Origin of the sequence: Paenirhizobium selenitireducens ATCC BAA-1503 (genome assembly GCF_000518785.1) — a bacterium.
Taxonomy (GTDB): Bacteria; Pseudomonadota; Alphaproteobacteria; order Rhizobiales; family Rhizobiaceae; genus Allorhizobium; species Allorhizobium selenitireducens.
In genome coordinates, this window is sequence record NZ_JAEG01000001.1 from 510216 (window position 1) to 565261 (window position 55046).

60 protein-coding genes and 1 tRNA gene (2 of these 61 cut by a window edge) are annotated in these 55046 nt (G+C 64.5%); 27 read left to right on the top strand and 34 right to left on the bottom strand.

Annotation, left to right across the window (positions count from 1 at the left end; translation table 11 throughout):
- On the top strand, nt 1-1023 hold the 3' portion of the coding sequence (locus tag L867_RS0102480) for a fumarate hydratase (RefSeq protein ID WP_028735416.1). The gene continues 585 nt to the left of window position 1, outside the view; the window shows 1023 of its 1608 coding nt (coding positions 586-1608); its start codon lies beyond the left edge, outside the window; it ends in the stop codon at nt 1021-1023.
- A gap of 223 nt (nt 1024-1246) precedes the next feature.
- On the top strand, nt 1247-2314 hold the full coding sequence (locus L867_RS0102485) for a GGDEF domain-containing protein (protein ID WP_028735417.1): 1068 nt from the start codon (nt 1247-1249) through the stop codon (nt 2312-2314).
- Between the two features lie 15 nt (nt 2315-2329).
- On the opposite strand, the gene L867_RS0102490 is transcribed toward L867_RS0102485, so the two are convergent.
- The 3 genes from L867_RS0102490 to L867_RS0102500 form a co-directional block, all read right to left on the bottom strand.
- Nucleotides 2330-3100 carry a M15 family metallopeptidase gene (locus L867_RS0102490; RefSeq protein ID WP_232363860.1) on the bottom strand — a complete coding sequence of 257 codons (771 nt, stop codon included), beginning with the start codon at nt 3098-3100 and terminating at the stop codon, nt 2330-2332.
- A 141-nt stretch (nt 3101-3241) separates the two neighbouring features.
- The gene (locus tag L867_RS0102495; RefSeq protein WP_028735419.1) at nt 3242-3850 is read right to left on the bottom strand and encodes a pyridoxamine 5'-phosphate oxidase family protein; all 609 of its coding nucleotides are present in this window, start codon (nt 3848-3850) and stop codon (nt 3242-3244) included.
- A gap of 72 nt (nt 3851-3922) precedes the next feature.
- Complete coding sequence (locus L867_RS0102500) at nt 3923-4861, bottom strand: alpha/beta fold hydrolase (protein WP_028735420.1); 939 nt, start codon at nt 4859-4861, stop codon at nt 3923-3925.
- Between the two features lie 47 nt (nt 4862-4908).
- On the opposite strand from L867_RS0102500, the gene L867_RS0102505 reads away from it, so the two are divergent.
- Nucleotides 4909-5376 (top strand): MarR family winged helix-turn-helix transcriptional regulator, encoded by a 468-nt coding sequence (locus tag L867_RS0102505; RefSeq protein ID WP_028735421.1) that lies wholly within the window; start codon nt 4909-4911, stop codon nt 5374-5376.
- A 35-nt stretch (nt 5377-5411) separates the two neighbouring features.
- Here L867_RS0102505 and L867_RS0102510 read toward each other — a convergent pair whose 3' ends face one another.
- The gene (locus L867_RS0102510) at nt 5412-5774 is read right to left on the bottom strand and encodes a gamma-butyrobetaine hydroxylase-like domain-containing protein (protein ID WP_028735422.1); all 363 of its coding nucleotides are present in this window, start codon (nt 5772-5774) and stop codon (nt 5412-5414) included.
- 206 nt (nt 5775-5980) lie between these two features.
- On the opposite strand from L867_RS0102510, the gene moaA reads away from it, so the two are divergent.
- The 5 genes from moaA (at nt 5981) to mobB (ending at nt 10442) form a co-directional block, all read left to right on the top strand.
- A complete protein-coding gene (gene moaA / locus L867_RS0102515) occupies nt 5981-6970 on the top strand; it encodes a GTP 3',8-cyclase MoaA (RefSeq protein WP_232363882.1) in 990 nt (329 codons plus the stop codon).
- Between the two features lie 149 nt (nt 6971-7119).
- Nucleotides 7120-8031: a DMT family transporter gene (locus tag L867_RS0102520; protein WP_028735424.1), complete on the top strand. Its 912-nt coding sequence runs from the start codon at nt 7120-7122 to the stop codon at nt 8029-8031.
- Between the two features lie 43 nt (nt 8032-8074).
- Nucleotides 8075-9295 (top strand): multidrug effflux MFS transporter, encoded by a 1221-nt coding sequence (locus L867_RS24380; RefSeq protein WP_037172344.1) that lies wholly within the window; start codon nt 8075-8077, stop codon nt 9293-9295.
- The gene (gene mobA, locus L867_RS0102530; protein ID WP_028735425.1) at nt 9295-9921 is read left to right on the top strand and encodes a molybdenum cofactor guanylyltransferase MobA; all 627 of its coding nucleotides are present in this window, start codon (nt 9295-9297) and stop codon (nt 9919-9921) included. The genes L867_RS24380 and mobA overlap by 1 nt, the downstream gene beginning before the upstream one ends.
- A complete protein-coding gene (gene mobB / locus L867_RS0102535) occupies nt 9918-10442 on the top strand; it encodes a molybdopterin-guanine dinucleotide biosynthesis protein B (RefSeq protein ID WP_028735426.1) in 525 nt (174 codons plus the stop codon). The genes mobA and mobB overlap by 4 nt, the downstream gene beginning before the upstream one ends.
- A gap of 83 nt (nt 10443-10525) precedes the next feature.
- Here the strand turns inward: mobB and L867_RS27885 are convergent, their stop codons facing one another.
- Nucleotides 10526-12163 (bottom strand): OmpA family protein, encoded by a 1638-nt coding sequence (locus L867_RS27885; protein ID WP_232363861.1) that lies wholly within the window; start codon nt 12161-12163, stop codon nt 10526-10528.
- A 27-nt stretch (nt 12164-12190) separates the two neighbouring features.
- Here L867_RS27885 and L867_RS27890 point away from each other — a divergent pair, with 27 nt between their 5' ends.
- The 5 genes from L867_RS27890 to L867_RS0102560 all read left to right on the top strand — a co-directional run bounded on the left by L867_RS27890 (nt 12191) and on the right by L867_RS0102560 (nt 16418).
- Nucleotides 12191-13120: a hypothetical protein gene (locus tag L867_RS27890; RefSeq protein ID WP_232363862.1), complete on the top strand. Its 930-nt coding sequence runs from the start codon at nt 12191-12193 to the stop codon at nt 13118-13120.
- A gap of 291 nt (nt 13121-13411) precedes the next feature.
- Entirely contained in the window at nt 13412-14188 is a 777-nt protein-coding gene (locus L867_RS0102545) for a transporter substrate-binding domain-containing protein (RefSeq protein WP_028735427.1), read from the top strand.
- 109 nt (nt 14189-14297) lie between these two features.
- Nucleotides 14298-15101 carry an ABC transporter permease gene (locus L867_RS0102550; RefSeq protein WP_028735428.1) on the top strand — a complete coding sequence of 268 codons (804 nt, stop codon included), beginning with the start codon at nt 14298-14300 and terminating at the stop codon, nt 15099-15101.
- Nucleotides 15098-15928 (top strand): ABC transporter permease, encoded by an 831-nt coding sequence (locus L867_RS0102555; protein WP_028735429.1) that lies wholly within the window; start codon nt 15098-15100, stop codon nt 15926-15928. The genes L867_RS0102550 and L867_RS0102555 overlap by 4 nt, the downstream gene beginning before the upstream one ends.
- Before the next feature lie 223 nt (nt 15929-16151).
- Entirely contained in the window at nt 16152-16418 is a 267-nt protein-coding gene (locus L867_RS0102560; RefSeq protein WP_028735430.1) for an usg protein, read from the top strand.
- Nucleotides 16419-16424: 6 nt separating this feature from the next.
- Here the strand turns inward: L867_RS0102560 and L867_RS0102565 are convergent, their stop codons facing one another.
- On the bottom strand, nt 16425-17147 hold the full coding sequence (locus tag L867_RS0102565) for a DUF2270 domain-containing protein (protein WP_051438768.1): 723 nt from the start codon (nt 17145-17147) through the stop codon (nt 16425-16427).
- Nucleotides 17148-17316: 169 nt separating this feature from the next.
- Between L867_RS0102565 and L867_RS0102570 the strand changes: the two genes are divergently transcribed.
- The 4 genes from L867_RS0102570 (at nt 17317) to L867_RS0102585 (ending at nt 20132) form a co-directional block, all read left to right on the top strand.
- Entirely contained in the window at nt 17317-18132 is an 816-nt protein-coding gene (locus L867_RS0102570) for a methyltransferase domain-containing protein (RefSeq protein ID WP_028735432.1), read from the top strand.
- 82 nt (nt 18133-18214) lie between these two features.
- Entirely contained in the window at nt 18215-18481 is a 267-nt protein-coding gene (locus tag L867_RS27790) for a hypothetical protein (protein ID WP_181141527.1), read from the top strand.
- 89 nt (nt 18482-18570) lie between these two features.
- Complete coding sequence (locus tag L867_RS0102580; protein ID WP_028735434.1) at nt 18571-19443, top strand: NAD(P)-dependent oxidoreductase; 873 nt, start codon at nt 18571-18573, stop codon at nt 19441-19443.
- Entirely contained in the window at nt 19440-20132 is a 693-nt protein-coding gene (locus L867_RS0102585; protein ID WP_028735435.1) for a DNA alkylation repair protein, read from the top strand. The genes L867_RS0102580 and L867_RS0102585 overlap by 4 nt, the downstream gene beginning before the upstream one ends.
- 15 nt (nt 20133-20147) lie before the next feature.
- On the opposite strand, the gene L867_RS0102590 is transcribed toward L867_RS0102585, so the two are convergent.
- The 4 genes from L867_RS0102590 to L867_RS0102605 form a co-directional block, all read right to left on the bottom strand.
- Nucleotides 20148-20636: an Lrp/AsnC family transcriptional regulator gene (locus L867_RS0102590; RefSeq protein WP_028735436.1), complete on the bottom strand. Its 489-nt coding sequence runs from the start codon at nt 20634-20636 to the stop codon at nt 20148-20150.
- A gap of 64 nt (nt 20637-20700) precedes the next feature.
- Nucleotides 20701-21357 (bottom strand): uracil-DNA glycosylase family protein, encoded by a 657-nt coding sequence (locus L867_RS0102595; protein WP_232363863.1) that lies wholly within the window; start codon nt 21355-21357, stop codon nt 20701-20703.
- Between the two features lie 11 nt (nt 21358-21368).
- The gene (locus L867_RS0102600) at nt 21369-21980 is read right to left on the bottom strand and encodes a glutathione S-transferase (protein ID WP_028735438.1); all 612 of its coding nucleotides are present in this window, start codon (nt 21978-21980) and stop codon (nt 21369-21371) included.
- A gap of 21 nt (nt 21981-22001) precedes the next feature.
- Entirely contained in the window at nt 22002-22574 is a 573-nt protein-coding gene (locus L867_RS0102605) for a thermonuclease family protein (RefSeq protein WP_028735439.1), read from the bottom strand.
- A 122-nt stretch (nt 22575-22696) separates the two neighbouring features.
- Here L867_RS0102605 and L867_RS0102610 point away from each other — a divergent pair, with 122 nt between their 5' ends.
- Both L867_RS0102610 and L867_RS24390 read left to right on the top strand, forming a co-directional pair.
- A complete protein-coding gene (locus L867_RS0102610) occupies nt 22697-24232 on the top strand; it encodes a sensor histidine kinase (RefSeq protein WP_028735440.1) in 1536 nt (511 codons plus the stop codon).
- Nucleotides 24233-24337: 105 nt separating this feature from the next.
- Nucleotides 24338-25303, top strand: coding sequence for an endonuclease/exonuclease/phosphatase family protein (locus L867_RS24390; protein ID WP_051438770.1), 966 nt, complete (start codon nt 24338-24340; stop codon nt 25301-25303).
- A gap of 12 nt (nt 25304-25315) precedes the next feature.
- Here L867_RS24390 and L867_RS0102620 read toward each other — a convergent pair whose 3' ends face one another.
- Together L867_RS0102620 and cobT are read right to left on the bottom strand one after the other, a co-directional pair.
- A complete protein-coding gene (locus L867_RS0102620; protein ID WP_028735441.1) occupies nt 25316-25726 on the bottom strand; it encodes a diacylglycerol kinase in 411 nt (136 codons plus the stop codon).
- Nucleotides 25719-26741 (bottom strand): nicotinate-nucleotide--dimethylbenzimidazole phosphoribosyltransferase, encoded by a 1023-nt coding sequence (gene cobT, locus L867_RS0102625; protein WP_028735442.1) that lies wholly within the window; start codon nt 26739-26741, stop codon nt 25719-25721. The genes L867_RS0102620 and cobT overlap by 8 nt, the downstream gene beginning before the upstream one ends.
- 129 nt (nt 26742-26870) lie before the next feature.
- Between cobT and L867_RS0102630 the strand changes: the two genes are divergently transcribed.
- The 3 genes from L867_RS0102630 to L867_RS0102640 are packed head-to-tail and all read left to right on the top strand — an operon-like array spanning nt 26871 to nt 28613.
- The gene (locus L867_RS0102630) at nt 26871-27653 is read left to right on the top strand and encodes an adenosylcobinamide-GDP ribazoletransferase (protein ID WP_028735443.1); all 783 of its coding nucleotides are present in this window, start codon (nt 26871-26873) and stop codon (nt 27651-27653) included.
- 40 nt (nt 27654-27693) lie between these two features.
- Nucleotides 27694-27915 carry a DUF1289 domain-containing protein gene (locus tag L867_RS0102635; RefSeq protein WP_028735444.1) on the top strand — a complete coding sequence of 74 codons (222 nt, stop codon included), beginning with the start codon at nt 27694-27696 and terminating at the stop codon, nt 27913-27915.
- The gene (locus L867_RS0102640; RefSeq protein ID WP_028735445.1) at nt 27912-28613 is read left to right on the top strand and encodes a TIGR02281 family clan AA aspartic protease; all 702 of its coding nucleotides are present in this window, start codon (nt 27912-27914) and stop codon (nt 28611-28613) included. The genes L867_RS0102635 and L867_RS0102640 overlap by 4 nt, the downstream gene beginning before the upstream one ends.
- 7 nt (nt 28614-28620) lie before the next feature.
- Here L867_RS0102640 and L867_RS0102645 read toward each other — a convergent pair whose 3' ends face one another.
- The 8 genes from L867_RS0102645 to L867_RS0102680 form a co-directional block, all read right to left on the bottom strand.
- Nucleotides 28621-29382, bottom strand: coding sequence for an ABC transporter permease (locus L867_RS0102645; protein WP_028735446.1), 762 nt, complete (start codon nt 29380-29382; stop codon nt 28621-28623).
- On the bottom strand, nt 29379-30305 hold the full coding sequence (locus L867_RS0102650; protein ID WP_028735447.1) for an ABC transporter ATP-binding protein: 927 nt from the start codon (nt 30303-30305) through the stop codon (nt 29379-29381). Before L867_RS0102650 ends, L867_RS0102645 begins: the two co-directional genes overlap by 4 nt.
- 110 nt (nt 30306-30415) lie before the next feature.
- Entirely contained in the window at nt 30416-31753 is a 1338-nt protein-coding gene (locus L867_RS24395) for a diguanylate cyclase (RefSeq protein WP_051438771.1), read from the bottom strand.
- 115 nt (nt 31754-31868) lie between these two features.
- Nucleotides 31869-32690 (bottom strand): response regulator, encoded by an 822-nt coding sequence (locus L867_RS0102660; RefSeq protein ID WP_028735448.1) that lies wholly within the window; start codon nt 32688-32690, stop codon nt 31869-31871.
- 308 nt (nt 32691-32998) lie between these two features.
- Complete coding sequence (locus L867_RS0102665; protein ID WP_037172353.1) at nt 32999-33262, bottom strand: hypothetical protein; 264 nt, start codon at nt 33260-33262, stop codon at nt 32999-33001.
- Between the two features lie 119 nt (nt 33263-33381).
- A complete protein-coding gene (locus L867_RS24400) occupies nt 33382-35865 on the bottom strand; it encodes a mechanosensitive ion channel family protein (RefSeq protein WP_051438772.1) in 2484 nt (827 codons plus the stop codon).
- A gap of 153 nt (nt 35866-36018) precedes the next feature.
- A complete protein-coding gene (hutX, locus tag L867_RS0102675; RefSeq protein ID WP_028735450.1) occupies nt 36019-36540 on the bottom strand; it encodes a heme utilization cystosolic carrier protein HutX in 522 nt (173 codons plus the stop codon).
- 11 nt (nt 36541-36551) lie between these two features.
- A complete protein-coding gene (locus L867_RS0102680; protein WP_028735451.1) occupies nt 36552-36893 on the bottom strand; it encodes an antibiotic biosynthesis monooxygenase family protein in 342 nt (113 codons plus the stop codon).
- Nucleotides 36894-37125: 232 nt separating this feature from the next.
- Here L867_RS0102680 and L867_RS0102685 point away from each other — a divergent pair, with 232 nt between their 5' ends.
- Genes L867_RS0102685 through L867_RS0102695 form a run of 3 tightly spaced genes read left to right on the top strand, consistent with a single transcriptional unit; the run spans nt 37126 to nt 39904 of the window.
- On the top strand, nt 37126-38019 hold the full coding sequence (locus L867_RS0102685) for a heme/hemin ABC transporter substrate-binding protein (protein ID WP_051438773.1): 894 nt from the start codon (nt 37126-37128) through the stop codon (nt 38017-38019).
- On the top strand, nt 38016-39104 hold the full coding sequence (locus L867_RS0102690) for a FecCD family ABC transporter permease (RefSeq protein WP_028735453.1): 1089 nt from the start codon (nt 38016-38018) through the stop codon (nt 39102-39104). Before L867_RS0102685 ends, L867_RS0102690 begins: the two co-directional genes overlap by 4 nt.
- Nucleotides 39104-39904, top strand: coding sequence for a heme ABC transporter ATP-binding protein (locus L867_RS0102695; protein ID WP_028735454.1), 801 nt, complete (start codon nt 39104-39106; stop codon nt 39902-39904). The genes L867_RS0102690 and L867_RS0102695 overlap by 1 nt, the downstream gene beginning before the upstream one ends.
- Nucleotides 39905-40140: 236 nt before the next feature.
- On the opposite strand, the gene L867_RS0102700 is transcribed toward L867_RS0102695, so the two are convergent.
- The 10 genes from L867_RS0102700 to L867_RS0102745 form a co-directional block, all read right to left on the bottom strand.
- Complete coding sequence (locus L867_RS0102700) at nt 40141-40473, bottom strand: hypothetical protein (RefSeq protein WP_028735455.1); 333 nt, start codon at nt 40471-40473, stop codon at nt 40141-40143.
- A 239-nt stretch (nt 40474-40712) separates the two neighbouring features.
- Nucleotides 40713-40788: transfer RNA gene (locus L867_RS0102705), tRNA-Lys, on the bottom strand.
- Between the two features lie 125 nt (nt 40789-40913).
- Complete coding sequence (locus L867_RS0102710; RefSeq protein ID WP_028735456.1) at nt 40914-41831, bottom strand: PhzF family phenazine biosynthesis protein; 918 nt, start codon at nt 41829-41831, stop codon at nt 40914-40916.
- Between the two features lie 73 nt (nt 41832-41904).
- Entirely contained in the window at nt 41905-42645 is a 741-nt protein-coding gene (locus tag L867_RS0102715) for a DNA mismatch repair protein MutT (protein ID WP_028735457.1), read from the bottom strand.
- Nucleotides 42645-43751, bottom strand: a complete 1107-nt coding sequence (locus tag L867_RS0102720) for an endonuclease/exonuclease/phosphatase family protein (protein ID WP_028735458.1) — start codon at nt 43749-43751, stop codon at nt 42645-42647. Before L867_RS0102720 ends, L867_RS0102715 begins: the two co-directional genes overlap by 1 nt.
- 106 nt (nt 43752-43857) lie before the next feature.
- Nucleotides 43858-44253, bottom strand: a complete 396-nt coding sequence (locus L867_RS0102725) for a hypothetical protein (RefSeq protein WP_037172356.1) — start codon at nt 44251-44253, stop codon at nt 43858-43860.
- Nucleotides 44250-44963 (bottom strand): ABC transporter ATP-binding protein, encoded by a 714-nt coding sequence (locus L867_RS0102730; RefSeq protein ID WP_028735460.1) that lies wholly within the window; start codon nt 44961-44963, stop codon nt 44250-44252. Before L867_RS0102730 ends, L867_RS0102725 begins: the two co-directional genes overlap by 4 nt.
- 4 nt (nt 44964-44967) lie before the next feature.
- Entirely contained in the window at nt 44968-46101 is a 1134-nt protein-coding gene (locus L867_RS0102735; protein ID WP_028735461.1) for an ABC transporter permease, read from the bottom strand.
- Nucleotides 46098-47261 (bottom strand): efflux RND transporter periplasmic adaptor subunit, encoded by a 1164-nt coding sequence (locus L867_RS0102740; protein ID WP_028735462.1) that lies wholly within the window; start codon nt 47259-47261, stop codon nt 46098-46100. The genes L867_RS0102735 and L867_RS0102740 overlap by 4 nt, the downstream gene beginning before the upstream one ends.
- Nucleotides 47258-47872: a TetR/AcrR family transcriptional regulator gene (locus tag L867_RS0102745; RefSeq protein ID WP_037172358.1), complete on the bottom strand. Its 615-nt coding sequence runs from the start codon at nt 47870-47872 to the stop codon at nt 47258-47260. The genes L867_RS0102740 and L867_RS0102745 overlap by 4 nt, the downstream gene beginning before the upstream one ends.
- Before the next feature lie 209 nt (nt 47873-48081).
- Between L867_RS0102745 and L867_RS0102750 the strand changes: the two genes are divergently transcribed.
- A complete protein-coding gene (locus L867_RS0102750) occupies nt 48082-48459 on the top strand; it encodes a DUF4189 domain-containing protein (protein WP_028735464.1) in 378 nt (125 codons plus the stop codon).
- A gap of 39 nt (nt 48460-48498) precedes the next feature.
- Here the strand turns inward: L867_RS0102750 and L867_RS0102755 are convergent, their stop codons facing one another.
- From L867_RS0102755 to L867_RS0102765, 3 genes are read right to left on the bottom strand one after another with little or no spacing between them, the layout of a single operon-like run.
- Complete coding sequence (locus tag L867_RS0102755) at nt 48499-49527, bottom strand: ABC transporter ATP-binding protein (protein WP_028735465.1); 1029 nt, start codon at nt 49525-49527, stop codon at nt 48499-48501.
- A complete protein-coding gene (locus L867_RS0102760) occupies nt 49515-51209 on the bottom strand; it encodes an ABC transporter permease (RefSeq protein WP_028735466.1) in 1695 nt (564 codons plus the stop codon). The genes L867_RS0102755 and L867_RS0102760 overlap by 13 nt, the downstream gene beginning before the upstream one ends.
- A 12-nt stretch (nt 51210-51221) precedes the next feature.
- The gene (locus L867_RS0102765) at nt 51222-52202 is read right to left on the bottom strand and encodes an ABC transporter substrate-binding protein (protein WP_028735467.1); all 981 of its coding nucleotides are present in this window, start codon (nt 52200-52202) and stop codon (nt 51222-51224) included.
- A gap of 263 nt (nt 52203-52465) precedes the next feature.
- On the opposite strand from L867_RS0102765, the gene L867_RS0102770 reads away from it, so the two are divergent.
- Nucleotides 52466-54367 carry a CASTOR/POLLUX-related putative ion channel gene (locus tag L867_RS0102770; protein ID WP_028735468.1) on the top strand — a complete coding sequence of 634 codons (1902 nt, stop codon included), beginning with the start codon at nt 52466-52468 and terminating at the stop codon, nt 54365-54367.
- Between the two features lie 100 nt (nt 54368-54467).
- Here the strand turns inward: L867_RS0102770 and L867_RS0102775 are convergent, their stop codons facing one another.
- On the bottom strand, nt 54468-55046 hold the 3' end of the coding sequence (locus L867_RS0102775) for an aminotransferase-like domain-containing protein (protein WP_028735469.1). The gene runs 645 nt beyond the window's last position; the window shows 579 of its 1224 coding nt (coding positions 646-1224); its start codon lies off the right edge, out of view — the gene reads right to left on this strand; the stop codon is at nt 54468-54470.

A 55046-nucleotide genomic window follows, 5' to 3' on the forward strand; every position in this document is an offset into this window, starting at 1 on the left:
CTCCTGACCCACGACCGGATGATCGAGTTCCTGAAGGACAAGATCCTCTCGCTCGGCACGGCCGCCTGTCCGCCCTACCATCTGGCGATCGTCATCGGCGGCCTGTCGGCCGAGATGAACCTGAAGACGGTCAAGCTCGCCTCGGCGCGCTATCTCGACAGCCTGCCGACAGAAGGCTCGGAATCGGGTCACGCCTTCCGCGACCTGGAAATGGAGCAGGAAATCCACAAGTTGACGCAGTCGCTCGGCGTCGGCGCCCAGTTCGGCGGCAAGTATTTCTGTCATGACGTCCGCGTCATCCGCCTGCCCCGCCACGGCGCCTCGCTGCCGATCGGCCTTGGCGTCTCCTGTTCCGCCGACCGCCAGGCGCTCGGCAAGATCACAAAAGACGGGATCTACATCGAGCAGCTGGAAACCGATCCGTCGAAATACATGCCGGAGATCGACGAGACGGCGCTGTCGTCCTCCGTGGTCAAGATCGACCTCAACCAGCCGATGAGCGCGATCCTGGCCGAGCTGACCAAACACCCGGTCAAGACGCGCCTGTCGCTGACCGGCACGATCATCGTCGCCCGCGACCTTGCGCACTCAAAGATCCGCGAGCGGCTGGAGAATGGCGAAGGCATGCCGGAATACCTGAAGAACCACCCGGTCTACTATGCGGGACCGGCCAAGACCCCGGCCGGCTATGCCTCCGGTTCCTTCGGCCCGACGACGGCCGGCCGCATGGACAGTTACGTCGACCAGTTCCAGTCCTTCGGCGGCTCCATGGTCATGCTCGCCAAGGGCAACCGCTCGCGCGCCGTGCGCGAGGCCTGCAAGAAGCATGGAGGATTCTATCTCGGCTCGATCGGCGGCCCGGCCGCGCGCCTTGCCCAGGACTGCATCAAGAAAGTGGACGTGCTGGAATACCCGGAACTCGGCATGGAAGCGGTGTGGAAGATCGAGGTCGTGGACTTCCCGGCCTTCATCGTCACCGACGACAAGGGCAACGACTTCTTCCAGGAATTCAACCTCGGCTGAGCCGGCCAGTAAAAAATGAACATTGCGGGGCGACGCGAAAGTGTCGCCCCTTTTTGCTTCCAGGACGTTTTGCGTGCGATTTCAATTTGTTGCGCGCTCTTGACGCAGGCACGACAAAATATCGCTGACTATTTCAGAGGTGCGCGGCATTAAATATTTCCAAACATTTTTCATCTAACTATTGGAAAGGATCATGGATCCGAGAGATGAATGGAGTTCGGCGATGAGCACGGCAACGACGCCGAAGGCGCAGATTCCCGATATATCGGCGCAGATCACCTATGCCATGCGCACGATGGGCGTGGCTCCGATTCCGCGGAACTATGAGCTGTTCTACGAGGCCTATATCGGCTCCAATCCGACCCTGACGAAGGAGCTTGCCGCGCTCGGCAGCAAGGCGACCCAGGAGGAACTGGACGAACTCGGCCAGCAATATTTCGGCAATCACCAGAGCCGGGTGATCGAGAATGTCCATTCCAAGATCATCACCGAACTCGACGGGCTGCTGCGCCTGCTGAAACAGGAACAGACATCGCTCGAGAGCTACAACAAGCTGCTCGGCGAGACCTACACCCGCATCAGCTCGAAGAACAACACCAGCGCCGACATCCTGCGCAGCGCCATCACCCTCCTGTCGGAAGCGACGGGCGACACCATGGCCCACGGCTCCCACACGGTCGAGCAGGTGAGCCAGAAGTCCCAGGAAATGGACCAGGTCCGCAAGGAACTGGACGAATACAAGCGCATTGCCAACACGGACTCACTGACCCGCATCGCCAACCGCCGCGCCTTCGACGAGCGCCTGGTGTCGATCTACAATGCCACGACGAGCGCTCCGTTGACCGCCCTGGTGCTCGCGGACATCGACAATTTCAAGAAGATCAACGACACCTACGGCCACCCCGTCGGCGACAAGATCCTCGCGACGGTTGCCACGGTGATCCGCACCAATGTCCGCAAGGACTGTTTTGTCGCCCGCACCGGCGGCGAGGAATTCGCCATCATCATCGAGGGCAATACCGCCGAAGAGGTCAACCAGATGTGCGAGCGGGTCCGAACCTCGCTCGAGACGACGCCGTTCAAGAACTCCAGGACGGGTGTGAACTACGGCCCGATCACGCTTTCGCTCGGCTTCTGCATGGCCGGCGACGCCGAGGATCCGGGAGAGCTCTACGCCAAATCGGACATCGCCCTCTACTGCGCCAAGAATGCTGGCCGCAACCGCACGAAGATCTTCGAGGACGGCATGAAGAAGGACTTCACCAAGAGCTGGCTGATCTACAAGCGATGAGCCGCGCCTGAACGCTCACGGACAAGCCGAAACGCCGCTTTCCTTGGCAATCGCGATCAATTCGGGCCGGTATTCGAAGTGCATCGTGTCGTAATGATACCAGCGCCCGCCCCAGATGAAACCATGGCGCTCGAACACGTCGACGATCGCCATCGGGAACTTGTTGGCGTAGTTCGGCACATGGCCGGGCTTGCCCCCCGACCAGATCCAGTAATCGGCGAACTTGGTGTTGATGTCGATCGCCGCGCCAAAGCTGTGGACCGACATGTTGGATGCGTTCGCCACCTTGCGCCAGTTGAACGTGCCGGCCGAGGGCGACAGGTATTTCTTCAGCTCCGGTTTTGACGCGAGTTCGTCGCGGACCTTTTCGAGCGCCGCCGCCGCACCCTGTCTTTTCGTCACCCGGAGGCTTTCGCCGAACCAGGTCACCTTGACCAGCGAGCGCTCCACCTCGCGCGCCGATGCGCCATAGAGCCGCATCATCAAGGGATCGCTGCGAATGCGGCCGGGATCGACATTGACCACCGGCTTCGCTTCGCACGGCCCGATCGGATAGTCTTGGGAGAGGCTATCCTCGACGTCGCCCTTTTCGAGCTTGGTGAAATGGTCCTTGGCCTTGCCGTCGTCGATCAGAAGGGGCTCGCCTCCGTCCCGGAAGGTCAGGCGACCATCCTCGGTGCCGGCGATCGTTTCGGGATAGGCCGCAACGAGCAGCCGGAGCTTTTCGTCCAGCCCGAGGTCGGCGGCAGGTGCGGTGGAGGCTGCCAGGGCAAAACCCAGACACATGAGTGCAAATGATCCGACGCGCTTCATCCGCCCCCCTGGCGGAGCTATACATTTCCCCGCCACCGAAGCCTCGCATGGGCAGCCAGTTCTGGCAATGCGTCACGCCGCCACCGTGGAACGGGGACAACCCCAATGCTCGCCTTACCACATGGTCTTGGCGGCGCGCTCCGGCCATTGTCGATCATAGGTCTCCTTGTCGAAGTCGGCCTGCGCCGCCTGCAACAGATCTCCGGGCGTCGGCAGGCTCTTCGGGTCGGCAAAGCTCTGAGGATTCCACAGATCGGCCCGCATGATCGCCCGGGCGCACTGGAAATACACTTCGTCGATGGTCACCACCACCACTGTGCGCGGGTGTTTTCCGTCCATCTCGAAGCTGTCGAGCAGGTCGGCATCCACGGACACGACGGCGCGGCCGTTGACCCGCATGGCGGTGTTCGAGCCGGGGATGAGGAACATCAGCGCGACGCGCGGATCGCGCACGATGTTGAGCAGCGAATCGATCCGGTTGTTGCCGCGCCAGTCGGGAACGGCGAGCGTCCTTTCGTCTTCCACCCGCACAACGGCGCCGCGATCGCCGCGCGGCGAGCAGTCGAGCCCTTCCGGACCGACGGTCGCCAGCGCCATGAAGGGCGATGCCTCGATCATCCGACGATAGTCAGCGGTAAGCGCCGGCGTGACCTTGACCAGCGAGGCTTCCGACACGCCGTGATAGATTTCCCTGAGCGCTTCAGGGGTGCGGATGATCGTCATGGCCTCTCCTTCCAGGTCTGTCGCAATGGGGCGCGGCACGCGGCCGCCGGCCCCGTCTACGACCGGACCGTATCAGAAGGATGACGCCGCGCGCAGCCTCATCGTCTCACCGGTTTCACCGAAAGCGCCGTCCCCAAGAAGAAAGTCGGAAACGGCGGCAATCACCCCCGGCGCGCTGACGATGCGGCGATGGCCCTGCCCGTTCGCCCAGTGATGGCGGATGTGATCGGCGACACCGAGATAGCGCCGGGCCTGGTCGGCGCTGACCTCCTTGTCGTCCTCGGCATGGACCACCAGCAGGGGCTTGCCGAGCCGAAGCGCGATCGGCACGCCGTCCAGCGCCTCGACGGGACAGCCGACCCGCCGCTCGGTTCTGGCAATGAGCGCCCGTCCGGTCGCAGCTGTGAGGCCGACCATCCGCGCAAAGCCGGTGAAGACATCGTCGATCCGCGACGGCGCGCCGATCACGGCGAGACGCTGCGCCTTGATGGCCGGAATGCCGGGAAAACTGCCGCCGGCCGCCGCCATCAGGGCTGCCCCGCCGAAGGAGTGGCCGACGGCGGCGTCGAAGGGTCCGAAGCGCTCCTGCACCCTGGCCATGGCTTCCCCCGCCAGGCGCATGTCGAGGCTCCGGCCATAGGAGCGGCCATGTCCCGGCAGGTCGAGCACGAAGACTTCCGCGCCCGCTTCTCGCAGGCCCATGGCGAGATCGGCCAGATATTCCGCCCGCGAGCCCCAGCCGTGCACGACGAGCACCCGCGGGGCCGAGCAGTTCGGCGAGCCGATCCTGTGGACGCCGACCCTGGCACCGGCAGGTCCGAGCCGCAGCTTCTCGGCGAGCGCCAGCGTGCGCGCGCCCTCTGCAAAGGCGGCCTTCGCCTTGGCCTCCCGCGGCCGCTTCGGCGGCGTGCGGCAGAAAAGGGCGAGAGCGGCGCGGCTGGCGAGCTCCGGAGAGACGCGCCCAAGCGCGGAGAAACCGAATCGGGTGACCTTGATGGCAAAGGATGGCATAGTCGGAATCCCTGTAAATGTTCAACGCTGAACAATAAAGTACAACCATGAACAAAAATCAAGCCCTGCCGTGGGATCACCCGCGCTTCAAGAGCTGGATCTCCGTCGGCCGCGCCTGCCAGCTCATGCAGCAGGCGCTGACGCGCGCGCTTTCCTCGCTCGACATCAAGCCGCCCCACCTGGACATCCTGGTCAATCTCTACCGCTTCGAAGGCATTTCCCAGCAGGAACTGGCCCGCAAGCTGCTGGTCGGCCGCTCCAACATGAGTATGCTGCTGCCGCAGATGGAAAAGCGCGGCCTGATCGAACGGCGCGCCGACAGCCGCGACAAGCGCATCCTGCGCCTGTTCCTCACCGAGCAGGGCCGCGACCTGACCACCCGCGCCATGGTCATCCAGACGGACCTGATCGAGCGCACCCTCTCGGTCACGCCGATTGAGGATTGCATGATGATGGCAACCCACATGGACAAGCTGATTGCCCGCCTGCAAAGCGAGGACGTCGCCGAAGACTGAACGCGCGCCGGCCCTTGTGCTTCAGAGGTTTTCGCTCAGCGGCGGTCGCGGCTGAGCCCTTTTTCCGCCAGTTCGCGTTCGTATTCGGCAAACTTCGCCTCGCCGCTCTCGCCGAGTTCGCGCAGATAGGTCCAGGTGAAGATGCCGCTGTCATGGCCGTCGTCGAAGGCAATGCGCACCGCGTAGTTGCCGGTGGGCGCGACGGCCTTGATCGCCACCTCGCGCTTGCCGGGCACGGTCACCTTCTGGCCCGGTCCGTGGCCCTGCACCTCGGCCGAGGGCGACAGAACCCTGAGCATTTCCGCCGGCAGAGCCGCGGTCACGCCGTCGTTGAAGCTCACCGACAGCATCCGCCGATCCTTCGACACCTTGAGTTCGGTTGGCCAGAAATCGCTCATCTTCGCATCCGTCAAATTGCCCTGCGCCGAGAACTATGCCCGCATCTTGTGCAGCGCAAGACATTTTGCCGGTCCGACGAGCACCCATTTGCTTGACCTTCGGCACCATGCTGACCATCTTAACCAAAGAAACGGGAGGTCGTGCTTTGAATTTCAGTGCCGGACCATGGCAGGATGCGACAGCGCTTGCGTCGGCCGAAGCGCCGATGGTCGATCCGTTCGGCCGCGCCGTGACCTATTTGCGTGTCTCGGTCACCGACCGCTGCGATTTCCGCTGCACCTATTGCATGTCGGAAAACATGAATTTTCTGCCGAAGAAGGACCTGCTCACCCTCGAAGAGCTCGACCGGCTCTGTTCCGCCTTCGTCGCCAAGGGCGTGAAGAAGCTGCGGCTGACCGGCGGCGAGCCGCTGGTGCGCAAAAACATCATGTTCCTCGTCCGCAGCCTTTCCCGCCACCTCGAAAGCGGCGCGCTCGAGGAATTGACGCTGACGACCAACGGTTCGCAGCTGTCGCGCTTTGCCACGGAACTCGCCGATTGCGGCGTGCGCCGCATCAACGTCTCGCTCGACACCCTCGATCCGGAGAAGTTCCGAACGATCACCCGCTGGGGCGAGTTCGACAAGGTGATGGAAGGCGTGCGCGCCGCCCAGGCCGCCGGCATCCGCGTCAAGCTCAATGCGGTGGCCCTCAAGGACTTCAACGAGCACGAAATCCCCGAGCTGATGCGCTATGCCCATGCCAACGACATGGACCTGACGCTGATTGAAACCATGCCGATGGGCGAGACTGGCGAGGACCGCACCGACCAGTACCTGCCGCTGTCCCTGATCCGGCAACGGCTGGAGGAGAGCTTCACCCTTACCGACCTGCCACTCTCCACCGGCGGCCCCGCACGCTATGTGAGGGTCGAAGAGACCGGCGGCAAGCTCGGCCTGATCACGCCGATGACGCATAACTTCTGCGAGAGCTGCAACCGTGTGCGCCTGACCTGCACCGGCACGCTCTATATGTGCCTCGGCCAGGACGATGCGGCGGACTTGCGCACCGCACTCCGCGCCTCGCCCGACGACGCCTTCCTATCGACGGCGATCGACGAAGCGATCGGCCGCAAGCCGAAGGGCCACGATTTCATCATCGACCGCGACCACCGCCGCCCGGCCGTGGCCCGCCACATGAGCGTCACCGGCGGCTGAATGCCGACGGCGGCTCTGCCGTCTCCCCGCACTCCAACGCGTCGTACACTTCTTTTTTCGTGCAATCCGACAATCACCGCCCCAGGCGATACCGAACATGCGTCGCATCCGTTAGAAGGTCCGACAGAGTTTTCCAGGATTCCCCCCGAATGGCATTGTCCAAGAATACCAAGGGCGCCTTGCTGATGGCGCTCTCGATGGCCGGCTTCACGTTCAACGATGCATTGAGCAAGGTTGTCACGCCGCTGATGAATGTCGGCCAGCTGATGTTCGTGCGTGGCGCGATCACCACAGTTCTGGTGTTTCTGGTGGCCCGCCACATGGGCGCGCTCGGTCACATCCGCATGCTGACGCAGCCGACCGTGCTGCTGCGCATGCTGTTCGAGACGCTGGCCGCCGTCACTTTCCTCAGTGCCCTCGGACAGATGCCGCTCGCCAATGTCTCGTCGATCCTGCAATCGCTGCCGCTCGCCGTCACGCTCGGCGCTGCCCTGTTCCTCGGCGAACCGGTCGGCTGGCGCCGCTGGACGGCGATCGGCGTCGGTTTCCTCGGCGTGCTGATCATCATCCGGCCCGGCCCCGAAGGCTTCACGCTCGCTTCGCTCTACGTGCTGATGAGCGTGGTCTTCGCCGCCGCCCGCGACCTCGTCACCAAGAAGATCGATTCCGGCATATCCTCGCTGGCGATCACGCTCAGCACCGCCGCCGGCATCACGGTCGCCGGCGCAGCGCTGATCGTGCCGTTCGGCGGTTGGCAGCCAATGAGCGGTTCGACCTGGGGGATCATGCTGATTGCCTCCTGCCTGATCTTCATCGGCTACCTGGCGATCATCATGGCCATGCGCACCGGCGAGATTTCCTTCATTGCCCCGTTCCGCTACACGAGCCTGCTCTGGGCGGTCACCCTCGGCATGGTCTTCTTCGGCGAGGTTCCCGACATCTGGATGGCAGTCGGCACGGTGATCGTCATCGGCTCCGGCCTCTACGCCTTTTATCGCGAGAACAAGCGCCGCGCAGAGATGGCGAGGCACGAGGCCGCGTTGTCCAAAACGACCATGTGATCCAGCCGATGATGCGCTCATGGACGCGACAAGGAACGACAGCTTGAAGACCGCACGCTTTCTCGACCGCCGGTCGCCCCCGCACATCGTCACGCTGGTGGCGATCGCCGGCCTGTCGGCTTTGACGATGAACATCTTCCTGCCGTCGCTGCCCAGCATGGCGAAGGACTTCGGCGTGTCCTACGGCACGATCCAGATCCTGATCTCCGGCTACATCGCCATGACGGCCCTGGTGCAGATCGCCATCGGGCCGCTGTCCGATCGCTTCGGACGAAGGCCGACCGTCATCGGCAGCCTCGTCATCCTGCTGGTCTCAACGCTCGTCTGCATGGTCGCGACCGACATCTACACGCTGGTCGCCGCCCGCTTGCTGCAGACCGCCGTCGTCGCCGGCATCGTCCTGTCGCGCGCCATCGTGCGCGACATGGTGCCGATGGAGGAGGCCGCCTCGATGATCGGTTATGTCACCATGGGCATGACCATCGTTCCGATGATCGGACCGACGCTCGGCGGCGTGCTGGGCGACGCCTTCGGCTGGCGCGCCAATTTCGTCGCCATCTTCGCCCTCGGCGTGGTCGTGCTGGCGCTGGTCGCGGCCGATCTCGGCGAGACCAACCGCAACCGCAGCGCCAGCTTTTCCGCGCAGTTCAAGGCCTGGCCGGGGCTGCTCGCCTCACCGCAGTTCTGGGGCTACACCGCAGTGGTCACCTTCACCTCCGGCGCCTTCTTCGCCTTTCTCGGCGGCGCCCCTTTCATCGGCGCGACGCTGATGCAGATGAGCCCGAGCACGCTTGGCCTGCAATTCATCTTCATCGCCGCCGGTTACATGGGCGGGAACTTTGTCTCCGGCCGTTACGCCCGGCGTTACGGCACCTCCAACATGATGCTCGCCGGCACCGTTGCCATGATCGTCGGTACGCTGGTTCCGGCCGCCTTCCTTTTGGCGGGCGTGGGATCCGCCCTCGCCTTCTTCGGGCCGCAAGTGATCGTCGGCTTCGGCAACGGCCTGACCCTGCCGAGCGCCAATGCCGGCGTCGTCAGCGTCAAGCCGCATCTCGCCGGCTCGGCCTCGGGCCTGAGCGGCGCCATTGCCATGGGGGGCGGTGCGGGAACCTCGGTGTTCGCCTCGTCGATCCTGACCGTCGAGACCGGCGCCATGCCGATGCTGCTGGTCATGCTGGCCTGCGGTCTACTTGCGATCGCCGCGATCCTCTACCTGCGCTATGGTGATCCGCAGGACAGTTGGAGAGCCGAGGAGGAGTGATGCAAGACCGGGCCGTCCCTGCCCTCATTCTCGCCGGCGGGCTGTCGCGCCGCATGGGCCGCGACAAGGCATCGGCCGACCTTGCCGGCAAGCCGATGATCGTGCGGGTTGCCGAACGACTAAGGCCTCAGATCGGCGCGCTGGCCATCAACGCGCCCGAGGGCTTTGCGGTCGGCATCGATCTGCCGCTGGTTCCCGATACGATCGCCGGCCGTCCCGGACCGCTCGCCGGCGTGCTGGCGGGATTGCGCCACACCGCCGCCATGACGCCCGGGAAAACCCACCTGCTGACCGTCCCGGCCGACACACCCTTCCTGCCGCTCGACCTCGTCACACGGCTCGAAAGCGCAGCCGCGGCACCCGACCAGATCGTGCTGGCCGCCTCCGCCGGTCAGGTCCATCCGGTCGTAGCACTGTGGCCGCTGTCGCTCGCCGACGATCTGGAGGCTTGGCTGGCTGCGCCCGAAAACCGGCGGCTGCAGGCTTTCGTCGCCCGCCACCCCTCGATCGCGGTCGACTTCCCCCTGCTCGCAACGCCGGTCGGGAAGCTCGATCCCTTCTTCAACGTCAACACGCCGGACGATCTCGCAACGGCCGAACGTTTCTTTGAGGTGCTAGCCACATGACCGACAAACCGCGCATCTTCGGCATTTCCGGCTGGAAGAATTCCGGCAAGACCGGCCTTGCCGTCCGCCTGGTCGAGGAATTCACCCGGCGCGGCTACCGCATCTCGACCATCAAGCACGCCCATCACGACTTCGACATCGACAAGGTCGGTGCCGACAGCTACCGCCACCGCCAGGCCGGCGCCCATGAGGTGGCCCTCGTCTCGGGCACACGTTACGCCATCATGCATGAGCTGCGCGGGGCGGATGAACCGAGCTTCGAAGACATCCTCGCCCGGCTCGGCCCCTGCGACCTGGTGCTGATCGAAGGCTACAAGCGCGAACCCGTGCCGAAGATCGAGGCCCGCAGGCTCGACGCAAAGAACCGCGAGCCGCTGGCGCCAAACGATCCGCACATCGTCGCCATCGCCGCCGACCATCCGGTGGCCGACCAACCCCTGCCGGTCTTCGATCTCGACGATACCCAGGCGATCGCCGACTTCATCGCCCGCGTCACCGGACTGTCGCAACCCCGCACCTGACGGGACCGGCGCGGGCCGCCCATGGAAAAGGGCCGCCGGATCATCTCCGGCGGCCCTTTCAATTGCGATCGTCAGTCGACCTGTCAGTTGCCGGCAGTCGCCGGGCGAACGAGCGAGGTGACGCGGCGGATGGCGACGCGGCGGTTCTGCTGTTCGTCTTCGGCCGTGCGGATCTTCAGGTAACGTTCGCCGTAGCCCTGGACGGACAGGTTCTCCGGCGGGATGCCGTAGACTTCTGTCAGGAGATTGGCGACGGTTTCTGCTCGCTGGTCCGACAGGATCAGGTTCGAGCGGTCGGAGCCGACGGCATCGGTGTGACCTTCGATCAGGAAGGTTTCGCCCGGATCCTTTGCCAGCACCTGTTCCATGGCGGCTGCAACCTTGCGCAGCGTCTTGGCCTGGGCCAGCGGAACCTCGGCCGAACCCGACGGGAAGGTGATCGTGTCGAGGTCGATACGACGCACCTTGTCACGAATACGGGCCGAAGACTTCACCTCCTCGATCGAATAGACGCGTTCGACGCGTTCGACCGGCGGCTGGGCGAGGAAGTCGTAGTAGTCGCGGTCCGGCGCGTTGGACGTGGTGACGATATAGTCCTGGACCGGAATGGTCAGGCGCATCGGCGGCAGGCTGTAGCCGACGTCGACATAGACATGCGGTTCGTCACGGTCGGCTTCCGGCGCGTAGAACAGGACATATTCGTCGCCGTCCGTCGTGAAGCGCGAGCGCAGAATGATGTCGCCGAAGCGGTTATAGACCGTCACCAGACGCGAGCCGTCATTGCGCTCGATGGTTTCGCGGACGCGGCCACGAGACAGTTCCTCGTAGAAGGTCTGCTCCTCGTCATAGCGCAGGCGCGAGCGGTCGTTGCCGCGAACGACTTCCACGTTGCCAATGTTGATGATCGTACGGTTGTCGATTTCCTCGATCACCCGCACTTCGTTCACCTGATTGACGATGTTCGTCTCGTTGTTGGTGTTCGTGACATTGGTGACGTTCGTGACATTGGTCACATTGGTCACGTTGTTGATCACAGTGGTCGGCACCTCGAAGGTCGGCGCAGTGTCCCGCGACGTGCCCTTCTCCGTGGTGATGGCTTCCATCACCTGCGGTTCGAACTTCGGCGCCTCCCCCTGGGCCTCGAGATCGCTTGTCGGTGCGGCAACGACCGGAGTTTCCTCACGAAGCTCGGTGCGTGTGTCGCGGACATTGGCGCCACCGGTGTTGTCGGCATCCTTGTCGCTGTCGAGGACGGCCGCGCCATTGTCGACCGGGAGCACCACGGTTTCAGCCGTGCTGGACGGATCCTCGGCGATCTGTTGCTTGTCTTCTTCCGTCCGCTCGTCGATCACTTCGACCACCGGAGCATCCTTTGGCGGCTCTACGGCCGGCACGACAACCTGTTCGCCGGTCGGCTCCACAGCAGCGGGTTCAGTCGTGGACTGGTCCTGTGGTGCGGCCGGGGTCTCGTCCGGTGTCGCGTCCTGGGCAGGCTTCAACTGCTCATCGGTCAGCGGGCTCTCGACAGGCTGGTCGGCAGGAGCCGGTTCCGTGGCAGGAGCCTCTTCAGCCGGCGCCTGATCGGCGGGGGCCGCTTCATTGGCCGGAGCCTCCGGGGTCGGGGCCGGTTCTTCAGTCTGGGTCGGCTGTTCGGCCGGGGCCTGCTCTACCGGCGGGCATGCATCGGAAGACGCCGCCTGCGAGCCATCGGCACAGGTCACGACTTCCGCTGCCGGCTGCTCGGTCTGTTGCTGTTCGGCAGCCTTCTGAGCGTCTTCGGCGGCCTGCTGTTCGGCGGCCTTCTGGGCTTCCTCGGCGGCCTGCTGTTCGGCAGCCTTCTGGGCCTCCTCGGCAGCCTGCTGTTCGGCAGCGCGCTGCGCCTCTTCGGCGGCCTGCTGCTCGGCAGCTTTCTGGGCTTCCTCTGCTTGCTGCTGTTCTGCGGCGCGCTGCGCCTCTTCGGCGGCCTGCTGTTCGGCAGCCTTCTGGGCTTCCTCTGCTTGCTGCTGTTCTGCGGCGCGCTGCGCCTCCTCGGCGGCCTGCTGCTCGGCGGCCCTCTGAGCCTCTTCGGCCTGCTGCTGCTCTGCGGCGCGCTGCGCCTCTTCGGCGGCCTGCTGCTCGGCGGCCCTCTGGGCTTCCTCGGCCTGCTGCTGTTCGGCGGCGCGTTGCGCCTCTTCGGCAGCCTGCTGCTCGGCGGCCCTCTGGGCCTCCTCGGCCTGCTGCTGCTCTGCGGCGCGCTGCGCCTCTTCGGCGGCCTGCTGTTCGGCGGCCCTCTGAGCCTCTTCGGCCTGCTGCTGTTCTGCGGCGCGCTGAGCCTCCTCGGCTGCTTGCTGCTCGGCGGCCTGCTGCGCTTCCTGAGCCTGCTGTTGCTCGGCCGCGCGCTGGGCGTCGATCGCATCACAACTCGCCTGGTCCGCCGCCTCGCTTCCGTCGCTGCAGGTGACAGCAGCCTGGGCGAGCAGCATCATGCCTTCAACCGTACCGGGACGGGACTGGCTGGTGGCATCGTGCGCCCGCAAAACGGCCGCAGCCGCTACCGGCTCGACCATCGCGGCAGCCGACAGAACAGGCACCGCAACGGTGGCGAACAGTTTCGATCTCAAATTCATATTCGTTTCCTTGCCAAGCGTGTCACCACGCGGAGAGTGTTGGAGGAGTCAATGGTGAGGCGGCTTTTTTAAGGCCACGCGATTCTCCCGCTCCAATGCGGCAGAACCTAGCTGTCCGTGAATTAACCCCGGCTGAACGAAAAAGTTTCCTGCCATCGACGTTTTTGGCGATCTCCCCACAGCCAGCCGCGCCACGCCGCTATTGCTCAACTGTACAATTTTTGTCGGAGACACGTCTTTGGAGTTGATTTTCCCTGAAAAAGAGTAGGAATATCTCGACAGGTACGACACGCCGGTGTCGCGCTCGCCCTGTTCAGCGCAGGAACCATAACAACCGCGCGAACGACCAACAGAGAGGATCTCATGCGTATTTCGACACGTTTCTTCGCCGCCGCTTCTATTGCCGCCTTGTCGCTTTTTGCCGGCAGCGCAATGGCCGAAGGCGAAAAGCTGATCATCGGCACGGAGGGTGCCTACCCGCCCTTCAACAACCTCGAATCGGACGGCACGCTCGTCGGTTTCGACATCGACATCGCCAAGGCTCTTTGCGATGAAATGAAGGTTACCTGTGAATTCGTCACCCAGGATTGGGATGGCATCATTCCGGCGCTGCAGGCGAAGAAGTTCGACGCCATCATCGCTTCGATGTCGATCACTCCGGAACGCAAGGAAAAGGTCGACTTCAGCGACAAGTACTACAACACCGGACCGGCAATTGCCGTGCCGAAGGATTCGGCGATCACCGACGTGGCCGGCCTGAAGGGCAAGGTGCTCGGCGCCCAGTCGTCCACCACCCATGCCAACTATGCTGAAAAGCACATGACCGATTCCGAACTCAAGCTCTACCCGACCACGGACGAGTACAAGCTCGACCTCGAAGGCGGCCGCGTTGACGCCGTCATCGACGACGTCGTCGTCCTGTCGGAATGGGTCAAGTCGGAAGCCGGCGCCTGCTGCAAGATCCTGACCGCGCTGACCCCCGACATCGAAATCAACGGCCCGGGCGCCGGCATTGCCGTCCGCAAGGGCGAAACCGCGCTTGCCGACAAGTTCAGCGCTGCGATCAAGGCGATCCGCGCCAACGGCAAGTACAAGGAAATCAACGACAAGTTCTTCGATTTCGACGTCTACGGCGAGTAAGCGTTGAAAATCTGAACCCGGAATGGCGGAAGGCTTGCACTTCCGCCATTTCTGCTTGAAAAAGAATGACAAAAAATTTGCGGCTCGAACCGCAGAGGGGAAATTCAGCATGAGCGGATTGTTTTCCGCGCTCGGGTCGTTCTGGGCCTGGTTCCAGTATGCCTTCGATCCGCTGTGCGGACCGGCCGGCGTCTTCACCATATTCGGCAGTTCCTCGCTCGTCGCCTGTGGCGCGACCGGCTGGGGTGACGAGATTGCCTTCGGCGTGAAAGTCACCGTCTCCCTTTCCCTCGCGACGCTGCCCATCGGGCTGCTCATCGGCTTCTTCGTGGCACTTGCCATGCAGTCGGAGGAAAAATTGCTCAGGCTCGCCGGCGGCGTCTATACGACGATCTTCCGCGGTCTGCCCGAGCTGCTCACCCTGTTCATCGTCTATTACGGCGTGCAGATGGGCATCCAGTCGATCCTTGCCTGGTTCGGCAACGACCAGCGGATCGAGATCAACGCCTTCCTGGCCGGCATGATCGCGCTGTCGGTGGTGTTCTCCTCCTATTGCTCCGAAGTGCTGCTATCGGCCTTCCGCGCCATCCCCAAGGGCCAGTACGAGGCCGGCGATGCGCTCGGCCTGCATCGCGCCCGGACCATGCGGCTGATCATCGTGCCGCAATTGATCCGCATCGCCCTGCCCGGCCTCGGGAACCTCTGGATGAACCTGCTGAAGGACACGGCGCTCGTCTCCGTCATCGGCCTCTCCGACATCCTGCGCCAGACCGGCATCGCCGCGAAGGTCGCCAAGGAACCGTTCTTCTTCTATCTGCTGGCCTGCGCCCTCTTCCTCTTTCTCGCCGTCGTCTCGTCGATCGGCATCAGCGCGATCGATCGCTGGAGCAACCGCGCCGGAGTCCGCCGATGAGCTACGCGACCCAACTCATTCCGCCGCGCCCGGCCCCGCCGCAGCGCGTGATCGCACTCAGCGCCTCGCGCGTCCTCGGTCTTGTCGGCATCGCGTTGTGGCTCCTGCTCGGCGCCGCGCTCGCCTATATGATGATCAGCAACTGGGACACCGACAAGTTCGTCAAATACGGACCGCGCTACCTGTCCGGCCTCTGGGTCACGCTGACGCTGGTGGTCACGTCGATCACGCTTGGCGCCCTGCTCTCGGCACCGATCGCCTTTGCCCGGATGTCGAAGAACCGCGTGCTGAACGTCGTATCCTACGCTTATGTCTACGTCTTCCGCGGCACGCCGCTGCTGGCCCAGATCTACCTGATCTACTACGGCTTCGGCTCGTTCCGCCCGCAGATCGAGGCGGTCGGCCTGTGGTGGTTCTTTCGCGAGGCCTGGTATTGCGCGCTCTTGTCGATGACGCTCAACACCGCGGCCTATCAGGCGGAGATCCTGCGCGGGGCCATCCTCAGCGTACCCCGCGGACAGACCGAAGGTGCCAACTCTCTCGGTCTCAGCCCCTTTGTCACCTTCCGCAAGATCATCCTGCCGCAGGCCCTGATCGTGGCGCTTCGCCCCTACGGCAACGAGATCATCCTGATGATCAAGGGCTCGGCCGTCGTCGCGGTCGTCACCGTCCTCGATCTGATGGGCCAGACCCGCTACACCTTCTCGCGCACCTTCGACTACCAGGCCTATCTGTGGGCGGCGATCTTCTATCTCTCGATCGTCGAGGCCATGCGCCATGTCTGGGCGGCGATGGAAGCGCGGCTGACGCGCCATCTCAAGCGCTGAACCCGCCATGTCCTGCGCCGCGCTGGCAGCACTCGACGACCGCGGCTGCCAAGTCATTGGTTCCGAACAGAAATTCGGAACCGATCCATCCTCGTTAAGCTTCAGTTAACCCTGCGGTGCTTCCATGGGAGACAGGCCGCTCTCTCGGGCGGCCGATCGGTCCGCCGAAGCGGAACACCGCCGGCTCCGGTCCTCTGGATAAGGGAACGAAGACGAGGTTGTCATGAACAACGAAATGGAACTGATGCTGAAGGGCTACGGCCTGACGACGGCGCAAATCCTTTACCGGCTGCCCGACCATCCCACCCTGCTGCAAACCTATGTCTGGCAGCACTATGATCTGGCGCCGGACTTCCCCGAGATGAAGGGCTTTCTCAAGTTCTGGCAGGAAAAGCTCGATGGGCCGCTGCATTCCGTGCGCTATGTGCACAAGCGCCTGATCGCTGCCAACGAATGGCGAGCGCTGAAGGGCGAATTCATCCTGCACTGACGCCGGTCAGACATGCACCTCGCCATGGGCGAACTCGCCGTCGTACGGTTCGCGGTGAAGCGCTGAGTAGACCACTGCACAGTGCAACAGACCGACGGCGGCCAGAACCAGCCAGCCCGGCAAGGGGCCGAGCGTCGCATTGGCCACCAGGTCGCCGAAGGAATGGATGAACTCGACCGAGGGCTCGTCCGGCAGCAGCTTGGGGCTGGAAATCTTGAGCCCCCAGGCCAGCAGCAGGATGAGATACATCCAGACATAGTTGCGGCGGATGCGGCGGAACAGCGCCTCGCGGTAGCTCATCAGGAAGGCGGGGCTGCGCAGGCTTGCCGCGATCGCCGCCGCCCAGTCCGGATTGAGTTCGGCTTGCGGGCTCAGCACCTGGGCGAAATAGTGCCGCTCGAGCTGGCGCACCCGCGCCCGATAGACATCGAAGAAACGGTAGCGCCGCGCCTCGATCATCACGAACAGCGAGATCAGCAGCATGGCGAACAGCACCACGCCATGATGCGAGGTCGGCGTCGACAGCGACACCGAGAGCAGGCCGGCGACCACGGTCATCGCCCAGTTCGAGGTACGGTCGATCCGGTCGCGCCAGCTGGTCATACGACCGATCTCGCCGCGGTAGTAGTGGATGATCATATTGGCCTTTTCGGCCGATGTCGCCGGCAGGGCCGGCGCCTTGCCATGCGCTGTGTCTGCAGCCTGTATGATGTCGCCTTGTTCCGCCATGCCGCGGCCCACCTCCCGTATTGCCTTCGTGGTTACCGTGCCTAACGAGGCACGGCAAGGCCGTGTTCCGGCCACACGCGGGCTTCACGCATTGCCAAAGCCCGGCCGACCCTTTAGAGGCTGGCCAAACGGGCGCCGGCGGTCGGCGCGCAACGATTGGAGTTTCCCCATGGCCAAGATCGACGAAGACGCATTGGCGGAAGCCTACAACCGGGCGCTCGCGCTGGAAAAGGCCGGCGACATCGACGCCGCCGTCAAGGCCTACGAGGAAGTGCTGGCGATCGACCCCGAGGACCATGGCGGCGCTTCCGTCCGGATCGCCTCGCTCGGCCGCGGCGAAGCTCCGCCGAAGGCACCCGACGCCTATGTCGAAACCCTGTTCGACCAGCACGCCGAGGCCTTCGAAGACATTCTCGTCGAGCAGCTCGGCTATGCCGTGCCGGCCATGGTGCGCCAGCGGCTGCAGGCGCTGGAGCTCGGACCGTTCAAGCGCATGCTCGACCTCGGCTGCGGCACCGGCCTCACCGGCGGCACCCTGCGCGACATGGTGGACGACATCACCGGCATCGACATTTCCGAAAACATGGTCGAGATCGCCCATGAGAAGGATCTCTACGAGACCCTCTACGTCGCCGAGGTCGAGGATTTCCTCGAGGACAATGACGACGAGGCCTTCGACCTGATCACCGCGACCGACGTTCTGCCCTATCTCGGCGCGCTCGAGCCGCTGTTCTTCGGCGCAGCGGAAAACATGGTCGCCGGCGGCCTTTTCATCTTCTCGTCCGAGACCCTGCCCGAGGACGTGCTGGCCGGACGCACCTATATGGTCGGTCCGCACCAGCGCTTCGCTCATTCGGAAGCCTATATCCGCGAGCGGCTGGCCTCGACCGGCTTCGAGATCGTCGAAATTTCCGAGATCAACGTGCGCATGCAGGACGGCAACCCCTCGCCGGGCCACCTGGTGATCGCACGCCTCAAGGGCTGAACCGATTGCCGCGCCGGTGATTTGGTGAGAAGCTGACGGGTCCGCCGGAGCCGGCGCCGTCTCTTCTCGTCAGAGGTCGTCCATGATTCGCGCCATGCTTCTTGCCGTTCTTCTTTGTCTGGCCGGGATGGCCCAGGCCGCGGGCGATCCGGTCGCCGGCGACGCCGCCTATGCGAAGGCCTGCGCGCGCTGCCACCGCAGCATCGACCGCCTCATCCCGATGATCGGCGGGGATGACGCGGCGACCAGGACCGCCTATCTCGACGGCTTCCTCGCCGACCATAAGGCACCCGATCCGGCCATGCGCGCCGATCTGATCGCCTATCTGCTCAAACTTTCCGGCAAGTGAGAACCGCTGCCCGGCCTGCCGCGCTTTTCCTTCGCCGCGCAATGCTTTAATCCTGCCCACACGAAACACGAGGCAGGAGAATTCTGAGCATGGCCAAGGTCGCATTCATCGGTTTGGGCGTCATGGGTTACCCGATGGCGGGGCACCTGAAGACCAAGGGCGGTCACGACGTCACCGTCTATAACCGCACCGCCGCCAAGGCCGAGAAGTGGGTCGCCCAGTTCGGCGGCAAGGCGGCGGCGACCCCGGCCGAAGCCGCAAAGGATGCCGATTTCGTCTTCACCTGCGTTGGCAATGACGACGACCTGCGCTCGGTGACCATCGGCAAGGACGGCGCGCTGTCCGGCATGAAGTCCCGCGCCATCCTGGTCGACAACACCACCGCATCGGCCGAGGTCGCCCGCGAGTTGGCCGAGGCAGCCGCTGCAAAGGGCTGCGGCTTCGTCGATGCCCCCGTCTCCGGCGGCCAGGCCGGTGCCGAGAACGGCGTGCTGACCGTCATGTGCGGCGGCGATCCGGAAACCTTCGACAAGGCAAAGCCGGTGATCGACGCCTTCGCCCGCATGGTCGGCCTGATGGGTCCGGCAGGATCCGGCCAGCTTACCAAGATGATCAACCAGATCTGCATCGCCGGCCTCGTGCAGGGCCTTGCCGAGGGGATTCACTTCGGCAAGAAGGCCGGCCTGGACATTGAAAAGGTCATCGAAGTCATCTCCAAGGGGGCGGCCGGATCCTGGCAGATGGAAAACCGCCACAAGACGATGAACGAAAGCAGGTACGAGTTCGGCTTCGCCGTCGACTGGATGCGCAAGGATCTCGACATCGTGCTGTCCGAGGCCCGCCGCAACGGCGCGGCCCTGCCCGTCACCGCCCTGGTCGACCAGTTCTACGGCGAAGTGCAGAAGCTCGGCGGCAATCGCTGGGACACGTCCTCGCTGCTCGCCCGGCTCGAAAAGAAATGACGCTAACGCCTGCATCTTCGGTCGACGAGATCGTTGCCTATCTCCAGTCGTTGCGGAACGAGGCCAATATTGCCGGCATGGCACGGTTCGGCATCGACACGACCACGGCGCTCGGCATCACGACGCCGCAGATGCAGGCCCTCGCCCGGCAGGTGAAGCGCAATCACCGCCGGGCGCTCGCGCTGTGGGGCACGGGCCTTCGCGACGCGCGCATGCTGGCGATCCTGACCGCCGATCCCAAGGCGCTGGCCGCGGACGAGGTTCGCGCCTGGGCCGGCGACTTCAACTCCTGGGAGATTGTCGACACGGCGGCGGATATCTTCACCGACGCGCCCTACTGGCGTGACCTCGTCGAGGAATTCGCCGCCGACGAGCGCGAATATGTCCGGCGCACCGCCTTCGCCATGATCGCCGGGGCCACGGTGCATAACAAGGACGAGCCGGATCAGGCCCTGCTCGGCTATCTGCCGCTGATCGAGAAACACGCGACCGACCCGCGCAACTTCGTCCGCAAGGCGGTGAACTGGGCGCTGCGCAATATCGGCAAGCGTAACCGCACTTGCCACGCTCCGGCCCTGGATCTTGCCGAAAAGCTGGCGGCGAGCGGCGATAAGACGGCACGCTGGATCGGCAAGGATGCCGTGCGCGAACTGACGAGCGAAAAGATCCTCAAGCGCCTGAAGCCCTGAGGTTCGCCGCGAGCCTCAGTCCTCGGAATTGCGCTGGTTGTCGAGCAGCATGTAGTCGAGCGGCAGTTCCGTCGTGTACTTGATCTGCTCCATGGCGAAGGCAGAGGACACGTCCCGGATCTCGATCTTGGCGATCATGCGCTTGTAGAAGGCGTCATAGGCGGCAATGTCCGGCACAACGACGCGCAGCAGGTAGTCGACGTCGCCGCTCATGCGGTAGAACTCGACGACTTCCGGGAACTCCGCCACCACTTCGGAAAAGCGCTTCAACCATTCGATCGAATGACTGGAGGTGCGGATCGAGACGAAGACGGTGACCTTGGTATTGACCTTGACCGGATCGAGAAGCGCGACGCGGCGACGGATGATGCCGTCTTCCTCCATCTTCTGGATGCGCCGCCAGCACGGCGTGGTCGACAGACCGACCTTCTTGGCCAGGTCGGCGACGGCCAGAGTGGAGTCTTCCTGAAGGATGCGAAGAATTTTTCGGTCGAGTCTGTCCATGCCAAAGCCTTTCGAATAATTTTCTCGGTATAGCTGAAAATCCGTTAAAGCAAAGAAAATCGTTTCAGGCCGCGAGCTTCTCCACCTCGCGTTTCAGCACCGGCAGAACCTCGGCCTCGAACCAGGGATGACGCTTCAGCCAGCCGGTATTGCGCCAGCTCGGATGCGGCAGCGGCAGGACCTTCGGCCCTTCGACATTGCCCTGCCAGTAGTCGCGCCAATGCTCGACCGTCTCGGTCATCGTCTTTCGCCGGCGTCCGCCCAGATGCCAGGCCTGGGCATATTGTCCGATCGCCAGCACCAGCTCGATCTGCGGCATGGCGGCCATCACCGTCTCGCGCCAGTGCGGCGCGCATTCGCGCCGCGGCGGCAGGTCGTGGCCGCTCGCATTGTAGCCGGGAAAGCAGAAACCCATAGGGGCGATGGCGAAGCGGCGGCGATCGTAGAAGGCCTCGCGGTCGACGCCGAGCCACTGCCGAAGCCGGTCCCCGGAAGCATCGTTGAACGGCAGGCCCGTCTCGTGCACCCTCAGGCCCGGCGCCTGGCCGGCAATCAGGATACGGGCTTCAGAGGAGATGATGGCCACGGGGCGCGGCTCGTGTGGCAAGCGGTTATCAGGCCCGCCGGCCGGACAGTCGCGGCAGATGCGGCAGGCGGCAATCGCACGCCGAAGCGGGTCCATCGCCTCGTCCATGCCCTCGACAGCACCACCGTTTTCCATGCTGCGACCGGTCAGAGGGCAGCACTCGGCCGCTGATGCACGGCCTTGTACCAGCGCCAGACATGCGTCAACTCCTCCGGACAGGTGATCTTCGCCGGCTTCATGAATTCGAAGGCGATCATCGCCGTGATGTCGGCGATCGTATAACGCGGCCCGGCGATGAATTCGCGAGTCGCCAGCTCCCCGTCGAGGAAACGCAGGAAGTCGAGCACCTTCGGCTTGTTGGCCTCGCCCCATTCCGGCACCTGCGGCACCTCCCATTCGCGCATGGCCGGATGCAGGTGGCGGAAGGCCGCGGCCACGGCGGCGAAGAAACTCAGTTCCGCCCGCCGGTTCCACATCTCCACCAGCGCCTTGTCCTTGGCGTCGATGCCGAACAGCGGCGGATCGGGCTGGATCTCCTCAAAATAGCGGCAGATGGCGACCGATTCGCACAGGATGGTGCCGTCGTCGAGTTCGAGGATCGGCAGCCGTTGCAGCGGGTTCTTCGACGTGATCTCGGGCGACTTGTGCCCGAACGAACCCATGTCGACCGGCACGAACTCCACCTCGATCCCCTTTTCCTTGAGGAAAACCGTGACACGCCGTGGATTGGGCGCCCGCCCGCCGTCATAAAGTTTCATGATACCTCCCGCGATTTTGGCTCAGTTGACACCAAGCCAACGGCCAATGAAAGCCAAAAAGCCGGGAGAATGTTCCCCCTCTTCGAGCTCCGCCCCGGCCTGGTGGCTGCGCCGCCAGTCGGCCGGCCGCTGGAATTCGCCGTTCCACAGCCCCCCACCGCTAAGCCGCGCCGCCGCCTCCTCGCGGGCATAGTCGCCATAGGACACGGCAAACCCGTCGCGCACCAGCGCCGCATTGACGTCCACCTCGCCGGCCCGGCACCGGACCAGCAGGCGGCCATAGCGGTCGCTCCCGCCCCCGCTGCAGGAGAAATCACGATGCGCCGCCCACTCGGCAAGCCTTCGTTTTGCGGTCTCGCCACAGGCGGTCGGCGCACCGTGGTCACGGCAGCTTTGCCCGATCTCCGGCGCGTCGATCCCCTCGAGCCGGAACCGTGCCCCCGCCTGCATCAGCGTGTCGCCGTCGACCGCGATGAAATGCCCGGCGATGACCTGCCGATTGTCGTTCTCCAGCTTGGCGGCGATCAGGAGCCCGAGGAACAGCATGGAAAGCCCGACGACGACATCGCGCGCCACGCGCCATGGACGCTTCACATTTCGGCCCACTTCAACAACGAAACCTTGGCGAGCATGGCAAACAAATCCTTTTCGACAGCATCTTCTTAAGAATTACCCGCTAATTTCGCCTGATCCGCGACAAGTGACCATCCGACAATATGAGTAAGGGCGTCCCAACCTCGACTGACAAGAACATCGTCGACCTCTCCCGCGGCCATCGCAACAAGGCTGTGGCGAAGGCGGTCCGGACGACGCGCGAACGCTTGCAGTCGAACAAGGCCGGGACGATGCTGTTCGAGAGCGAAATGCTCGGCATGCATATCGGCGCCACCCTGCAGGGTGCGGCCGTGATGCCGATCGTCATCCTCATGGTCAGCGGATTCGGCGCCTACATCAATCCCGATCCGACGCTTTTCCTCTGGACGCTGGCAACGCTCACCGTCCACGCGCTCAACATCCTCCTCGTCAAGCGCGCCGCGCGCCATGACCTGGCCGCGGCGAACCTGGTCAAGTGGCGCCGCCTGCTGCTCGCCGGTCAGGCGGCCATGGGGGTCTGCTGGGCCTTCTTCTCGCTCCAGTCCTGTACCGCCTGCAGCGGCGACACCTTCGTGCTCTACAAGGGCGCGGCGCTGCTGATCGTGCTGTCGGTGACGGCCATGTCGAACATGCTGCTGCGCCAGGCGGTGCTGTTCGGCTTTCTGCCGACCGTCGGCGCGCTGGTCTATGTGGCGATCACCACACGGAATGCGCTCGACATCGGCGTCACCGCGCTGTTCACCACCGCCCTGATCTTCTTCATCTACATCACCAGCCGGCTGCATCAGGCCAACCTCAAGCTCCTCTCCTTCCAGACGGAGAAGGACGACCTGATCGCCGAGCTCGAAGTGGCCAAATCGCTGTCCGACGAGGCGCGCCGCCGCGCCGAGGAAGCCAATCTCGCCAAGTCGCGCTTCCTCGCCTCGATGTCCCACGAACTGCGCACGCCGCTCAACGCCATTCTCGGCTTCTCGGAAGTCATGGCGACGGAAGTGCTCGGCCCGCTCAACAATCCGCTCTACAAGGAATATTCCGGCGACATCCATCGCTCCGGCCAGCACCTGCTCGACCTCATCAACGAAATCCTCGACCTGTCGCGCATCGAGGCCGGCAAGTACGAGCTGAACGAGGAAGTCGTGTCGCTGCTCGACCTCGCCGAGGATTGCGTCGGCATGGTGCAATTGCGCGCCAAGGCCAAGAACATCACGATCGAGGAGCAGTTCGAACCCGACCTGCCGGCCGTCTGGGCCGACGAAAAGGCCATGCGGCAGGTCGTGCTCAACCTCCTGTCCAATGCGGTCAAGTTCACGCCCCAGGGCGGCGAGATCCACGTCAAGGCCGGCTGGACGGCGGGCGGCGGCCAGTATGTCTCGATCCGCGACAACGGTCCGGGCATCCCGGAGAACGAAATTCCGGTCGTGCTGTCCGCCTTCGGCCAGGGCTCGATCGCCATCAAGAGCGCCGAACAGGGCACGGGCCTCGGCCTGCCGATCGTTCAGGCGATCCTCGCCAAGCACGGCGGCGAATTCAAGCTCAAATCGAAGTTGCGCGAAGGCACCGAGGTCATCGCCATCCTGCCGGCCCGGCGCGTGCTCGAAAGCCTGCCGGCCGTGACTGAGACCCAGGCGGTGGAGCCGCGCAAACGCCAGTTCGCCTGACAGGCCGGCTGCGCGCGGGCATCCGCCCTATCACCTTTTTCTTTCGTGCGTCTGTCATCGATCCCGCTTATCGTCGGCGAAAATCGACGGATTCGGGAGACCTCCATGACCAAGCTGCTGCGTGCATTCCTCTTCTCGACGGCGCTTGTCGGCGCACCGGCCCTTGCCGCCGACAAACCCACCGAGCTCACGGTCATGAGCTTCAACATCTGGGGTGGCGGCGCCAATGACGACAAGGACGTGTCGGAGACGGCCGCCGCGATCCGCGCCGCCGGCGCCGACATCATCGGTATCCAGGAGACCAAGCCGGAACCCGACGTCTGCGACGCCGACGACTGTGTGCCCACCGGCCAAAGCGTCGCCAAGCAACTCGCCAAGGCGCTGGGCTTCCACTACTACGATCAGGCCAAGACCAATCCGGCGCTCTGGGCCAACGCGATCCTCAGCCGCTACCCGATCGGCAAGCCGACCGACAATGATCTCGGCGCCGAAATCGACGTCAACGGCCGCAAGGTCTATGCCTTCAACATCCACCTCACGGACTTCCCCTACCAGCCCTATCAGTTGCTCGGCATCGACTACGGCCCGGCGCCCTTCCTGAAGACCGCCGACGAAGCCGTCGCTGCGGCCACCAAGGCTCGCGGCCCGGCGCTCGATCTGGTGATGAAGGATATGAAGCAGGCCGAGGGAGCGGACGCCGTCTTCCTCTTCGGCGACTTCAACGAGCCGTCCCATCGCGACTGGACCGACGCGGCCGTCAAGGCGGGCCATCAGCCGATGGCGGTCAAATACCCGTCTGCGCTGAGGATCGAGCAGGAAGCCGGCATGACGGACCTGCTGCGCGCCGCCTATCCCGACGAAGTGGCCAAGCCCGCCTTCACCTGGACGCCGACTTCCGAGCCGACGGCCAAGGACGACCACCACGACCGGATCGACTACGTGTTCGGCCGCAGCGCCAAGCTGGAAACGCTCAGCGTCTCCGTGGTCGGTGAAAAGAAGCCGGAAGCAGACATCGTCGTCACGCCATGGCCGGCGGATCACCGCGCGGTCGTCGCCAAGGTTCGCTTTTAGAGCGTTTTCTGGCTAGGCGGCGAAGAACACCACATAGCCGGCATAGAGCCCGTTCGCCACAAGCAGGCAGAAGACGGCGAAGGAGCCCAGATCCTTGGCGTTGCGGCCGACGGTCGAGATTTCCGGTGAAATGCGGTCGACCAGTTCTTCGATCGCCGTGTTGACGGCCTCGACGCAGAACAGCACCAGCATCAGGATGATGAAGGTGATGAATTCGCCAAGCGTCGCGCCGACATAGGCAAACAGCGCAACGCCGATGACCAGCGCCAGCAGCTCATGGCGAAACGCCGCCTCGCCGATCAGCCGGCGAAAGCCCTGGAGGGAATAGCGACCGGCCGCAAAGAAATGGGCGATGCCCGTCTTCTTCTCGATCGCCGCCGCGGCCTTGGCCGCGGCTCTCTTGTCGCGTGCTTCGTCAGCCATCGGACTTCGTGGATACCCCGGCACTCTGGAAGGTCGCCATGCCGGAATGGCAGGCGGCGGCGGCCTTGACGATACCGGCGGCAAGAGCGGCGCCCGTGCCCTCGCCAAGCCGCATGCCGAGCGCCAGAAGCGGCGTCTTGCCGAGCTTCTCGATCGCCTTCAGGTGGCCCGGCTCGCCGGACACGTGACCGATCAGGCAGTGGTCGAGCGCCGACGGATTGGCGGCCTTGAGGATGGCCGCAGCCGAGGTCGCGACATAGCCGTCGATCAGCACGGGGATCTTCTGCATGCGGCAGGCGAGGATGGCGCCGGCCATGGCGGCGATCTCGCGCCCGCCGAGTCGGCGGAGAATCTCCAGCGGATCGTCGAGATGATCCTTGTGGAATTCGACGGCGGTTTTCACCGCATCGATCTTGCGCTTCAGCACTTCGCCTTCCGATCCGGTGCCCGGACCGACCCATTCTTCGGCCGTACCTCCGTAGAGCGCCAGATTGATCGCGGCCGCGATCGTCGTATTGCCAATGCCCATTTCGCCGATGCACAGCAGGTCGGTGCCGCCGGCGATCGCCTCCATGCCGAAGGCCATGGTGGCAGCGCAGTCACGCTCGGAAAGGGCAGCCTCGCAGGTGATGTCGCCGGTCGGATAGTCGAGCGCCAGGTCGAAGATCTTCAGGCCGAGATCGTAAGTCGCGCAGATCTGGTTGATCGCCGCCCCGCCAGCGGCGAAGTTCTCGACCATCTGCTGCGTCACCGACGACGGATAGGGCGTGATGCCGTGCTTGGTCACGCCGTGATTGCCGGCGAAGATGGCGACCAGCGGGCGCGTGACGGCCGGCGGACGGCCGGTCCAGGCAGCGAGCCAGAAGGCGATCTCCTCGAGCCGGCCAAGCGCGCCGGCCGGCTTGGTCAGTTGCCGGTCCCGGTCGCGCGCCGCCACCAGCGCCGCCGTGTCCGGGCCGGGCAGGTCACGCAGCAGCGCGCGGAAATCGTCGAATGGCAGGCCGGTCACGGTCATGAGCAAGGCTTCCTTGTAATCTGCGTCGAAATCGGGCTTTGTTGGCTCCTCTAATACGGACCGCGCCTTGTCGCAACAAGCCAAAAAACGGTGCGCACCGTCGTCTTTGAAATGGAGTGAACCGATCCCATGGATTGGCGTGCCTATCTGACCGACACCGCCCGGGCGGTCTCCTTCCTCAGCCGGATCACCGTCCCGGCCCGTGTCTTCGATGGCCATGACGGCAGCCTGTCGCGCGGCGTCAGGGCCTTTCCGCTGGCCGGCCTGCTGATCGCCCTGCCGGCGGCCGCGACGCTTGGCCTCATGCTCTTGCTCGGCGCCAGCGCCCTGCTGGCCGCCTTCGCCGCGCTTGCCGTCCAGGCAGTCGTCACCGGCGCCCTGCATGAGGACGGCCTGTCGGATGCCGCCGACGGTCTTGGCGGCGGGCGCGACCGCGACCATGCGCTGGCGATCATGAAGGACAGCCGTATCGGCTCCTATGGTGCCGTTGCTCTGGTCATCGCTTACGGACTGCGTGCCGCCGCGATCGCCGAACTGGCCACGCACCTTAGCCCCCTCGCCGCCGCCCTTTGCCTGCTCGCCGTCGCCGCGCTCAGCCGCGCGCTGATGGTATGGCACTGGTCGGCCCTGCCTCCGGCGCGCACGGGTGGCCTGGCGGTCGCCGCCGGTGCACCGCTCAGGTCCTCGCTCAACAGTGCGCTGGTCACCGGCCTGGTCCTCGCCGCGGCCCTTGCTGTTCCCTCGGCTTCGCTCTTTGCCTATTTCCTCGCCGTGCTGGTCGCAGCCGTCGCCGCCGCCGGCTTCACCGCCAAGGTCCGCCGCAGGCTTGCCGGCCATACCGGCGATACGATCGGCGCGACCCAGCAGGTGACGGAGATCGCAGCACTTGCGGCCCTTGCCATGGCCAGCTGAGCACCCGATATAGTCCGGACCCCGTAACCAAGGCCGCCCGATGGAATCGCCCTGCATCCTCGTCTGCTCGATCGACATGAACACCGGCTACTGCTTCGGCTGCGGCCGCACCGGCGACGAAATCGGCGCTTGGACAACCTACACCGACGCCGAGCGCCGGGCGATCATGGCAACCCTGCCCGCACGCCTTGAAACCGTCGAGCGCAAGCCGCGCCGCGAGACCCGCCGTAGCCGCATGGCCAGGGAGCGGGAGGCCAACTGATGCGGCTGATCATCGTTCTTGCCATTCTCGGCTTCGGCCTCGCCGTGCTCGTCGTCAACCATGACAGCGGGCAGAGCTTCGGCATGGCCAACGAGGATTTCGGCAGCTTCATCCGCCTTCTGCCCTTCGCCGCCCTGCTGTCGGTCGGCCTTGTCGCCTCGCGCCGCTCGCTGGGCGAGAGCGCCCGGCAGCTCGCCGTCTGGCTGCTGATCATGCTAGCGCTCGTCACCGGCTATCTCTACCGCATGGAACTGCAGTCAATCGGAGACCGCCTGCTGGCAGGGCTCGTCCCCGGCCGCGCCGTGGTCGTCACCACCAGCGAGGGCGCGGCGGAGGTCATCCTGCACAAATCGCTCGGCGGGCATTTCGAAACCTCGGTCGACGTCAACGGGGTATCGGTTCCGGTGCTGATCGACACCGGCGCCAGCGCCGTGGCGCTGCGCTACGAGGATGCCATGCGCGTCGGCATCGATCCCGCCGACCTCGCCTTCACCCAGACCATCCTCACGGCCAACGGCCGCGCCATGGCGGCGCCGGTGCGCCTGCGGCAGGTGGCGCTTGGCCCGATCCTGCGCGAAGGCATCCAGGCCGCGGTGATCGAGCAGGGCCAGCTCGACCAGAGCCTGCTCGGCATGAGCTTCCTGTCGACGCTCGGCTCCCTGCAGATGCAAAGCGACGAACTGCGCCTGCGCGACTGAACGGTGGTCAGGCGCGCAGCTTGTAGCCCGTGCGGAACACCCAGGCGAGAAAGCCGAGGCAGACGGCGAGGAAAAGGCCGATCATGCCGAGGCTGATCAGCGGATGCACGTCCGACACCTCGAAGAAGCTCCAGCGGAAGCCGCTCACCAGATAGAGCACCGGATTGAAATGGCTGACCGTCTGCCAGAACGGCGGCAGCACGCTCACCGAGTAGAAGGTGCCGCCGAGGAAGGTCAGCGGCGGAACGACCAGCATCGGCACCATGCTCAGCTGTTCGAAGTTCTTCGCCCAGATACCGATGATGAAGCCGGCCAGGCTGAAGGCGATCGACGTCAGCAGCATGAAGAACAGCATCAGGACCGGGTGATCGATGCGCAGGTCGACGAAGAAGGCCGCGGTGGCGAGAATGATCAGGCCGATGATCATGCCCTTGGTCGCCGCCGCGCCGACATAGCCGATGAGGATTTCCGTCATGGCGATCGGCGCCGAGAGGATCTCGTAGATCGTGCCGGTGAATTTCGGGAAATAGATGCCGCTCGAACCGTTTGCCACGCACTGGGTGATCAGCGTCAGCATGATCAGCCCCGGCGTGATGAAGCCGCCATAGCCGACACCGTCGACCGGCTCCATGCGCGAGCCGACGGCCGCGCCGAAGACGATGAAGTAGAGCGCCGTGGTGATGACCGGCGAAACTACGCTCTGCAGCAGGGTGCGGCGCGTGCGCGCCATTTCGTAATAGTAGATTGCCTTGATCGCTTCGAAATTCATCTGCCTTCTCCGATCAGGGAAACGAAAATGTCCTCCAGCGAGGTCTGGTGGGTCGACAGGTCGGCGAAACCGATGCCGGCCGCTTCGACCGCTGCCAGGAGCCGCGCGATGCCGCCGTGATTGCTCTCGTCGTCATACTGGTAGACCAGTTGCTCGCCGGTCTCGGACAGCGAGAGATTCCAGGCGGCAAGCGCCTCGGGTATCTCGCTGATCGGCGCCTTCAGCTCGATGCTCAGCTGCTTGCCGCCGAGCTTGCGCATCAGCGTGTCCTTGTCCTCGACCAGCATCAGCCGGCCGCGGTCGATGATGCCGATGCGGTCGGCGATCTCCTGCGCTTCCTCGATATAGTGCGTGGTGAGGATGATGGTCACGCCCCCTTCGCGCAGACGCCGCACCAGCTGCCACATGTCCTTGCGCAGGCTGACGTCGACGCCGGCGGTCGGCTCGTCAAGGAACAGGATGCGCGGCTCGTGCGACAGCGCCTTGGCGATCAGAACGCGGCGCTTCATGCCGCCCGACAGTTCGCGCAGCGCATTGTTGCGCTTCTCGAACAGCGTCAGTTCGCGCAGCAGGTTGTCGATATGCTCCGGCGCCGGCTTTTTCCCATTCAGGCCGCGGGAGAAGCTGACGGTGTTGACCACGGTCTCGAACATGTCGGTGGTCAGCTCCTGCGGCACGAGGCCGATCAGGCCGCGGGTCTTGCGAAAGTCGCGCACGACGTCATAGCCGTCCACCGTCACCGAGCCTTCGCTCGGATTGGCGATGCCGCAGATGATCGAGATCAGCGTCGTCTTGCCCGCGCCGTTCGGGCCGAGCAAGGCGAGGATCTCGCCCTCCTCGATATCGAGCGACACGTTGTCGAGCGCCTTGAAGCCGTTGGCATAGGTCTTGGAAAGAGAACGTACGGAAATGATGGGGGCCATGGCCGGAGACTCCGGATGGGAGGAAGAACGTCAGCCCTATATAGGCAGCGCGCCGGCTATTGCCAGCGTCCCGCCCCGTCCTCGAGCGGAAATGCGCGGTTCGGGCCCCGTCAGCCGCCGGTGGCCAGCATCCGCAGAAGCGTGTTGTCGGAGTAGACCCGGTTGCGGCCGTAGCGCTTGGCCAGATAGAGGAACTGGTCGGCCGCGTTGAGGTAGTTGCTGAAGTTTTCCAGCCCTGCCACTTCGGCCACCCCGATCGACGCGGTGACCGCGATATCGGTATCGTCGAGCGCGACCCGCAGTTCGGCCACGCACCGGCGCACGGTTTCGCAAAACAGGCTGGCGCGTTCGCAGTCCATGCCCGTCAGCAGGATACCGAACTCCTCGCCGCCGAGCCGCGCCAGCAGGTAGTCGCTGTCTTCCACCAGGCTCGACAGCCGCGTGGCGACGGCCTTCAGCACCCGGTCGCCGATCTCATGGCCATAGGTGTCGTTGAGCTGCTTGAAATGATCGATGTCGAGCATCGCCATGCTGCACGCCTCTCCCCGCTCCAAGCAGCTTGCGACACGCGCCGGCCCCTCGTCGAAGAAGTGGCGGCGGTTGCGCAGGCCGGTGAGATAGTCGCTGAAGGCGGCAAGCCGCAGTTGGCGCATCTGCGACAGAGTCTCGATATTGTGGCCGATCCGGCACTGCAGTTCCTCGACCACGAAAGGCCGATAGACGAAGTCGTTGGCGCCGGCCTTGAGGAAACTGGCCGACAGGAGCCGGTCGGCGGAGGACGAGATGCCGATGATCCGCAGGCGGTCGGCCCCGTATTCGCGGCGAATGCGCCGGGTCAGCTCGTAGCCGTCCATGTCCGGCATGTTGTAGTCCGTGAGGACCATGTCGATGCCGGGATGGCGCTCCAGCATGTCGAGGGCCTCGCTGCCGGTCGTCGCCTCGAACACCTGGAACTGCTGCACCTTGAGCAGGTCGGTCAGCATCTTGCGTGCCGAGGTCACGTCATCGACCACGAGCACGCGCACATGGCGGTTGGAGAGGATGCGCTCGACCGCCGCGACAACCATGTCGACGGCCCGTTCATTGTTCTTGATGACGTAGTCGGCGACGCCGCGCTCGACGAGACGCTCACGCATGTGGCGGTTGAAATCCGCGGTGAAGACCACGGCGGGTATCCCCATGGCGACGACCTCGTCGAGGATCTGGCCGTCCGGGGAATCGGGCAGATTGAGGTCGACCACCGCCGCGTCGAAGGGCTGATCCACAGCGTTCGCTGCTTCGTGGAACGCCTTCGTCGACGCACAATGCGTGACCTTGAGCCCATGCTCCTTCTCGAAGCGATGACAGAGCAAGGAGGAAAACGTGCGGGAATCTTCGATGACCAGCACATGGGCACGTCTGCGCGACGTAGCATGAGGTCCAGGTGACCGCTCGCTCTGCTGTGACATTGTACTTGCCTTCGGAAAATCAGTCGGCTTCAAAAAGCGCAAATCAAAACAACACTTTGCCGACCCGAGGCACTCCCTGGATCGGCAAAATTCAGCGAATTCGCGGTCCGGCGGCTTATTTGCGCGCCGTCGCCGCCTTGATCTGCACCAGCGTGTCGAGGTTCTGGTTGACGCGGCAATAGAACTCTTCGTCGATGAACGGACGCAGCATGAAGTCGTTGCCGCCGACCTTGAGGAAGCGGGCCGACAGCAGGCGGTTGGTCGAGGACGACACGCCGATGATGCGAAGCTCATGGCTGCCGCGCGCGCCACGGATGCGCCGTGTCAGCTCGAAGCCGTCGATGTCGGGCATATTGTAGTCGGTCACCACGAGGCCGATATCCGGATTTGCCTTGAGAATCTCGAGCGCCTTGGCACCGCTCTCGGCGGTGCTGACGCGGAAATTGTAGCGTTTCAGGCGGCTGGAGAGCAGCGCCCGGGCCGTCGGGCTGTCGTCGACGATCAGCACGTGATGGCGATGATTGGTCAGGAAGCGATAGACCGACTCGCCGAGCATCTCGACGGCGAAGATATTGTCCTTGAGGATGTAGTCGACAATATCCTTGGCGAGCAGCTTTTCGCGGGTCTGCTCCTGGAAGGTCCCGGTAAAAACGACCACCGGGATGTTCTGATCGATCAGATATTCGAGCGCCTCGCCATTTTCCGCGCCGGGCAGATTGATGTTGGAGATCGCCAGCGTAACAGCCTCATCCGACAGCTCGTTTGCCGCCTGCAGATCCTCGAAGGTCCTGCAAATCTCGACATTGATGCCGAACAGCTCCCTCATGCGCGTGCTGATCATGGACGTGAAGACGTTCGAATCCTCGGCAACAATGATTCGGACATCGGGGAAAGTTTCTCCGGAATATTGCATTCCGGAAATGCCTAGAAAAGCCATGACGCGCCTTCAACCTGAGAGAACTATTGGCAATTTAGCCTATGCGGCTTGCAGATCCGTTAATCGACGATACGCGATGGAAGCATGCGAAGATTAATTCGCCACAAAAGCGGATCCGTCACTTCTGCCCCTTTTTGACGATTGCTTGCTCTGCAACCGACCCAAGGCAAGATGCCGCATGCTGCGCGCCGAACCCCGCGTCTTGTTCTGCTGCACGTTTGCCGTTGCTGCGTCTTTGCCGACGCAAAAGCGCCCGGACTTGGCCGGGCGCTGTATTTTGCCGATTGTGTCTGCGAATCGGTAGCTGGCTACTTGATGGTTGCCGCACCGTCCTTGATCTCGACGGTTTCGCCACCCTCGAGGCCGATGCGGTCGCCATTCGGCAGGGTCAGGAAGCAACCGGACGGGCAGATGGTCTCGGAGGCGCCAGCATCGATTGCGACTTCGGTGCGATTGCCGTCCTCGACGACGGTCAAGACGACGGCGCTCGAGCCGGCATTGGATACAGACGCCGCCCAGGCGCCGCTCGTCGCGCCGCAAAGGACCACCGTGGCTGCCAGAAACTTGATCATTGCGCATTCGGCGCTTGCTGCGCCGCCCTCTCGTTTTGCCCCTCCGCCGACTGTTGCCGGTCGATCAGGCATGCCCCTCTTCTAATATGCTTCCCCTGAACGCCTGCTGAACATGCCGTTCATGGCAGGATCTTGTCATCATCCGGCGGATCGCGCAAATCCGTCCGGGTCTCCTGCTTGCGGACGCTTGCCCGCCCGCCGAAAAGACGTCGGGCATGCTCGTCGAGATGCAGGTGCACCTCCTGGTGGGGATAGGGCATGAGGATGCCCTTTGAGCGGAACCGCTCCAGGATCGTCACCCGCAATTCGTTGCGGATCGGCAGGGCGCCCAGCACGTCGCCGATGAAGCCGCGCAGCTCGAAATCGAGCGAGGACGCGCCGAAGCCGTTGAACAGCACCACCGGCTCCGGATTGCGCAGCAGGCCCGGATGGGCGAGCGCAATCTCCATCAGCAGGTCCATCACCTGGCGCGGGTCGCTCTCGTAGGAGACGCTGACCGGGATCTCGATGCGGCCGAGCTTGTTGCGGTGCGTCCAGTTGCCCACCGGCGCATTGATCAGTTCGGAGTTCGGCACGATGATCGACTGGCGCTGGAACGTCTCGATCTCGGTGGCCCGCACCGAAATGCGTCGTACGAAACCCTCCGTGGTGCCCGTCGCCACCCAGTCGCCGACCTTGAAGGGCCGTTCGACCAAGAGGATCAGGCCGGAGACGAAGTTGGAAACGATGTTCTGCAGGCCAAAGCCGATGCCCAGCGACAGGGCGCCGGCAACCAGGGCAAGGCTCGACAGGTCGATGCCGGCCGCCGAGATGCCGATCAGCCCGGCAATCCCGGTGCCGAGATAACCGACCCCGGTCTTGACCGAGTTGCGCACGCCGGCATCCACCTGCGAACGGGCCATGACATTGCCGTCGAGCCACTTCTGCAGCCAGCGGGTGGCAACCAGACCGAGGCTGAACAAAAGGATGCCGCCGAGAATGCCGAAGATCGAGATGCGGATCGTGCCGATATTGATCTCGGTGAAGATGTTGATCAGCCAGATCTCCAGGTCGCGCGGCTGGAAGCCCCAGGAGATCAGGATGAGCGGAATGCCGATCGACAGCGCGAAGACATAGATGGCAAGACCCGCCGCGATCCCGGCCTGGTCGAGGCCGACGGGCTTCAGGTTGAAGCGCCGCTGCAGGAATTTGCCGACCCGCGTCTCGCCGAACTGGTTGGGCGCCGAAATCGCCTTGCCGGAGAGGATGCCGATATACATGGTCGCGACGACGGCGCCGGTCAACACGATCTGGGTCGCGAGAAAGCGCGAAAGCCCGACATAGCCGATGGCGCTGAGCAGGATCAGGCCAATGCCGATCACCCGGAACAGCACGGCGACCATCTTGGGCCAGGGCCGCCCGCGCTCCACGGGATCGCCGCTTTCGCTCAGCACCGGCCGCAGGAACGAGACGACGAAGACGATCAGGCCGACGACCACCGACGAGATGAAGCTCTTCATCACCGTCAGCACAACCGGCGAACTCAGCGTCTCGCTCACCGCGCCGAGCACATAGTCGGAGCCGTTGACGACCGCCATGGAGAGCACGGCAAAATTCAGGTCGCGTGCGCCCTTATTCGACAGCCTGACCAGCCGCCAGCTCGGCGCCTTCGGGGCGAGCACGGCGCGCGCCAGCATGGCGACGAAGAAGACGAGCCCGGCAAAGCCGAACAGCGCCGCGGCGATCGGCGCGATGTCCGGTCTCAGCACATTGAACGTGTCGAGGAAGAAGAAGCTCGCCACGAGGAAGGCACCAAGCGCCAGCGCCGGCAGGATCGTCGACCAGAAGGCCACCGAGAACCGGCTCATATAGGCCGGATTGCTCTCGGCGGGATCGCGACGGATCAGCGAACCGAACAGCCGGTATTCGGCGGCGAGCAGCACCAGCGCCATGGCGAGCGACAGCATCACGGCCGTGCCGAGCGGCACGCGCTTGAATTTCCAGATGAACGAGAACCAGCTGCTGACGGTGCGGTTGAAATCGCTGAGCTCGGCCGAGAACACATTGATGGCATCGTCGATCACGTCGCCGGAAATCTCGGTGTGCTCGAACAGCCGCTCGGTGAACAGCTGGCGCCTGAGGTCGGTGATGGTGTCGGAAAGGTTGGAGGCGCGGATCGACAGGTCTTCCGCCCGTCCGGTCAGCGTGTTGATCTCCAGGCGCGCCGCGTTCAGCCGATTGCGTTCCTCGGTGACGGCCGGCGCCTCTTCCGGCTCGCCCTCGGCCGGCTTCTCGCCGAGTTGGGCAAGCCGAGTCTTGACGTCGTTGAAGCGCGGCCTGAGTTCGACCGAAATCTTCAGCAACTGGCGGATGAGTTCATCAGCCTTGACCTTGATGTCGACCAGCGCCGCGTCGTCGTTCTTGCGCTCCTCGACAAGCCCCTCGACCGCCCCCAGCTGCTTCTCGGCATCGGCGATCTGGGCGCTGACGCTCTCGACGACATCGTCCCGCACCGACACTGCCTCCTGGGCGAGCGCGGGCGCGGCGCCATAGGCGGCGACGAGGGGCTGGAAAGCCAGCACCATGGCGAGGGCGAACGGAAAAAGGCGATGGTTGCGAAACAAAGTCAGTCCTTGCGCTGGTCTCAAATCTGCGCGGACCATAGTGACTGTTTTAGCCAAAAGAAAGAACGCCATGACGCGCGTTTTCCTGCAAAAATCACCGGGCATCGATCAGGACACCCGGCGATCAATTCGGCAAAGCGACGAATGGGCGGTTCAGGCCGGCACCATCGTTTCGCGCAACGCTTCGAACCGCTGCAACTGATCGACCAGCAGCGCCTTCTCCGCATCGCGCCGGACGAAGACCTTGAACATCGCCCGGCCTTCCCCGTTCATGAACCAGACGGAACACGAACGGCGTCCATGGAAACCGCGGTCGACGAAAGCGATCGAGGCGCAACGTTCCTTGCGGATATGCCCACCGATCGGACTGTCGCCGTGGATGTTGAACCATCCATGGCCCTCGCTGCCCTGAGGCAGCGACCCCTCGACCTCGAGCACGATGTCGTCGGTGTGGACGATCATCAGCACGTCGCCCCAGCCTGTCATATCCTGCCAGATCGGCAGGAACTGATCGGAGGAGGTCAGCACCGCGGCACCGGCAGGCAGCACCGCCAGAACCTCGGCCGGGGTCACGTCTGCCTGGGCGGCGATCGCCTCGACGACGCCGTCGGGCCTTTCGGCGAGCGCGGCGCGCGCCCGCTCGGTGCGCTCAGGGTTAGTTGCCGACACGTCCATCGAACCGCTCCTCAAGCCGCCTCGTCGACGCGCTTGCCGTCGCGATCCTCGTGGATGATGACTTCGAAGCCTTCGAAATGCGGGCCGGACAGGTACTGGACCTTGGATTCGCCGGCACGAGCATGGGCCGCACGGAACTGCTCGGACTTGGTCCAGGCCTTGAAGTGCTCCTCGGTCTCCCAGACGGCATGCGAAGCATAGAGCGTATGATCTTCGGCCGTCGGGCCCTTCAGCATGTGGAATTCCACATAACCGGACACCTCGGCCAGGCGACCCTTGCGGGTGGCCCACATGGCCTCAAAGGCCTCCTCGTGGCCAGGCACGACTCGAAAACGGTTCATCGCAATAAACATGGCTGAAATCCTCTCTTGTGACTTTCGGGCACCGTCGCCGGTCAGGACGACAATTGCCGTTTCGCTGCCGCGTATCGCCCCGGTTCGACGGTCGCGCCGTGTTGCCTTGGTATTTAAACTTGTGTATTTGTGTCAAGTTAAATGTCGCCGGTAACGGCGCATCGCAATCATTCGGCTTCCGGTGCCCAAGGTGCCGGCAGCATCTCCATTTTGGCAACAGGATATTCTCAGCATGCAGCTTCTCGGATCACTGCGCACGACCGCAAGGACCCTCGCCACACCCCTTCTTCTCCTGGCGCTGGCCAGCGCGTCGGCCCGGGCCGACGAGGTCCCGACGGATGCGAAACGCATCGTGTCGATCGGCGGAACGGTGACGGAGATCATCTACGCGCTGGGCGACGACGCCCGGATCGTCGCGGTCGACAGCACCAGCACCTATCCCGCCAGCGCGGCCGACAAGCCCGATGTCGGCTATATCCGCCAGCTCTCCGCCGAGGGCGTGCTGTCGCAGAAGCCCGACCTGATCATTGCCGAAGCCGGCGCCGGCCCGGCCGACGCGATGGCCATTCTCAAGGCGAGCGGCATTCCGATCGTTTCCATACCGACGCCGCCCGAGGCAGGTGCGATCGCCGGCAAGATCCGCGCGGTCGGTGCGGCCGTCGGCAAGGCCGACGCGGCGGACATGCTTGCTTCCGAGGTCGATGCCGCCCTGAAAACGCTCGAGACCCGCGTGTCCGCCCTGCCCGAGCCGAAGAAACGCGTTCTCTTTGCCCTGTCGCTCGCCAATGGCCGCGTCATGGCGGCCGGCACCGACACCTCGGCCGACGCCATCATCCGGCTTGCCGGCGGCATCAATGCGGCAAGCGGCATCTCCGGCTACAAGCCGCTGAGCGACGAAGCGGTGATCGCCGCGGCCCCGGAAGTCGTGCTGGTGATGGACAACCCGGCCATGCACCTGACCGCCGAGCAGGCCTTCGCCCTGCCCGCCCTGCAGTCCAGCCCGGCCGGAAAGGCCAAGGCCTTCATCGCCATGGACGGGCTCTACCTGCTCGGCCTCGGTCCGCGCACCCCGCAGGCAGCACTCGATCTGGCGGCCAAGCTCTATCCGGACGCCGTCAAGCCATGAGCGCGGTTGCTTCGCTGATGGGACGGGCATCGGTGGCCGGCGACCGTTCCGGCCTCGGCATCGCCGTCATCCTGCTGCTGCTGGCGCTTCTGGTCGGCGCTGCGCTGGTATCGCTTATCAGCGGTCCGACCGGCGTCGGGCTGAAGGACCTCGTCGTCTATCTCGGCGGCGAAGGCGAGAGCCTCCCCGACCAGGACCGCATCATCCTCGAAGCGGTCCGCCTGCCGCGCACAGCGCTCGGGCTGCTGGTCGGCGCCGGCCTCGGCATTTCCGGCGCCATGATGCAGGGGCTGTTTCGCAACCCGCTGGCCGACCCCGGCATTGTCGGCGTAACCTCGGGCGCGGCCTTCGCCGCGGTCTGTGCCATCGTGCTGGGCGGCACGGTGCTCGCCCCGCTCCAGACCCTGTTCGGCAACCAGTTCCTGCCGCTCATGGCCTTTGCCGGCGGCCTCGCCAACACCTTCCTGCTCTACGCCATCGCCACCCGCAACGGCCAGACTTCGACGACGGCGCTCATCCTGTCGGGCATCGCCATCGGCGCCATGAGTGCGGCGGCGACCGGTCTCCTGATCTTCGTGGCCGACGACCGGGCGTTGCGCGACATCACCTTCTGGTCGCTCGGGTCGCTGGGCGGCGCGACCTATGCCAAGGTTCTGTCCATCCTGCCTTTCATCCTGCTGGTCATGGGAGCCCTGCCCTTCGTCGCCCGCGGTCTCGACGCGCTGGTGCTGGGCGACGCCGCCGCCTTCCACATGGGTGTGCCCGTGCAGCGGCTGAAGCGGATCTCGATCCTTGCGGTCGCCGCCGCCTGCGGCGCAACCGTGGCGGTCGCCGGATCGATCTCCTTCGTCGGCATCGTCGTTCCCCATTTGCTGCGATTGGCGATCGGCCCGTCGCACCGCTTTCTGCTGCCCGCCTCGGCGCTTGGCGGCGCAAGCCTGCTGCTTCTGGCCGACAGCATTGCCCGCACGGTCGCCGCTCCGGCCGAACTGCCGATCGGCATCATCACCGCAATCCTCGGCGCTCCGGTCTTCCTCATGCTGCTGCTCGGCCGCAGCGGCCGCGCCGCCATGGAGGGCCTGTGATGTTCGTCGCGCAGAATGTCAGCGTGCTCCGCGATGGCCGCGCCCTGGTCGCCGATGTCGATCTGACGCTGCGTCCCGACGTCTTCACGGTCGTAATCGGACCGAACGGCGCCGGCAAGTCGACCTTGCTCAAGGCCCTCTCCGGAGAGATCGCACCCGATCGCGGCCAGATCTTCTGCCACGAAAGGCCGCTGTCGCGGCTGTCCGCCGTCGAGCTTGCGGCGGATCGGGCCGTCTTGCCCCAGTCGACCACCCTGTCCTTCCCCTTCACCGCCCTTGAAGTGGTGCGCATGGGGGCAATCGCCCATGGCAGCCTCGATCCGACCCGCGCGGCGCGTGCTGCCCTTGCCCGCGTCGGCCTGGAAGGCTTCGAGGCGCGCGCCTACCGCGCGCTGTCCGGCGGCGAACAGCAGCGCGTTCAGTTTGCCCGCGCGCTCGCCCAGGTGCCCTCGCCGGTCGAACACGGCCGTACCCGAGCCCTTTTCCTCGATGAGCCGACATCGAGCCTCGACATCGGCCACCAGATCAGCGTGCTGGAAATCGCCCGCGACTTCGCCCGGTGTGGCGGCGCGGTTCTTGCCATCCTCCACGACCTCAATCTCGCGGCGGAATTCGCCGACCATCTGGTGGTCATACATCATGGTCGGATCGTGTCGGAAGGGCCGCCGCTCGCCACGATCGACGACCGGGTCATCGCCGATGTCTACGGCATCAGCGGCGCGGTCGGGCGCCTTCCGGCAGCGTCCGTGCCTTTCGTGCTGCCGCAATCCCGGCACGCGCCCCGAGTGAAAGCCGGCTAAGCAAGTTATCCACAGCAATCCACAGGCTGGAATCGGTCAAACGACCACAAGAACGGGAACACGAGACGAACATCGCCACCGCCCGGAGGGAACAAAAGGGCATTTTCCGATTGTCGCCGGGGCACGGACCGGCAGTTTGGCCGGTCAGCGGGGGCCTGCAAAGCCATCTATGACGCCAAGCTGGGCAAGGAATGGGCCGCCAGCCATCGGCTGGCGGCGCCGTGAAGGCGGAACGGTTATTCGTGGATCGTGTAGGAACCCAGTTCGCAGAGGTTCTGGCTGTCTTCGGTGGTGTCGAGGTCCGAGCTTTCCTCGAATTCGAAGCGCATGTCGTATTCGCACTGGGTGCGACCGTCGGCGATGGTCAGCTGAACGCTGGCGCCCGGCTCCAGAACATGATCGCCGAACACATCGCCTTCCCAGCTGTCGACGCCGACGGGCGAGGTGTAGAAATGGGTGAGAACCGAGCTCGTGCCGTTGGTCAGCGTGAAGACCAGATCTTCCGCCTGGGCGGTGGTCGAGAAGAGGACGGCTGCCAGCAGGCCGGCGGCGGAGAGAATACGTTTCATAAGACTGCAATGCTCCAGGCCCGAAATTGGGCGGGAACGACATATGCTTTGCCTTGGTGACGAAGCAATTAAGGCGCGGTGAAATTTTCGGCAGATACCAATAATGGCCTGAACCCGTGTTTTCGACAGCGCCAAAACAATCGGCTTCGAAGAAGCTGCCGCAGAGTGCTGCGAAACCGACGCAGCACTGATGTGCGCCTTGAGGCGCAACATCAACAAACTGTGCTATGGGATTGAAATGGTGGGTGATGTAGGGCTCGAACCTACGACCCGCTGATTAAGAGTCAGCTGCTCTACCAACTGAGCTAATCACCCGACCAGCGCCTTCCGGCGGTGTGACGTGGCGTATAAACAGCATCTCCGATCTTGTCCAGCGCCGAGGCAAAAAAACTTGGCCCAAACGTCAAAAAAAATACACGGAGCGGAAAAAGCCAACGTTTTCAGAGGTCCAGAATTCCCGACGCAATCCGCACGGCCTGGCCGCCGATCCGCGCCCGGCTGATCTCGCCATCCTTGGCGTCGATGTGCAGATGGATATAGGACGGCCGCCCCATCTCGACGCCCTGTTCGACCATCAGCGGGTGGTGACCGTCGGGAAGCCCGTCGAAATGGTGGATGGCACCGGACATCGCCGCGACCGCCGAACCGGTCGCCGGGTCCTCGGCAATGCCCATGTCGGGCGAAAACATCCGGGCATGGAACTTGGCCGCGTGATGCACCCCGCCCCGGCAATAGACATAGGCCGAGGTCAGCATGCCTTCGCACAGCGGCGCGATGCGCTCCCAGAGCTGGGAATCGAAATCCAGGGTCTCGACGGCACTGAGATTATGCACCGGCACCATCACGAAGGGAACGCCGGCCCCCCAGACGGACGGCACGTGATTCTCGAAGCCGATATCGGTGGATTTGAGCGCCAGCGCGTCGGCGATGCCCTGGCGGTCGAGGGCAAGCTCGTAGCGCGTCGAAGTCTTCGGCAGATCGAATTCGGCAAAGCTCGCCTCGCCGTCGCGCAGTTTGACGGCGCAGCGCACCGGTCCGACATTCTCCTCCAGCACCGAGACGAGATCGAGCCCGCCGCTATTGTTGCCATAGGCACGCTCGGCAAGCGCCACCGCGGTGCCGACCGTCGGATGGCCGGCAAAGGGCAGTTCCCGGCCCGGCGTGAAAATGCGGATGCGGGCGGAGTGGGCGGGATTGGAGGCCTTCTGCACGAACACCGTCTCCGACAGGTTGGTCTCCGCCGCGATGGCCTGCATCGCCGCGGGCGACAGGTCCTCGCCGTCGAAGATCACCGCCAGCGGATTGCCGGCGAGCTTCTGGTCGGTGAAGACGTCGTAGATCGAATAGTGCCGCGCCAAAGGATCCTCCGGGTTCGTTGAACGATTTCGCCAGAGACTGCCCGACCTTGCCCGCGCGCGCAAGCAAGCGATGTCAGCGCGCCTCGGCGAAGAACCAGTCGAGAACCGGCAGCATGGCCGGATTGTACGGGTGCGCTGCGGGATCGGGCGAGCGGATGGCAACCGCGCCGGCGATCTCCTTCTCCTCGTCGACCTCCATATGCGCGGCAATGCGGTCAAGGATGGCGCCGGCCGGCAGATCGAAGCGGAAGAGCCGCACGATCGTCAGCCGCCGGCGGGCAAAGCTGGCGAAGAAGCGCCCGTCGGTTGCCGCCTCGCCAAGGTCGAGGCCGGTTTCCTCACGAACCTCGCGCATCATGTTGCCGGCGATGTCGCAATGCCCGTCGACGATGTCGTGCGGATCGAGCGATCCGGCGGCGCAATAGACTTGACCCGGATTGGCGGTGTGCGCGGCCATCTCGACGGCGATCAGCGCGCCGTCCGCCGAGGCGATCACCGGAAAGGCGAAGACATGGAAACCGCCCTGCCCGAGCGGCTGCCTGCGCCACCAGAGAAAGGTCGAATAGGGCACCACATAGCCCTCGCCCTCCACCACCCCGTTGCTGAGCGCCAGTCGATGCTGGAACACCATGCGGCCGTCGAACAGGGCCGGATTGGCGGCGATCTCCGCCTGCCAGTTAGCTTCCGCCGCCGCCCGATTCTCCAGGTGGAACGGATGCACGCCGTCGAGCACGCGCAGCCGCACGCCCTCCACGGGAAAGATCCGGGCCTCGGGCGGAAAGCCGGTCGCAGTATCGGCGTCGGTCTCGGACATCAAAGCTCCAGCGCCATGACGATCGGGCAATGATCTGAAGCCTTCGGCCGGTCCCAGCCGATGCGCGGGTAATGCTCCACGGCCTGGCCCGGCGGAAACGGCGTACGAAAGGGCTGGCCGTTGCGGATGATCTCCGGCGCCTTGCCGGCATTGCGGCGGGCGAGCGCCGGCGACAGCCAGAGATAGTCGAGCTGGCAAAGATGCTGCTCCTCGGGGCCGCGCGCATGATAGAGCGTCCAGCGGTCCAGCGGCTCACGCCGGCGCATGACATTCTCGGCAAAACCATCGGCGGAAAAGACGTCGAGCGCGCTTTCCAGCCCGCCTCGGGGCTCGAACCGATAGCCGGTGCGCCGGTCGCCGATCACGTCCACCCGCTCCTGGTAGTCGTTCATGTCGCCGCAGATGACGAAGTTCTTGTCGGCCGTCTGCCCCTTGCCGAAGCGCGCCTCAATGATGTGGCGGATCGCCTTGGTTTCGGCTTCCCGCACCGGCATGGTGAAGCTGCGTCCGTCGATGCCGTCGCGCCCGTTGGTCATCGATTTCAGATGCACGACATAGATGGTCAGCGGCCGTCCGCCGATCTTCAGGTCGAGTTCCAGGCAGTCGCGCTTGAAGATCTTGTCGTCGGCCTTGACGGTCGCCGCAAGCGCCGGGGTGAACAGGTCAAGGTCGCGATAGGTCAGCGCCGCATGGCTGCAGATGTCGACGATCTCGATCTTCTCGCCGTCCCGCGTCTCGTCGCGCATCATCACGCCGACATCGATGCCGCGGCTGTCATTGCCCTCGACGAGATATTTGTGCCGGTAGCCGGAGCCGACCATGCGGAACAGATAGCCGTATTCGAAGGCCTTCAGTGCCTCCATGCTGTCGACCTCCTGCAGGCACAGGATATCGGCCCCCATGTCGGCGATGGCGAGCGCCGAGAGCTGGCGGGTGTCGTCGGTCGAGGAGACGACGCGGGCCGATTCCAGCCGCTCATAGTCCTGCTCGTTGCGCACTTCGAACAGCTGCATCACCCGGTCCTGGCGCAACTGGTTGCGAAAGCCGGTGAAGTCGAACCTGGTCATCAGGTTCTCGATGTTAAACGTGCCTAGCCTGAGCGCCATGATTCTTTTCCCGTTATCCGCCTACTATAGACCAGCCTCCGTGAACGGACATATGGCGCGCGATAGCGTTGATCGATGATGCGCAATTCCGGACGAATGGCCCGGCCTACCGGCGCATGGACCGCCATGAGATAGCGGCGATGACCGCCCACACCGCCGCGCGCAGCAGCATCGCGCCTACGGTGCGCATCTCGTAGAGGCCGCCGCCGGCGACATGCAGGCCGAAGGCCGCCAGCACCAGGACGGTGGCCACGGCGATCGCGATGGACAGCCAGGCGGCCCAACTCCGGTTCAGCAGCAGCCCCAGCCCGGCCACGACATAGAAGAAGCCCGCGGCAAAGTTGAACCACAACACGAAAGGCACGGCATTGCCGACGGCCGCCCGTGCAGCCTCGCCGCCGAACAGCGCCGTACCTCCGGAGAAGATCGTCAACAGACCGAAGACCAGGCCCACGACACCCGCCGCCTTCAGCCCCCAGCCGCCTTGCCGAATCGTGTTCATGCCTTGCTCCCTTGCTGGTCTTCCAGCCGACCATCGCGCAGATGGAAAAGCCGATCGAAACGGTCGTAGATCTTCTCGTCATGCGTCACCGCCACGATGCAGGCGTCCTGCTCGGCGGCGAGCTTGCGCAGCAGATCCATGACGATCCCGGCCCGCTTGGAATCGAGCGCCGCGGTCGGCTCGTCGGCGAGAATGATGCGCGGGCTGTTGGCGAGCGCGCGGGCAATCGCCACACGCTGCGCCTCGCCGCCCGACAGCAAAGCCGGCATGGCGTCCTTGCGGTTTCCGACTTCCAGATAGTCCAGGAGTTCGATCGCCCGGCGCCTTGCCTCCCCGGCCGACTTTCCCGCCAGTTGCAGCACCAGCGCGACGTTGTCTTTGGCGTCGAGGAAGGGCAAGAGGTTGTGGAACTGGAAGATGAACCCGATCTTGTCGAGCCGCAGGCGCCTGAGGTCGTTCCTCAGCCAGCGATTTTCGTAGACCGGCTCCCCGTCCAGCCATACCCTGCCCTCGGTCGGGTCGATGATGCAGCCGATGATGTTCAGCAGCGTCGTCTTGCCCGAGCCGGACGGCCCGAGCAACGCCACGACTTCGCCGGAGCGAACCTGAAGGTCGACGCCGCGCAGGGCATCGACGCGCGTCGCCCCCTCGCCATAGTGCTTGGAGATTGCCTTGAGGTCGATGATCAGGCGGCTTTGCGGTTCGGCCATGATGTCAGCCTCCGATCGCGGTCGCGGGATCGACCTTGAGCGCAGCCCGGATACCGAGCCCGCTTGCCAAAATGCAGACCACCAGGATGATGCCGGCAAGAGCCACCGCATTGATCGGCTCCAGCAGGACGCGGCGGGGGAAATAGTCCTTGATCAACAGGATCAGCATCAGGCCGAAACCCCAGCCGACAGCGCCGAGGGCGATCGATTGCTGGACGATCAGCCCGATGATGGTGCGGTCGGGCGCGCCGATCAGCTTCAGCGTCGCGATCTGCTTCAGCTTTTCCATGGTCATGGTGTAGATGATCAGCGCGATGACGACGGCCGACACCGTCAAAAGGATACTGAGAAACAGGCCGATCTGCCGGCGCGCCCGGTCGACGACGGAGCGGACCAGCAGGTCTTCCTGTTCGGCCTGCGTCATGGCCGAAAGGTGTTTCCACTGGCGCACGGTGCGCGCCACCGCATCGACATCGGCATTGGCATCGACCCGGGCGATGACGGCAGCCACCGTATCCCCGCTCTCGCCCGTCGCGCCTCGGGCCGACTGCACCCGGGCGGCCGGCGGTGCGAGCTGCGATTGCAGCGTCTGCGCATCGGATAGCGTGACATAGAGCACGGGATCGCCGCCGGAGTTCATCGCATCCTCGACAAGTCCGACGACTTCGAAACGGTTGCGACCGAGCGCGATCCGGTCACCGATCACCAGCCCTGACTTGCGATCCGCGACCGCCTCGAAATGGCTCTGCCCGATGCCGCGTCCCTCGACGACCACCGCCGGGCCGCCGGGGTGGCCGCGCTCGTAGCCGATGATGTAGAGCCGAAGCGTCTTGCCGGCAAAGGATGCCTCGACGGTCTGGTAGGTGATGCTGCCGGCATCGCTCACCCCGTACAGGCGCGCCACGGCATCGCGCGTCTCGCCGGGGATCTTGGAGGATTCGGCGAAAGGTCCCTGCCGACCCGCTTCCACCACCCAGAGATCGGCCTTCGGCGCCCGGACGATGTTCAGCGCATCGGCCACGAGGCCGTTGTAGATCCCCATCATCGCCAGCACCACCGCCATCAGCAGGCTGAGGCCGAGACAGGTGAGCACGAAGCGAAACAGGTTGTGGCGGACATCGCGATAGGCAAGGTTCATGGCCTCGCCTCCTCGAGGATGCGCGCCGCACGTCCCTCGACAAGCCCCTTGGCGGCGGCCGTGACGACGCGGGCGCCCTCCGGCAAGCCTGCGACGATCTCGACGCGGGCATCTTCCGTGCGGTGGCCGAACGTCACCGGCACCTGCGCAAGCCTGCCGTCCATGACGACGAACACCCGCCCCTGATGGCCGTCGAAGCCGCTGATCGCCGCCTCCGGCACCAGCAGCGCCTCCGCCAACTGGTCGACCGTGATCCGCACCTCGGCCTGTTCCCCGAGAAAGGCCTGCGGCGGACACTTATCGCAGGTAATCCAGACGCGGCGCTCCTCGTTGGCGCGATCGCTCTCGATGCCGATCCGCGCCACCGTGCCGGTATAGACCTCATGCGGCATGGACCGCAGCCGGACCTCGGCGGCCTGGCCGACCGCCAGTGCGCCGGCGCGTTCCTCGTCGACATAGGCCAGCGTCCACACGGTCTTCGGGTCCATGAGCGTGTAGATCGCATCACCGGCCCGCACCACGGCGCCTGCTTCGGCGTGACGCGCGACGACCACGGCGTCGAAGGGTGCCTCCAGAGCATGCTGATTGAGCACGGCGGTTTCGTAATCCAGCGCCGCACGAGCATCGACCTCCTGCGATCTGAAGACATCCACCTCCGTCTGCGCAACGGTGAGTTCAGCGGCTGCAACCTCGACGTCGCGCTTCGCCTCCTCGGCAGTCTGGCGAGAGATCGCGTTTCGGCCGGCCAGTTCCTGCTGGCGCGTGTCGTCCGCCTGGCGTTGCGCAAGCACCGCCCGGGCCTTCTCGACATTGGCCTCCGCCTTGCGGGTGTTCGCAGCCGCCGCGGCGATCGCCGCTTGCGCACGGGCCACCCGTGCCTGTTGCGCATCCCGATGCAGGCGCGCCAGAACCTGACCGCCCGTCACGACATCTCCGCTGTCGACCGAGAGATCGGCCAGCGCACCACCGACCTCGAAGCCGATCTTCGACACGATCCGCGCCTCGACCGTGCCGAGCCCATACAGTCTCACCGCGACATTCCGCTCGATCGCCGCAACCGGTACGGCAATCGGCCGTTTGGTGAGAAACACATAGGCAAGAGCAATTGCCGCGATGACCGCCACGGCCACCAGAAGGATCCTGATCTTTCCGCCCGTCATGACTGCTTCTCCTCTGTCGTCGATCCGGTAAACAAAGCCATCTGCACGGCCAGCAGCCGCACGCCCTCCGGCTGCAGGGCAAATCCGCGCGCACCCAGCGACCAGCGCATCGCCAGGCCCTGGACGAGCGAGATCAGCAGCACCGCGCCATCGGCCGGATCGAGATCCGGGCGAACGGTGCCGGCTTTCCGCGCACGCGCCAGCTCGCCGGCGAGGATGCCGTGGAACGTCGTCATCAAGCCGACGAAGGCCTGGCGAAGCGCATCGTTTTCGACCCGCAGCTCGCGGGAAAACAGGATCGCGGGAATGGCGGGATTGGCTTCGATGAGATTCAATTGCGCCCGAACCAGCGCCGCGATCCTGCCTTCCGGCGTGGCGCTGGAGGCAAGCGCCTCGTCCCACGCCACCTTCAGCCTGTCGCTGATGTCCGCCGCGACCGCCTGCCAAAGGACCTGCTTGGTCGGAAAATGACGAAAGATCCCGGGCTGCGTCAGGCCAACGGCCTGCGCAACGGCATTGGTCGTCAGCCGGTCGGGTCCCAGTTCGTCCGCCAACCGCAGCGCGGTCGCCAATATCTCCGCCTTGCGGTCTTCCGCCGATTTTCGTGCCATCATGCGGCTCCGTAGTTAGTTATTACAAACTAACTACGCCCTCGACCCTCTTCTGTCAACGATCCGCCCCGGAACGGGTCGGCACAAGGAGACCCGCAAGATCGAACGACGTGGCAAGGGCCGACGGACAGGCAACCCAAAAAACGTCCTTCCAACCCCGCCCGTCATCATCCTATGATTGGACATCAGCATGACCGGGGGAGTTCTGCATGCGCCGTGCCTATTCATTCCTTGCCGTTCTGGCCATCGCCTTCACGACCCTGGCTCCGGCCCTGGCGGTCGCCGACAGCTACGGAGCAATCGCCTATTCGCCCTCCACCCGCGCCGACGGCTGGTCGAACTCCTTCTCCACCCGCGCCGACGCCGAGCGTCGCGCCTTGCGCGAATGTTCCGGCCGCGCCCGCGACTGCCGCGTCGCGATCTGGTTCAAGAATGCCTGCGGGGCGCTCGCCGTCGGTCAGAACGGCGGCTGGGGTTCCGGCTGGGCTTCCAACCGCAGGGGCGCCGAACTCGAGGCGATCGGCGTCTGCAACCAGTATACCGGCCGCTGCCGCGTCACCCGCTGGGTCTGCTCCGGCGCCCCTTGAGCCTCAAGCAGCGAGAGAAATTCTTGTCCGGCCCCGACCTCAGAGCCGCCAGCCGGCGTTGATCCTCACCGTCACCCGCTCGCCTTTGGCGCAGGCGACCCGGCTGTAGGCCCGAAGCTTCTGGCCATCGCCGAGCGTCAGTCTCAGCGCATAGCGCTCGCCCTCGTAGAGCACCCCCTCGACTTCCGCCGGAAGGCCGTCGCCACCGAGCAAGACGTCCTGCGGCCGCACCAGCACATCCATGTGCGCTCCCCCAGGCACCCGGTCGACCAGCCGTGTCAGGATCTCGTCCCAACCCAGATCGCGCCGCGCAGCGCCGCGCTCCGGAAGGGTGAGGATTGCCCCCTGCCCGATCAGGCCGCCGACGAGCCGGCCTTCCGGCCGCGCATAGATTTCGGCCGGCGCCGCAACCTGCAACAGCTTGCCCTCGGACATCACCGCCACATCGGTAGCCAGCGCCATGGCCTCCGCCTGGTCATGGGTGACGTAGATCATCGTCGCACCGGAACGGGCATGGAACTCGCGAAACGTCTCCTCCATCTCCTGGCGCAGATGCCGGTCGAGATTGGCGAGCGGCTCGTCAAGCAGCACCACGTCCGGCGCCGTCACCAGGCAGCGCGCCAGCGCCACGCGCTGCCGCTGACCGCCGGACAGATCCGCCGGCCGGCGCCCGGCATAGGCTTCCAGCCGCACGGCCTTCAGCGCGTCGCTCACCTTCTCCCGGTAGCGTTCGCCGGAAATGCCGCGCACCTTCAGCGGATAACCGACATTGTCGGCGACCGTCATGTGCGGCCAGAGCGCATAGGACTGGAACACCATGGCCATGTTGCGCTTTTCCGGCGGAATGACCCCACCCGCATCGGCCAGCACCCGTTCGCCAAGCAGGATCGAACCGTCGCTCGGCGTCTCGAAGCCGGCGATCATCCGAAGCACGGTCGTCTTGCCGCAGCCCGACGGTCCGAGCAGCGCCAAGAATCCGCCCTCGCGGATGTCGAGCGACACGTCGTTCACCGCCGGCTTGCCGGTGCCGTAGTCCTTGCAGAGCTTGTGGAGGATCAGTTTCGCCACGGGACGACCCCTTTCGGCAGCTTCGCCGCCATGAGTTCGAGCAGCAACATCAGCACCACGACCATCAGCACCACCAGCACGGAAAGCGCCGAGGCGAGATCGTAGGAACCGCTGTCGTCGAGATTGTAGATCGCCACGCCGAGCGTCTGGGTGCCGGCCGACCAGAGAAGGGCGGAGACGGTGAGCTCGTTGCAGGAGATGAGGAAGACGAGGATGACGGACGCGCCGGCCGCCGGTGCAATGAGCGGCACGATGATGTCGAACAGCCGCCGGTAGAAGCCCGCGCCCGAAAGCCGTGCCGCCTCTTCCAGCGCCGGATCGAGCTGGCGAAGCGCGCTGACCACGGGTTTCAGCCCGACCGCGAGGAAGCTGGCGAAATAGGCGGCGAGGATGATCCAGATCGTTCCGTAGATCGTCACGCCGATCATTGGCAAGGGTGCGGCGAAGACCAGGACGAAAGCGACGGAGATGACGATCCCCGGAAGCGCATAGGGGATCTCGATCATCGCCGACAGCAGACCCGTCCAGCGGCTCGCCCCCCGCGTCAGCGTGTAGCCGGCGAGAACGCCGATCACCAGCAGGCCGATAGCGGTGGTGCCTGCCAGGAAGATCGAATTGCCGAAAGCGGTGCGCGTCACGGTCTGACGGAACAGGATTTCCTCATAGGCGGAAAACGAGGCGGTCTTTAGCGACAGCACGACGCCGTAAGCCGGCACCAGCGAGGCAGAGACGAGCGCCGCCATGGGCGCGATCAGCATGACGAACAGCAGCAGCCAGAGGAACGCTTCAAGGGCCACACGCCAGCGACCGAGCCGAAACGTGGCCGACGCGCCGGAGAGCCCGATCACCCGGTAGTCGCGGCCCCTCAGCGCCCGCTCCTGGATCTGCAGTCCGACAACCGCCATCAGGCCGATCATCGCCGACAGCACGGCGATGTCGCCGAAGGTATTGCCGCCGAAGCTCGCGAGCCGCGAATAGATGAGGGTGGGCAGCGTGTAGATCTGTGCCGGAAGGCCGAGGATCGCCGGAATGCCGAAATTACCCACGCCCGAGACGAAGGCGATGGCCGCCCCGGCAATGATGCCCGGCAGCGACAGCGGCAGGATGATGTCCTTGAGCACGCGAAAGGGCGAGGCGCCCGCGAGCTTGGCGGCCTCGATGCCGTCGCGCGGCAAGGCGAGCAGGCCGGCCCTGAGCGACAGATAAACGAGCGGCGCATGCTGCACGCCGTAAAGCAGGGCAATGCCGCCCACCGAATAGAGCGGTTGCGGGCTTCCCATGGCCGGCGCGATGCCGAGTGCCTTCAGAAGCGGGCTCGACGGGCCGGACATGCCGACCCAGGCCAGCGCCTGCACCTGTGGCGGGATCATGGTCGGCAGCATGAAGAGGAAGCTCAGCAGCCACTTGCCGCGCACGTCGGCGAGCGTCAGCGCCAGGGCGAAGAGCCCGCCGATCAAGACCGCGGCGACCATGCCGAAGAAGGAGGTCGTGAGCGTATTGATCGCCGCCGACCAGACGCTCGGCTCGAGAACGAGCGCGAGAGCCTTGCCCGAAAGAATCGAGGAAATCCCGGCCCCGACCAGCCGGGCGAGCGGCAGAACGCAAAGGCAGGCGACGAAGGTAACGACAAAAGGAAACAGCCAGCGGGGCTGGCTGTTCGCTTTGGCAAGGGAATGCGGCATTGACCGTTTCGATCAGTTGGTGCCGAAGATACCGGAGAAGGTCTTGAGGTCTTCCTCGGTGGCCTTCAGCGCGCCAGCGGCCTGGATCGGCAGGACCTTGATGGTTTCGCGGGCCGGGAAGCCTTCCGGAACCGGCATGCCATTGCGGGCCGGGATATAGCCGAGCTTGAGGAAACCTTCCTGGCCCTTCTCCGACAGCACGTAGTCGACGAACTTCTTCGCCGCTTCGGCATTTTTGGTGGTCGACAGGATGGCGACCGGCTCGGTGACAGCGGAGACGCCCTCTTCCGGGAAGACGAACTCGACCGGCGCGCCCTTGGCCTTTTCGCGGATCGGCATGTAGTCGACGACGACGCCATAGGCCTTCTCGCCCGAGGCGACCGACTTCAGCACGGCGCCGTTGCCGCCAGCGGCAATCGCGCCATTGGCCTGCAGGGCCTTGTAGTAGTCCCAGCCGAGGCTGGACACGCCGGCCAGCGTCTGGGCGTGAATGAGAGCGGCACCCGAGGTCAGCGGGCTCGGCATGGCGACGAGGCCCTTGGCTTCCGGCTTGGCCAGATCAGCCCAGCTGGTCGGCTTCATCGCGGCGGCGGTATTGTACATGATGCCGGTGGTGATCAGCTTGGTGGAGTAGTAGGCGCCGTCGGCGTCATAGAGGCTGGCGTCGTAGTTGACGGCTTCCGGCGACTTGTAGGCCAGAAGCTGGCCGGCCTGCTTCATGCGCTCCAGCGTGACGGTGTCGGCAATCAGCAGGAGGTCGGCGGCCGGGCTGCCGGCTTCAATCTCGGCCATCAGCTTGGCCATGATCTTCGGCGTTCCATCGCGCACCCAGTCGACCTTGATGTCGGGATTTTCGGCCATGAAGCCGTCGACGGTCGCCTGCGCATCTTCGTTCGGCTGGCTGGTGTAAAGCACCAGATTGGCTGCGTTGGCGGAGGTCGCCAGAATGCCGACGGCAACGAGCGCGGAAAAGGCGGAAAGCAAATTTTTCATGGGGGGAAGCATCCTCGTAGTTCAAATGAGGCCGATGCATAACCACACGCGCTTGACAGGCATGTGACAACAGAACCGCGTTTCCGCCCCCCTGAATCGCCGCAGGCGACGGCGACGACGGCTCGCAAGTTCGAATAATCCATGAAATGCTTGACTTTTATGGGTCAGCCTCCGCCTTGTGCCAGAGGGCACGATTGAAGTTTCGGGCAAATCCTGCAATGGCGGATTTTCCACATTTTTGATGACGAGCTGAGAGTACCAACATGAAGACGGGCGGAAATTTGCGGGCGCGCTTGCGCTATGAGTTCGACAAGAGCATGGCCGGCGGCGCCGTGGCGCTGATAGGCTGGCTGGCATTGATATCGCTGGTGGTGATTTCACTTGCCGGCGCGTTTCTCGCGATCACCGGCATCGCGCCGGAGGGCGGCGAGCCCGTCAGCTTCATCGAGGGCACCTGGGAATCGCTGATGCGCACCTTCGACGCCGGCACCATGGGCGGCGACCAGGGCTGGGGCTTCCGCCTCGTGGCACTCGTCGTGACGCTCGCCGGCATCTTCGTCTTCTCCGCCTTGATCGGCGTCATCAGCTCCGGCCTTGAGAGCAAGCTCGACGAACTGCGCAAGGGCCGCTCGCGGGTTCTCGAATCCGACCACACGATCATCCTCAACTGGTCTTCCTCGATCTTCGACGTGATTTCCGAACTGGTGATCGCCAACCAGAGCCGCCGCCGTCCGCGCATCGTCATCATGGCGAACAAGGACAAGGTCGAGATGGAAGACGAGATCGCCACCAAGGTGGCCGACCTCAAGAACACCAAGATCGTCTGCCGCAGCGGCAACCCGACCGATCTCTACGACCTCGACATCGTCAATCCGCAGAACTCCCGCTCGATCATAGTGCTGTCGCCGGAAGACGAGGACCCGGATTCGCAGGTCATCAAGTCGGTGCTCGCCCTGGTCAACGACCCGAAGCGCCGCCCGCAGCCGTACATGATCGCCGCCGAAATCCGCGATGCCGGCAATGCCGACGTCGCCCGCATCGTCGGCGGCAAGGAAATGCAGATGGTGCTGGCCGACGACCTGATCTCCCGCATCGTCGTCCACACCAGCCGGCAGTCCGGCCTGTCGGCGGTCTATTCCGAACTGCTCGATTTCGACGGCTGCGAGATCTACACGATCGAACAGCCGGCGCTGGAGGGCAAGCCGTTTGCCGCCGGCGTCATGGCCTATGAGAACTGTACCCTGATCGGCCTGTGCGACCGCAACGGCAAGATCCACATCAACCCGGCCCCGAACCGCGTCATCGAGCCGGGCGAGCGCGCCGTGATCATCGCCGAGGACGACGACTCGATCCGCACCTGGAGCAACGAGATCAATCTCGCCAAGGACGCGATCCTGACGCCGGTCAAGCGCCCGGTGGGTCCGGAGCGCACCCTGGTGCTCGGCTGGAACCGCCGCGGCCCGATCATCGCGACCGAGCTCTGCCGCTACGTCACGCCGGGCTCGCATCTGACGATCGCCGCCGACACGCCGGAATTCGAGGCGGATATCGCCGGTCTTCGACTGCCGAACGGCAACATGACGATCGAGCACCATGTGATCGACACCAGCAGCCGCGCCGCCCTCGATCGCCTGAACATCCCGAGCTTCGACCACGTTCTGGTGCTCGGCTACAGCGACGACATGACGATGCAGTCGGCCGACACCCGCACCCTGATCACCCTCCTGCACATCCGCAAGATCGCCGAGGGCGCCGGCCTGCACATCAATGTCGTCAGCGAGATGACCGACGTGCGCAACCGGGAGCTGGCGGAAGTCACCCGCGCCGACGACTTCGTCGTCAGCAACAAGCTGGTCAGCTTGATGCTGGCCCAGGCCTCCGAAAACGAGTTCATGGCGGCGATCTTCGCCGAACTGCTCGACGAGGACGGCTCGGAAATCTACATGCGCCCGATCAGCGACTATGTGGCGATCGATCGCCCGGTGAACTTCTTCACCATCGCGCTCGCCGCACTCCGTCGCGGCGAGATCGCCATCGGCTATCGCCGCCAGCGCGGCGACGACGCCGACCACCGTAATCTCGGCGGCGTCACGGTCAACCCGTCCCGCTCGGAAATGCTGATCTACAGCCCGGAAGACATGGTCATCGTGCTGGCTACCGAATAGGGAACGCACGTCCCAACGCAGGACAGGGAATTGAAAAGGGGTCCGCCGCGCGATGCGACGGACCCCTTTCTCATAGTCGGTGGAGGAGTGCCGGCGACCGTCAGGCGGCGGCTGCCATGGCCCCACCGATCAGCCGGCCGAGGCGCTTGATGCCTTCGTCGATCATCTGCTCGTTGGCGCAGGAGAAGGAGAGACGCAGCGTGTTGGTGCCCGACCGGTCGGCGAAGAAAGCCTGGCCCGGAACGAAGGCAACCTTCTCGGTCTCGACCGAGCGCGCCAAAAGCTCCGCGCCGTCCAGCCCTTCCGGCAGCGTCACCCAGATGAACATGCCGCCTTCCGGCTTGGTCCAGGTGGTGCCGGCCGGCATGTAGGTGGCGAGCGCCTTCAGCATGGCATCGCGGCGCGCGCTGTAGGCGGCGCGGATCTTGGCGACCTGCGCATCGAAATGCCGTTCCGCGACATGGGCGATGGCGATCTGGTTGATCGACGAGGAATGCAGGTCCGCGGCCTGCTTCATCAGCACCAGCTTGCGGATGACCGGCATGTTCGCGACGACGAAGCCGACGCGCAGGCCGGGTGCGAGCGTCTTGGAGAAGCTGCCGCAATAGATGGTGCGCGTATCCTCGATCGAGCCCTTCTCGGCGATTTCGAGCGCCAGGATCGGCGGCACCGCCTCGCC

Excerpts from the sequence above, each read along its gene's own strand:
- L867_RS0102650 (WP_028735447.1), bottom strand. The coding sequence starts at position 30,305 with ATGGCCCCCATCATTTCCGTACGTTCTCTTTCCAAGACCTATGCCAAC.
- L867_RS0102700 (WP_028735455.1), bottom strand. The coding sequence starts at position 40,473 with ATGAAACGTATTCTCTCCGCCGCCGGCCTGCTGGCAGCCGTCCTCTTC.
- L867_RS0102660 (WP_028735448.1), bottom strand. The coding sequence starts at position 32,690 with ATGGCTTTTCTAGGCATTTCCGGAATGCAATATTCCGGAGAAACTTTC.
- L867_RS0102690 (WP_028735453.1), top strand. The coding sequence starts at position 38,016 with ATGAGCGCGGTTGCTTCGCTGATGGGACGGGCATCGGTGGCCGGCGAC.
- L867_RS0102550 (WP_028735428.1), top strand. The coding sequence starts at position 14,298 with ATGAGCGGATTGTTTTCCGCGCTCGGGTCGTTCTGGGCCTGGTTCCAG.
- L867_RS0102745 (WP_037172358.1), bottom strand. The coding sequence starts at position 47,872 with ATGGCACGAAAATCGGCGGAAGACCGCAAGGCGGAGATATTGGCGACC.
- moaA (WP_232363882.1), top strand. The coding sequence starts at position 5,981 with ATGGTCGATCCGTTCGGCCGCGCCGTGACCTATTTGCGTGTCTCGGTC.
- L867_RS0102610 (WP_028735440.1), top strand. The coding sequence starts at position 22,697 with ATGAGTAAGGGCGTCCCAACCTCGACTGACAAGAACATCGTCGACCTC.
- L867_RS24390 (WP_051438770.1), top strand. The coding sequence starts at position 24,338 with ATGACCAAGCTGCTGCGTGCATTCCTCTTCTCGACGGCGCTTGTCGGC.
- L867_RS0102600 (WP_028735438.1), bottom strand. The coding sequence starts at position 21,980 with ATGAAACTTTATGACGGCGGGCGGGCGCCCAATCCACGGCGTGTCACG.
- L867_RS0102760 (WP_028735466.1), bottom strand. The coding sequence starts at position 51,209 with ATGCCGCATTCCCTTGCCAAAGCGAACAGCCAGCCCCGCTGGCTGTTT.
- L867_RS0102555 (WP_028735429.1), top strand. The coding sequence starts at position 15,098 with ATGAGCTACGCGACCCAACTCATTCCGCCGCGCCCGGCCCCGCCGCAG.
- L867_RS0102510 (WP_028735422.1), bottom strand. The coding sequence starts at position 5,774 with ATGAGCGATTTCTGGCCAACCGAACTCAAGGTGTCGAAGGATCGGCGG.
- L867_RS0102665 (WP_037172353.1), bottom strand. The coding sequence starts at position 33,262 with ATGATCAAGTTTCTGGCAGCCACGGTGGTCCTTTGCGGCGCGACGAGC.
- L867_RS0102680 (WP_028735451.1), bottom strand. The coding sequence starts at position 36,893 with ATGTTTATTGCGATGAACCGTTTTCGAGTCGTGCCTGGCCACGAGGAG.
- L867_RS0102695 (WP_028735454.1), top strand. The coding sequence starts at position 39,104 with ATGTTCGTCGCGCAGAATGTCAGCGTGCTCCGCGATGGCCGCGCCCTG.
- L867_RS0102485 (WP_028735417.1), top strand. The coding sequence starts at position 1,247 with ATGAGCACGGCAACGACGCCGAAGGCGCAGATTCCCGATATATCGGCG.
- L867_RS0102565 (WP_051438768.1), bottom strand. The coding sequence starts at position 17,147 with ATGGCGGAACAAGGCGACATCATACAGGCTGCAGACACAGCGCATGGC.
- L867_RS0102570 (WP_028735432.1), top strand. The coding sequence starts at position 17,317 with ATGGCCAAGATCGACGAAGACGCATTGGCGGAAGCCTACAACCGGGCG.
- L867_RS0102490 (WP_232363860.1), bottom strand. The coding sequence starts at position 3,100 with ATGTGTCTGGGTTTTGCCCTGGCAGCCTCCACCGCACCTGCCGCCGAC.
- L867_RS0102520 (WP_028735424.1), top strand. The coding sequence starts at position 7,120 with ATGGCATTGTCCAAGAATACCAAGGGCGCCTTGCTGATGGCGCTCTCG.
- L867_RS0102750 (WP_028735464.1), top strand. The coding sequence starts at position 48,082 with ATGCGCCGTGCCTATTCATTCCTTGCCGTTCTGGCCATCGCCTTCACG.
- L867_RS0102635 (WP_028735444.1), top strand. The coding sequence starts at position 27,694 with ATGGAATCGCCCTGCATCCTCGTCTGCTCGATCGACATGAACACCGGC.
- L867_RS0102730 (WP_028735460.1), bottom strand. The coding sequence starts at position 44,963 with ATGGCCGAACCGCAAAGCCGCCTGATCATCGACCTCAAGGCAATCTCC.
- L867_RS0102620 (WP_028735441.1), bottom strand. The coding sequence starts at position 25,726 with ATGGCTGACGAAGCACGCGACAAGAGAGCCGCGGCCAAGGCCGCGGCG.
- mobB (WP_028735426.1), top strand. The coding sequence starts at position 9,918 with ATGACCGACAAACCGCGCATCTTCGGCATTTCCGGCTGGAAGAATTCC.
- L867_RS0102715 (WP_028735457.1), bottom strand. The coding sequence starts at position 42,645 with ATGTCCGAGACCGACGCCGATACTGCGACCGGCTTTCCGCCCGAGGCC.
- hutX (WP_028735450.1), bottom strand. The coding sequence starts at position 36,540 with ATGGACGTGTCGGCAACTAACCCTGAGCGCACCGAGCGGGCGCGCGCC.
- L867_RS0102735 (WP_028735461.1), bottom strand. The coding sequence starts at position 46,101 with ATGAACCTTGCCTATCGCGATGTCCGCCACAACCTGTTTCGCTTCGTG.
- L867_RS0102765 (WP_028735467.1), bottom strand. The coding sequence starts at position 52,202 with ATGAAAAATTTGCTTTCCGCCTTTTCCGCGCTCGTTGCCGTCGGCATT.
- L867_RS0102720 (WP_028735458.1), bottom strand. The coding sequence starts at position 43,751 with ATGGCGCTCAGGCTAGGCACGTTTAACATCGAGAACCTGATGACCAGG.
- L867_RS0102645 (WP_028735446.1), bottom strand. The coding sequence starts at position 29,382 with ATGAATTTCGAAGCGATCAAGGCAATCTACTATTACGAAATGGCGCGC.
- cobT (WP_028735442.1), bottom strand. The coding sequence starts at position 26,741 with ATGACCGTGACCGGCCTGCCATTCGACGATTTCCGCGCGCTGCTGCGT.
- L867_RS0102545 (WP_028735427.1), top strand. The coding sequence starts at position 13,412 with ATGCGTATTTCGACACGTTTCTTCGCCGCCGCTTCTATTGCCGCCTTG.
- L867_RS0102585 (WP_028735435.1), top strand. The coding sequence starts at position 19,440 with ATGACGCTAACGCCTGCATCTTCGGTCGACGAGATCGTTGCCTATCTC.
- L867_RS27790 (WP_181141527.1), top strand. The coding sequence starts at position 18,215 with ATGATTCGCGCCATGCTTCTTGCCGTTCTTCTTTGTCTGGCCGGGATG.
- L867_RS0102500 (WP_028735420.1), bottom strand. The coding sequence starts at position 4,861 with ATGCCATCCTTTGCCATCAAGGTCACCCGATTCGGTTTCTCCGCGCTT.
- mobA (WP_028735425.1), top strand. The coding sequence starts at position 9,295 with ATGCAAGACCGGGCCGTCCCTGCCCTCATTCTCGCCGGCGGGCTGTCG.
- L867_RS0102630 (WP_028735443.1), top strand. The coding sequence starts at position 26,871 with ATGGATTGGCGTGCCTATCTGACCGACACCGCCCGGGCGGTCTCCTTC.
- L867_RS0102560 (WP_028735430.1), top strand. The coding sequence starts at position 16,152 with ATGAACAACGAAATGGAACTGATGCTGAAGGGCTACGGCCTGACGACG.
- L867_RS0102595 (WP_232363863.1), bottom strand. The coding sequence starts at position 21,357 with ATGGAAAACGGTGGTGCTGTCGAGGGCATGGACGAGGCGATGGACCCG.
- L867_RS0102495 (WP_028735419.1), bottom strand. The coding sequence starts at position 3,850 with ATGACGATCATCCGCACCCCTGAAGCGCTCAGGGAAATCTATCACGGC.
- L867_RS0102590 (WP_028735436.1), bottom strand. The coding sequence starts at position 20,636 with ATGGACAGACTCGACCGAAAAATTCTTCGCATCCTTCAGGAAGACTCC.
- L867_RS0102770 (WP_028735468.1), top strand. The coding sequence starts at position 52,466 with ATGAAGACGGGCGGAAATTTGCGGGCGCGCTTGCGCTATGAGTTCGAC.
- L867_RS0102580 (WP_028735434.1), top strand. The coding sequence starts at position 18,571 with ATGGCCAAGGTCGCATTCATCGGTTTGGGCGTCATGGGTTACCCGATG.
- L867_RS24395 (WP_051438771.1), bottom strand. The coding sequence starts at position 31,753 with ATGTCACAGCAGAGCGAGCGGTCACCTGGACCTCATGCTACGTCGCGC.
- L867_RS0102740 (WP_028735462.1), bottom strand. The coding sequence starts at position 47,261 with ATGACGGGCGGAAAGATCAGGATCCTTCTGGTGGCCGTGGCGGTCATC.
- L867_RS0102505 (WP_028735421.1), top strand. The coding sequence starts at position 4,909 with ATGAACAAAAATCAAGCCCTGCCGTGGGATCACCCGCGCTTCAAGAGC.
- L867_RS0102725 (WP_037172356.1), bottom strand. The coding sequence starts at position 44,253 with ATGAACACGATTCGGCAAGGCGGCTGGGGGCTGAAGGCGGCGGGTGTC.
- L867_RS0102685 (WP_051438773.1), top strand. The coding sequence starts at position 37,126 with ATGCAGCTTCTCGGATCACTGCGCACGACCGCAAGGACCCTCGCCACA.